The 55,259-nt window shown below is 70.8% G+C and carries 58 protein-coding genes and 1 pseudogene (2 of these 59 cut by a window edge); 32 read left to right on the top strand and 27 right to left on the bottom strand.

Annotated elements, in window-relative coordinates:
- A protein-coding gene (locus GAS53_RS14650; protein ID WP_151477977.1) for an NADH:flavin oxidoreductase/NADH oxidase crosses the window boundary here: on the bottom strand, positions 1-90 show its start. It extends 990 nt beyond the left edge of the window; only the first 90 of its 1,080 coding nucleotides appear in the window; its start codon is at positions 88-90; its stop codon lies off the left edge, out of view.
- Positions 91-225: 135 nt separating this feature from the next.
- On the opposite strand from GAS53_RS14650, the gene GAS53_RS14645 reads away from it, so the two are divergent.
- Entirely contained in the window at positions 226-585 is a 360-nt protein-coding gene (locus tag GAS53_RS14645; RefSeq protein ID WP_151477976.1) for an ArsR/SmtB family transcription factor, read from the top strand.
- Here the strand turns inward: GAS53_RS14645 and GAS53_RS14640 are convergent.
- Positions 505-1,902, bottom strand: a complete 1,398-nt coding sequence (locus GAS53_RS14640) for a nucleobase:cation symporter-2 family protein (RefSeq protein ID WP_151477975.1) — start codon at positions 1,900-1,902, stop codon at positions 505-507. The genes GAS53_RS14645 and GAS53_RS14640 overlap by 81 nt on opposite strands.
- 222 nt (positions 1,903-2,124) lie before the next feature.
- Entirely contained in the window at positions 2,125-3,477 is a 1,353-nt protein-coding gene (locus GAS53_RS14635) for an FAD-dependent oxidoreductase (protein ID WP_151477974.1), read from the bottom strand.
- Positions 3,478-3,703: 226 nt separating this feature from the next.
- Between GAS53_RS14635 and GAS53_RS14630 the strand changes: the two genes are divergently transcribed.
- A complete protein-coding gene (locus tag GAS53_RS14630; protein WP_151477973.1) occupies positions 3,704-4,192 on the top strand; it encodes a DUF6214 family protein in 489 nt (162 codons plus the stop codon).
- Between the two features lie 15 nt (positions 4,193-4,207).
- Here the strand turns inward: GAS53_RS14630 and GAS53_RS14625 are convergent, their stop codons facing one another.
- Positions 4,208-4,858, bottom strand: coding sequence for a DUF305 domain-containing protein (locus GAS53_RS14625; RefSeq protein WP_225858922.1), 651 nt, complete (start codon positions 4,856-4,858; stop codon positions 4,208-4,210).
- A gap of 193 nt (positions 4,859-5,051) precedes the next feature.
- Between GAS53_RS14625 and GAS53_RS14620 the strand changes: the two genes are divergently transcribed.
- On the top strand, positions 5,052-6,554 hold the full coding sequence (locus GAS53_RS14620) for an LVIVD repeat-containing protein (protein WP_151477971.1): 1,503 nt from the start codon (positions 5,052-5,054) through the stop codon (positions 6,552-6,554).
- A gap of 5 nt (positions 6,555-6,559) precedes the next feature.
- On the opposite strand, the gene GAS53_RS14615 is transcribed toward GAS53_RS14620, so the two are convergent.
- Both GAS53_RS14615 and GAS53_RS14610 read right to left on the bottom strand, forming a co-directional pair.
- A complete protein-coding gene (locus GAS53_RS14615) occupies positions 6,560-7,276 on the bottom strand; it encodes a TetR/AcrR family transcriptional regulator (protein WP_151477970.1) in 717 nt (238 codons plus the stop codon).
- 247 nt (positions 7,277-7,523) lie between these two features.
- Entirely contained in the window at positions 7,524-8,270 is a 747-nt protein-coding gene (locus GAS53_RS14610) for an NAD(P)-dependent oxidoreductase (RefSeq protein WP_151477969.1), read from the bottom strand.
- Positions 8,271-8,290: 20 nt separating this feature from the next.
- On the opposite strand from GAS53_RS14610, the gene GAS53_RS14605 reads away from it, so the two are divergent.
- Both GAS53_RS14605 and GAS53_RS14600 read left to right on the top strand, forming a co-directional pair.
- The gene (locus GAS53_RS14605) at positions 8,291-8,893 is read left to right on the top strand and encodes a TetR/AcrR family transcriptional regulator (protein WP_151477968.1); all 603 of its coding nucleotides are present in this window, start codon (positions 8,291-8,293) and stop codon (positions 8,891-8,893) included.
- A 119-nt stretch (positions 8,894-9,012) separates the two neighbouring features.
- Positions 9,013-9,258, top strand: a complete 246-nt coding sequence (locus GAS53_RS14600; RefSeq protein WP_151477967.1) for a DUF2630 family protein — start codon at positions 9,013-9,015, stop codon at positions 9,256-9,258.
- A 55-nt stretch (positions 9,259-9,313) separates the two neighbouring features.
- Here the strand turns inward: GAS53_RS14600 and GAS53_RS14595 are convergent, their stop codons facing one another.
- The 4 genes from GAS53_RS14595 to GAS53_RS14580 all read right to left on the bottom strand — a co-directional run bounded on the left by GAS53_RS14595 (position 9,314) and on the right by GAS53_RS14580 (position 12,481).
- Positions 9,314-10,006: an HAD family hydrolase gene (locus GAS53_RS14595; protein ID WP_151477966.1), complete on the bottom strand. Its 693-nt coding sequence runs from the start codon at positions 10,004-10,006 to the stop codon at positions 9,314-9,316.
- A gap of 100 nt (positions 10,007-10,106) precedes the next feature.
- The gene (locus tag GAS53_RS14590) at positions 10,107-10,793 is read right to left on the bottom strand and encodes a phosphatase PAP2 family protein (RefSeq protein WP_151477965.1); all 687 of its coding nucleotides are present in this window, start codon (positions 10,791-10,793) and stop codon (positions 10,107-10,109) included.
- 68 nt (positions 10,794-10,861) lie between these two features.
- Positions 10,862-11,794, bottom strand: coding sequence for a M56 family metallopeptidase (locus GAS53_RS14585; protein WP_151477964.1), 933 nt, complete (start codon positions 11,792-11,794; stop codon positions 10,862-10,864).
- A 150-nt stretch (positions 11,795-11,944) separates the two neighbouring features.
- The gene (locus GAS53_RS14580; protein ID WP_151477963.1) at positions 11,945-12,481 is read right to left on the bottom strand and encodes a DUF5134 domain-containing protein; all 537 of its coding nucleotides are present in this window, start codon (positions 12,479-12,481) and stop codon (positions 11,945-11,947) included.
- Between the two features lie 167 nt (positions 12,482-12,648).
- Here GAS53_RS14580 and GAS53_RS14575 point away from each other — a divergent pair, with 167 nt between their 5' ends.
- The 8 genes from GAS53_RS14575 (at position 12,649) to GAS53_RS14540 (ending at position 22,427) form a co-directional block, all read left to right on the top strand.
- Positions 12,649-14,331 carry an FUSC family protein gene (locus tag GAS53_RS14575; protein ID WP_151477962.1) on the top strand — a complete coding sequence of 561 codons (1,683 nt, stop codon included), beginning with the start codon at positions 12,649-12,651 and terminating at the stop codon, positions 14,329-14,331.
- Positions 14,328-14,933, top strand: a complete 606-nt coding sequence (locus GAS53_RS14570; RefSeq protein ID WP_151477961.1) for a MarR family winged helix-turn-helix transcriptional regulator — start codon at positions 14,328-14,330, stop codon at positions 14,931-14,933. The genes GAS53_RS14575 and GAS53_RS14570 overlap by 4 nt, the downstream gene beginning before the upstream one ends.
- Positions 14,934-15,222: 289 nt before the next feature.
- Positions 15,223-16,233: a LacI family DNA-binding transcriptional regulator gene (locus GAS53_RS14565; protein WP_225858921.1), complete on the top strand. Its 1,011-nt coding sequence runs from the start codon at positions 15,223-15,225 to the stop codon at positions 16,231-16,233.
- Positions 16,234-16,258: 25 nt separating this feature from the next.
- Positions 16,259-17,503, top strand: coding sequence for a sugar ABC transporter substrate-binding protein (locus tag GAS53_RS14560; RefSeq protein ID WP_151477960.1), 1,245 nt, complete (start codon positions 16,259-16,261; stop codon positions 17,501-17,503).
- Between the two features lie 8 nt (positions 17,504-17,511).
- Complete coding sequence (locus GAS53_RS14555) at positions 17,512-18,474, top strand: carbohydrate ABC transporter permease (protein WP_151477959.1); 963 nt, start codon at positions 17,512-17,514, stop codon at positions 18,472-18,474.
- Entirely contained in the window at positions 18,471-19,298 is an 828-nt protein-coding gene (locus tag GAS53_RS14550; protein ID WP_151477958.1) for a carbohydrate ABC transporter permease, read from the top strand. The genes GAS53_RS14555 and GAS53_RS14550 overlap by 4 nt, the downstream gene beginning before the upstream one ends.
- A gap of 37 nt (positions 19,299-19,335) precedes the next feature.
- Positions 19,336-19,776: an alpha-amylase family protein gene (locus tag GAS53_RS14545; protein ID WP_151477957.1), complete on the top strand. Its 441-nt coding sequence runs from the start codon at positions 19,336-19,338 to the stop codon at positions 19,774-19,776.
- A complete protein-coding gene (locus GAS53_RS14540; RefSeq protein WP_404829222.1) occupies positions 19,776-22,427 on the top strand; it encodes a cellulosome protein in 2,652 nt (883 codons plus the stop codon). Before GAS53_RS14545 ends, GAS53_RS14540 begins: the two co-directional genes overlap by 1 nt.
- Positions 22,428-22,635: 208 nt before the next feature.
- Here GAS53_RS14540 and GAS53_RS14535 read toward each other — a convergent pair whose 3' ends face one another.
- Positions 22,636-23,241: a TetR/AcrR family transcriptional regulator gene (locus GAS53_RS14535; protein ID WP_225858916.1), complete on the bottom strand. Its 606-nt coding sequence runs from the start codon at positions 23,239-23,241 to the stop codon at positions 22,636-22,638.
- A gap of 116 nt (positions 23,242-23,357) precedes the next feature.
- On the opposite strand from GAS53_RS14535, the gene GAS53_RS14530 reads away from it, so the two are divergent.
- Positions 23,358-24,380 carry an aldo/keto reductase gene (locus tag GAS53_RS14530; protein WP_151477956.1) on the top strand — a complete coding sequence of 341 codons (1,023 nt, stop codon included), beginning with the start codon at positions 23,358-23,360 and terminating at the stop codon, positions 24,378-24,380.
- A gap of 58 nt (positions 24,381-24,438) precedes the next feature.
- On the opposite strand, the gene GAS53_RS14525 is transcribed toward GAS53_RS14530, so the two are convergent.
- Entirely contained in the window at positions 24,439-25,203 is a 765-nt protein-coding gene (locus GAS53_RS14525) for a VOC family protein (RefSeq protein ID WP_151477955.1), read from the bottom strand.
- A 208-nt stretch (positions 25,204-25,411) separates the two neighbouring features.
- Here GAS53_RS14525 and GAS53_RS14520 point away from each other — a divergent pair, with 208 nt between their 5' ends.
- On the top strand, positions 25,412-26,323 hold the full coding sequence (locus GAS53_RS14520; protein ID WP_151477954.1) for an N-acetyltransferase: 912 nt from the start codon (positions 25,412-25,414) through the stop codon (positions 26,321-26,323).
- A 94-nt stretch (positions 26,324-26,417) separates the two neighbouring features.
- Here the strand turns inward: GAS53_RS14520 and GAS53_RS56260 are convergent.
- Both GAS53_RS56260 and GAS53_RS14510 read right to left on the bottom strand, forming a co-directional pair.
- Positions 26,418-26,579 (bottom strand): annotated as a pseudogene (locus tag GAS53_RS56260) (LacI family transcriptional regulator); the annotation flags it as partial.
- Positions 26,580-26,634: 55 nt separating this feature from the next.
- Positions 26,635-27,717 carry a Ppx/GppA phosphatase family protein gene (locus tag GAS53_RS14510; RefSeq protein ID WP_151477953.1) on the bottom strand — a complete coding sequence of 361 codons (1,083 nt, stop codon included), beginning with the start codon at positions 27,715-27,717 and terminating at the stop codon, positions 26,635-26,637.
- Positions 27,718-28,176: 459 nt separating this feature from the next.
- Between GAS53_RS14510 and GAS53_RS14500 the strand changes: the two genes are divergently transcribed.
- On the top strand, positions 28,177-28,536 hold the full coding sequence (locus GAS53_RS14500) for a DUF6479 family protein (RefSeq protein ID WP_151477952.1): 360 nt from the start codon (positions 28,177-28,179) through the stop codon (positions 28,534-28,536).
- A 156-nt stretch (positions 28,537-28,692) separates the two neighbouring features.
- Here GAS53_RS14500 and GAS53_RS14495 read toward each other — a convergent pair whose 3' ends face one another.
- On the bottom strand, positions 28,693-29,235 hold the full coding sequence (locus GAS53_RS14495) for a cysteine hydrolase family protein (RefSeq protein ID WP_151477951.1): 543 nt from the start codon (positions 29,233-29,235) through the stop codon (positions 28,693-28,695).
- Between the two features lie 99 nt (positions 29,236-29,334).
- Here GAS53_RS14495 and GAS53_RS14490 point away from each other — a divergent pair, with 99 nt between their 5' ends.
- Positions 29,335-29,844, top strand: coding sequence for a flavin reductase family protein (locus GAS53_RS14490; RefSeq protein WP_404829221.1), 510 nt, complete (start codon positions 29,335-29,337; stop codon positions 29,842-29,844).
- 126 nt (positions 29,845-29,970) lie between these two features.
- Here GAS53_RS14490 and GAS53_RS14485 read toward each other — a convergent pair whose 3' ends face one another.
- The 3 genes from GAS53_RS14485 to GAS53_RS14475 all read right to left on the bottom strand — a co-directional run bounded on the left by GAS53_RS14485 (position 29,971) and on the right by GAS53_RS14475 (position 32,014).
- Complete coding sequence (locus GAS53_RS14485; protein WP_151477950.1) at positions 29,971-30,960, bottom strand: SMP-30/gluconolactonase/LRE family protein; 990 nt, start codon at positions 30,958-30,960, stop codon at positions 29,971-29,973.
- On the bottom strand, positions 30,957-31,592 hold the full coding sequence (locus GAS53_RS14480) for a diguanylate cyclase (protein WP_192583114.1): 636 nt from the start codon (positions 31,590-31,592) through the stop codon (positions 30,957-30,959). Before GAS53_RS14480 ends, GAS53_RS14485 begins: the two co-directional genes overlap by 4 nt.
- Positions 31,593-31,771: 179 nt before the next feature.
- On the bottom strand, positions 31,772-32,014 hold the full coding sequence (locus tag GAS53_RS14475; RefSeq protein WP_151477949.1) for a DUF7218 family protein: 243 nt from the start codon (positions 32,012-32,014) through the stop codon (positions 31,772-31,774).
- A gap of 115 nt (positions 32,015-32,129) precedes the next feature.
- On the opposite strand from GAS53_RS14475, the gene GAS53_RS14470 reads away from it, so the two are divergent.
- Together GAS53_RS14470 and GAS53_RS14465 are read left to right on the top strand one after the other, a co-directional pair.
- Entirely contained in the window at positions 32,130-33,095 is a 966-nt protein-coding gene (locus GAS53_RS14470) for an LLM class F420-dependent oxidoreductase (protein WP_151477948.1), read from the top strand.
- 63 nt (positions 33,096-33,158) lie between these two features.
- On the top strand, positions 33,159-33,533 hold the full coding sequence (locus tag GAS53_RS14465) for a VOC family protein (protein WP_151477947.1): 375 nt from the start codon (positions 33,159-33,161) through the stop codon (positions 33,531-33,533).
- A 77-nt stretch (positions 33,534-33,610) separates the two neighbouring features.
- On the opposite strand, the gene GAS53_RS14460 is transcribed toward GAS53_RS14465, so the two are convergent.
- The gene (locus GAS53_RS14460) at positions 33,611-34,102 is read right to left on the bottom strand and encodes a methyltransferase family protein (protein WP_151477946.1); all 492 of its coding nucleotides are present in this window, start codon (positions 34,100-34,102) and stop codon (positions 33,611-33,613) included.
- A gap of 191 nt (positions 34,103-34,293) precedes the next feature.
- Between GAS53_RS14460 and GAS53_RS14455 the strand changes: the two genes are divergently transcribed.
- Positions 34,294-34,515: a hypothetical protein gene (locus tag GAS53_RS14455; RefSeq protein ID WP_151477945.1), complete on the top strand. Its 222-nt coding sequence runs from the start codon at positions 34,294-34,296 to the stop codon at positions 34,513-34,515.
- 160 nt (positions 34,516-34,675) lie between these two features.
- On the opposite strand, the gene GAS53_RS14450 is transcribed toward GAS53_RS14455, so the two are convergent.
- The gene (locus GAS53_RS14450; RefSeq protein WP_151477944.1) at positions 34,676-35,062 is read right to left on the bottom strand and encodes a VOC family protein; all 387 of its coding nucleotides are present in this window, start codon (positions 35,060-35,062) and stop codon (positions 34,676-34,678) included.
- A 247-nt stretch (positions 35,063-35,309) separates the two neighbouring features.
- Here GAS53_RS14450 and GAS53_RS14440 point away from each other — a divergent pair, with 247 nt between their 5' ends.
- Positions 35,310-35,849, top strand: a complete 540-nt coding sequence (locus GAS53_RS14440; protein ID WP_151477943.1) for a GNAT family N-acetyltransferase — start codon at positions 35,310-35,312, stop codon at positions 35,847-35,849.
- Positions 35,850-35,876: 27 nt separating this feature from the next.
- Here GAS53_RS14440 and GAS53_RS14435 read toward each other — a convergent pair whose 3' ends face one another.
- Positions 35,877-36,560, bottom strand: coding sequence for a glycerophosphodiester phosphodiesterase (locus tag GAS53_RS14435; RefSeq protein WP_151477942.1), 684 nt, complete (start codon positions 36,558-36,560; stop codon positions 35,877-35,879).
- A gap of 376 nt (positions 36,561-36,936) precedes the next feature.
- On the opposite strand from GAS53_RS14435, the gene GAS53_RS14430 reads away from it, so the two are divergent.
- The 4 genes from GAS53_RS14430 to GAS53_RS14415 all read left to right on the top strand — a co-directional run bounded on the left by GAS53_RS14430 (position 36,937) and on the right by GAS53_RS14415 (position 40,897).
- Positions 36,937-38,334 (top strand): DUF6421 family protein, encoded by a 1,398-nt coding sequence (locus GAS53_RS14430; protein WP_151477941.1) that lies wholly within the window; start codon positions 36,937-36,939, stop codon positions 38,332-38,334.
- A 50-nt stretch (positions 38,335-38,384) separates the two neighbouring features.
- A complete protein-coding gene (locus GAS53_RS14425; RefSeq protein WP_151477940.1) occupies positions 38,385-39,146 on the top strand; it encodes an SDR family NAD(P)-dependent oxidoreductase in 762 nt (253 codons plus the stop codon).
- Positions 39,143-40,216 (top strand): threonine aldolase family protein, encoded by a 1,074-nt coding sequence (locus GAS53_RS14420; RefSeq protein WP_151478026.1) that lies wholly within the window; start codon positions 39,143-39,145, stop codon positions 40,214-40,216. The genes GAS53_RS14425 and GAS53_RS14420 overlap by 4 nt, the downstream gene beginning before the upstream one ends.
- Before the next feature lie 87 nt (positions 40,217-40,303).
- Positions 40,304-40,897 (top strand): transglutaminase domain-containing protein, encoded by a 594-nt coding sequence (locus GAS53_RS14415; RefSeq protein ID WP_192583113.1) that lies wholly within the window; start codon positions 40,304-40,306, stop codon positions 40,895-40,897.
- A 156-nt stretch (positions 40,898-41,053) separates the two neighbouring features.
- On the opposite strand, the gene GAS53_RS14410 is transcribed toward GAS53_RS14415, so the two are convergent.
- A complete protein-coding gene (locus tag GAS53_RS14410; protein ID WP_151477938.1) occupies positions 41,054-41,782 on the bottom strand; it encodes a lysophospholipid acyltransferase family protein in 729 nt (242 codons plus the stop codon).
- A 188-nt stretch (positions 41,783-41,970) separates the two neighbouring features.
- Complete coding sequence (locus GAS53_RS14405; RefSeq protein WP_151477937.1) at positions 41,971-42,387, bottom strand: DUF4395 domain-containing protein; 417 nt, start codon at positions 42,385-42,387, stop codon at positions 41,971-41,973.
- A gap of 75 nt (positions 42,388-42,462) precedes the next feature.
- On the opposite strand from GAS53_RS14405, the gene GAS53_RS14400 reads away from it, so the two are divergent.
- The 4 genes from GAS53_RS14400 (at position 42,463) to GAS53_RS14385 (ending at position 45,653) form a co-directional block, all read left to right on the top strand.
- On the top strand, positions 42,463-42,885 hold the full coding sequence (locus tag GAS53_RS14400; RefSeq protein WP_151478025.1) for a TlpA family protein disulfide reductase: 423 nt from the start codon (positions 42,463-42,465) through the stop codon (positions 42,883-42,885).
- Positions 42,886-43,097: 212 nt separating this feature from the next.
- Positions 43,098-43,607 carry a flavin reductase family protein gene (locus tag GAS53_RS14395; RefSeq protein WP_151477936.1) on the top strand — a complete coding sequence of 170 codons (510 nt, stop codon included), beginning with the start codon at positions 43,098-43,100 and terminating at the stop codon, positions 43,605-43,607.
- A 243-nt stretch (positions 43,608-43,850) separates the two neighbouring features.
- On the top strand, positions 43,851-44,636 hold the full coding sequence (locus tag GAS53_RS14390) for an electron transfer flavoprotein subunit beta/FixA family protein (protein WP_151477935.1): 786 nt from the start codon (positions 43,851-43,853) through the stop codon (positions 44,634-44,636).
- 54 nt (positions 44,637-44,690) lie between these two features.
- Positions 44,691-45,653, top strand: a complete 963-nt coding sequence (locus tag GAS53_RS14385; RefSeq protein ID WP_151477934.1) for an electron transfer flavoprotein subunit alpha/FixB family protein — start codon at positions 44,691-44,693, stop codon at positions 45,651-45,653.
- A gap of 91 nt (positions 45,654-45,744) precedes the next feature.
- On the opposite strand, the gene GAS53_RS14380 is transcribed toward GAS53_RS14385, so the two are convergent.
- Entirely contained in the window at positions 45,745-46,647 is a 903-nt protein-coding gene (locus tag GAS53_RS14380; protein ID WP_151477933.1) for an endonuclease/exonuclease/phosphatase family protein, read from the bottom strand.
- A 233-nt stretch (positions 46,648-46,880) separates the two neighbouring features.
- Here GAS53_RS14380 and GAS53_RS14375 point away from each other — a divergent pair, with 233 nt between their 5' ends.
- Positions 46,881-48,185 (top strand): DUF6986 family protein, encoded by a 1,305-nt coding sequence (locus GAS53_RS14375; protein WP_151477932.1) that lies wholly within the window; start codon positions 46,881-46,883, stop codon positions 48,183-48,185.
- 184 nt (positions 48,186-48,369) lie between these two features.
- Positions 48,370-50,442, top strand: coding sequence for a serine/threonine-protein kinase (locus GAS53_RS14370; protein WP_151477931.1), 2,073 nt, complete (start codon positions 48,370-48,372; stop codon positions 50,440-50,442).
- Here the strand turns inward: GAS53_RS14370 and GAS53_RS14365 are convergent.
- On the bottom strand, positions 50,388-51,200 hold the full coding sequence (locus GAS53_RS14365) for a hypothetical protein (RefSeq protein WP_151477930.1): 813 nt from the start codon (positions 51,198-51,200) through the stop codon (positions 50,388-50,390). The two genes, GAS53_RS14370 and GAS53_RS14365, sit on opposite strands and share 55 nt — an antisense overlap.
- Before the next feature lie 3 nt (positions 51,201-51,203).
- Complete coding sequence (locus GAS53_RS14360) at positions 51,204-52,268, bottom strand: LacI family DNA-binding transcriptional regulator (RefSeq protein ID WP_151477929.1); 1,065 nt, start codon at positions 52,266-52,268, stop codon at positions 51,204-51,206.
- 249 nt (positions 52,269-52,517) lie between these two features.
- On the opposite strand from GAS53_RS14360, the gene GAS53_RS14355 reads away from it, so the two are divergent.
- Positions 52,518-53,477, top strand: a complete 960-nt coding sequence (locus GAS53_RS14355; protein WP_151477928.1) for an ROK family protein — start codon at positions 52,518-52,520, stop codon at positions 53,475-53,477.
- Between the two features lie 164 nt (positions 53,478-53,641).
- Here GAS53_RS14355 and GAS53_RS14350 read toward each other — a convergent pair whose 3' ends face one another.
- Positions 53,642-55,259: the 3' portion of an NPCBM/NEW2 domain-containing protein gene (locus GAS53_RS14350; RefSeq protein ID WP_192583112.1), read on the bottom strand. It continues 425 nt past the right edge of the window; 1,618 of the gene's 2,043 nt are visible here — the last part of the coding sequence; the start codon falls outside the window, past its right edge — the gene reads right to left on this strand; its stop codon occupies positions 53,642-53,644.

Genomic DNA, 55,259 nt, shown 5'->3' with positions numbered 1-55,259 from the left:
CGCGGCCGAGTACTGGCACATCGGCGGCATCCAGACCCGGTTCGGGACGGTCAGATCGCGCAGGGTGTAGGGCTCGAAGAGCGCGCTCACGGCGGACTCCATTCCAGGAAGGGGCCGGGTTACGACTCGTACGATAGGCATCGTAGTACGGCGGATGTCAAACTACGAGAGGTCTCGTACAATGGAGTCTCCGGAGACCTCCGGAACCGACGGACTGGAGCCGCCGTGACGACTGCCGCCCCGACCAGTAGCAGCCGCGATCTCCCGCACCCCGAGCGCGCGGAGATCCGTCTGGAGGCCGTGCTGCACGCGCTGTCCGACCCGATGCGGCTCCAGGTCGTGCGAGAGCTCGCCGCCGACGGCGACGAGCTCTCCTGTTCGCACTTCGACCTGCCCGTCACCAAGTCCACGACCACGCACCACTTCCGGGTGCTGCGCGAGGCCGGCGTGATCCGGCAGATCTACCGGGGCACCGCCAAGATGAACGGGCTGCGGCGGGACGACCTAGACGATCTCTTCCCGGGACTTCTCGACAGCGTCCTGGCCGCCGCCGCTCGCCAGGCCGTCCGCCTCGGGGGCAGCTGAACCGCCCTTCGAGGGAAGGTGGTTGAAGAGCAGGTTGAGCACGATCGCCGTCAGGCAGCCCGCGCTGATGCCGCTGTTCATCACCGTCTGGAACCAGTCGGGGAACTTCTCGTACACCGTCGGCACGCCGACCGGCAGCATGCCCACGGCGACCGAAACGGCCACCACCGTCAGGTTGTTGTTGCCCTTGAAGTCCACTTGGGCGAGCGTGCGCAGACCGCTCGCGGCGACCGTGCCGAACATGACCAGACCGGCGCCGCCGAGCACCGGCGCGGGTATCGCCGCGACCACCGCGCCCAGCTTGGGCAGCAGACCGAGCAGGACGAGGATGCCGCCGGCGACGGCCACGACCCAGCGGCTGCGGACCCGCGTCATGCCGACGAGGCCGACGTTCTGCGCGTACGCCGTGTACGGGAAGGTGTTGAAGACACCGCCGAGAACGGTGGACAGGCCGTCGGCGCGCAGGCCGTCGGCGAGCGAACGGGGCTCGATCCTGCGGTCGGTCATCTCGCCGACCGCGATGAAGTCACCGGTCGTCTCGGTCATCGTCACCAGCGCCACGACCAGCATCGATGCGATCGCCGACGCCTCGAACGTGGGGGCGCCGAAGTGGAACGGCGTGCTGATGCCGAGCCAGTCCGCGTCGCCGACCCCGCCGAAGTCCGTGAAGTCGAACGGCACCGCGACCGCGAGACCCACCGCGATGCCGATCAGCACCGCGATCCGGCTCAGGAACACCGGCGCGAACCGCTGGACGCCGAGCACCACCGCGAGGACGAACGCCGCGAGCCCCAGGTTCTTCGGCTCGCCGAAGTCCGGCGAACCCACCCCGCCGGCCGCCCAGTTGCCCGCCACCGGCAGCAGCGACAGCCCGATGATCAGGATCACCGTGCCCGTGACGAGCGGCGGGAAGAATCGCAGCAGCTTCCCGAAGACCGGCGCCAGCAGGATGATCGCGAGCCCGGCGACGATCACCGACCCGTAGATCGCGGGCAGTCCGCCGCCGCCCGTACCGATCAGCACCATCGGCGACACGGCCGCGAAGGTGCACCCCTGCATGATCGGCAGCCGCACCCCGAAGCGCCAGAAGCCCACGCACTGGATGAGCGTCGCGATGCCGCACAGCAGCAGGTCGGCCGTGATCAGGTACGCCATGTCCGCGGGCGACAGTTTCATCGCGCTGCCCACGATCAGGGGGACCGCCACGGCGCCCGCGTACATCGCGAGCACGTGCTGCAGTCCGAAGGCGGCGAGTTGGCGGACGGGGGGTACCTCGTCCACGGGGTGCACTTGGCGTGCCGGGGTGGTGGTTGGCATGGGTACTCCAGGAGCGGCGGGGGAGCGGGGGACTGTACGTGACCGTAAGGGGCTTGAACAGTTTGTTGATTTCCGGTCTGTTGCCGCCAGGTGTCATGCCCCCTGAAGCATGCGCCACTCTGCTAAGCGCCCTGGGGGGAAGCACGGTACGTCGAGTGCGGATCGGCTGTGGCTGGTCGCGCCCACGTGGCGGAGCCGCAAATCGATACAGCCCCGCGCCCCTTAAAGGGCGCTACCCTGCCGCGCCGCTTCCCACAGTGACGGCCAGTCGGGGAGCTTGACCACGCTCCGCCCCAGTGAGGCCCCCAGCTCCGCCTCCGCCCGTTCGATGGCTTGCCAGCCCGACCACTCGACCGGGTGCAGGCCCTCCGCCCGTAGGACGGCCAGCGGATCGGCCGGCACCTCACGCCGTACGAGTGCGGGGGCGTCCTCCAGCAGCGAGGTCACCGTTTCCTTCGCGCACGGGCGGTTGGTGCCGATGACGCCTGTCGGGCCCCGCTTGATCCAGCCGGCCACGTACTCGCCGGGTGCCACCGCGCCGTCCCGCAGGACCCGGCCCGCGAGATGGGGCACGGTGCCGTGCTCCGCGTCGAACGGCAGCCCCTCCAGGGGCACTCCCCGGTAGCCGACCGAGCGCAGGACCAGCTGCGCCTCGATGTCCTCGTACTGCCCCGTGCCCGTCACGCCGCCGTGTCCGTCCGGCAGCGTCCGCTCGAAGCGCACGGCGCCCACGCGCTCGTCGTGGGGGAGCAGTTCGACCGGGCGCAGGAAGAAGCGGAGCCGGATCCGCCGGGAGCCGCCCTGCGGCGGCCGCTCGGCCCAGCCGCGCAGCACCTCGACGTTGCGGCGCTGCGCGGCGGGCAGCGCGGAGGGATCCAGGTACGCCGGATCGAGCGCCAACTCCTCGGGGTCCACGACCACGTCGGTGTCGGGCAGACCGCCGAGCTCCCGCAGTTCCTTGGTGGTGAAGCGGGCCTGCGACGGGCCGCGCCGCCCCACCATCTGAATGTCCCGCACCTGACTGTGGGCCAGCGCGGCGAGTGCTCCCTGCGGCATGTCGGTGGGGCTCAGCTCCGCGGCACCGCGGGCGAGCATCCGGGTCACGTCCACCGCCACGTTCCCCACGCCGATGACGACCGCCGCCCGCGCGCCGAGCACGAAGCCGTCGGCGGTGGCGTCCGGATGGGCGCTGTACCAGGACACGAACTCGGTCGCCGACCAGCTGCCCGGCAGCTCCTCGCCGGGCACCCCGAGATGCCGGTCGGTGGCGGCGCCCACGCAGTACACGACCGCGTGGTACAGCTCCCGCAGCCGGGCGGCCGGCAGTCCGTCCGGGCCGACCTGGACCCCGCCGAGGAACCGCACCTGCTCGTGCTCCAGGACCGTACGCAGATTGTTCTGCAGTGACTTGATCTTCTCGTGGTCGGGTGCCACGCCGTAGCGCACCAGGCCGTACGGGCACGGCAGCCGGTCCAGGACGTCGACCCGGACCCCGGACACCTGGTTCTGCTGGACGAGACCCTGTGCGGTGTACACCCCACTCGGCCCCGAGCCGATGACGGCGACCTGCAGCACGGCGGAACCCCTTCCCCGAGGAGAACGAGGAGATCGCTGGTGGTTCCAGCATCGCACCGCAACGCGTGCCGGGGGAGGGGAGGAGCGTGACGCTGCGCCGACGGGGTGCCCCTGCCGGGATCGTATGCGTGCCTATTCGCAGTGAATGTGATCATGCGGTTACGTTGCGTGTGTGCTGGAAGCATCCTTTCTTGATCTTTCTGATCGCTGTGGGCCGGATGGTGCGGTGTCCGTGTGGCCTGCCTGGGAAGTGCGGGAGAACGACGCCGCCCTGACGTGGTGCAATGTCCGGCTGAGCTTCGACGACGGCGCCCGGGTCGACCTGCTCGCCGTGGTGGGCGACGGCTGCGTCGCCATCGAGGACGTGCGCGCGCAGCCGGCACTCTCGCTCGACGATCTGGCGGTGCTCGCGGACTGGATCGAGGACCCGCTCCTGGAAGCGTGCGAAGGCGCGGCCGGACCGGCGGGCGCCGTGTCCCGCGACGGGCACCCGGAAGCCGGGCATCCGGAAAAGCGGCACGCGCGCCCCGCCCGGCTGCGCGGCATCGAGGGCCGGTACTTCGTCGCCGGGGAGTACCGGGCGGCCCAGCAGGCGGGACGGGATCCGGTGCTCGCCGTGATGTCCGCGACCGGCCACAGCCGCCGCCGCGCGCTCAGGCTGATCGCCGGGGCGCGGGACGCGGGTCTGCTGACGGCGCGCCACGCCCGGCGCTGAAGGGCTCCGGGCGCATCAGGACATGTCGCGCATCCGGCTGATCTCGGCGGTCTGCTGCGCGATCACGTCGTCCGCCATCTCCTCGATCTGAAGGTTGTTGCCCTGGGCCTTCACATCCGTGGCCATGGTGACCGCCCCGTCGTGATGGGTGATCATCAGCTTCAGGAAGAGCTCGTCGAACGCCTCGCCCTTCGCCGCGCGCAACTTCTGCAGCTGCGCCTCGGTCGCCATGCCCGGCATCGCCTCATGGTCGTGCCCGGTGTTCTTCTTCTCGCCGCCGTGGGACTCGAGCCAGGCGTTCATGGAGTCGATCTCGGGCCCCTGCGCGGCCGCGATCCGCTCGGCGAGCCGCTTCACCTGGGTCGACTCGGTGCGTTTCGGGGCGAGTTCGGTCATCTCCAGGGCCTGGGTGTGATGCTCGACCATCATGCGCGCATAGTCGACGTCCGCCGAGTTGGGGGTGTCGTCGTCGGTGCGCTGCTTGGCGGCCTCCTCGGCCGAGAGTGTCTCGGCGGCCTCGCCCGGCTTGCCCGGCGCGATCACCGAAGGGCCAGTGCCCGACGCGGACTTGGTCTCGTCGTCCGAGCCCGTGCAGCCGCCGAGCGCGAGTACGGCGACCGCCACGGAGGCCGTGGTCAAACGGCGGGACGTACGGCGGGAGAGCACAGCGACCTCCTGGGGCACTTGAATTGGCAGACACCTCGTGAGTGTTGATGACCGTCCTAGCACGCTTCCATACGCCATTGATCAAAAACATTCATTACGAATGCGTTGACGCCTGTTGATCTGTGCATGATGAAGACGATACTTCGGAGGTACCTGAACCGTTCAACTGCGAACGGATACAAGGGAGGACGCAGTGACCCTGTTGAACACCCACCGAACACGGCGCAGACGTCTCGGAGTTGCCGCCACCGCGGCGGGCCTCCTGGCCGCCCTGCTGACGGCCGGTCCGGCGGTCGCGACCCCAGACCCCGGGGACTCGCCGACCACTTCGCAGAAGGTCTCCAAGAGTGAGGCGGCCGAGGCGAGGGCGGCGATCGCGAGCGGCGAGATACCCGGCCAGGACGAGATCGTCCACTCGGACAACATCCAGCACCTCGCGAACATCCCCAAGGACGCGCTGCCCGGCACCAATTCGGATCTTGCCTTCCAGGGCAGGTACGCGTTCGCCGGCAACTACGACGGCTTCCGCATCCTCGACATCAGCAACCCGAAGGCCCCGAAGACGGTCTCCCAGGTGCTCTGCCCGGGCTCGCAGAACGACATCTCCGTCTCCGGTAACCTGCTCTTCCTCTCCACCGACTCCTCGCGCAGTGACGACTCCTGCAGCAGCACCTCGCAGCCCGCGACCGAGAAGTCCTCGTGGGAGGGCATGAAGGTCTTCGACATCAGCGACAAGAAGAACCCCAAGTACGTCGCCGCCGTCGAGACCGCATGCGGCTCGCACACCCACACGCTGGTGCCGGAGCGCAGGAACGTCTACATCTACGTCTCCTCGTACTCGCCGAGCACCACGTTCCCCGACTGCCAGCCGCCGCACGACGGCATCTCGGTCATCAAGGTGCCGCGAAAGGCCCCCGAGAAGGCGGCAGTTGTGAACTTCCCCGTCCTCTTCCCCGGTGCGGGACCGGACGGCGGCGGCAACCCGGGCGCGCCCACCAACCCCGGTGTCTCCAAGACCACCGGCTGCCACGACATCACCGTGCTGCCCTCCAAGGACCTCGCGGCGGGCGCCTGCATGGGCGACGGCATCCTGTTCTCCATCAAGGACCCGGAGAACCCGAAGGTCATCGACCAGGTCCAGGACAACGTCAACTTCGCGTTCTGGCACTCGGCGACCTTCAACCAGAAGGCCAACAAGGTCGTGTTCACCGATGAGTTGGGCGGTGGCGTGGGCGCCACCTGCAACGCGGCCATCGGCCCGAACCGCGGCGCCGACGGCATCTACGACATCGTCGGCAAGGGCGACAAGCGCAAGCTCGTCTTCAAGAGCTACTTCAAGATCTCGCGCCACCAGGCGGACACCGAGAACTGCGTCGCCCACAACGGCTCGCTGATCCCGGTCAAGGGCAAGGACATCATGGTCCAGGCCTGGTATCAGGGCGGCGTCTCCGTCTGGGACTTCACCGACTCCTCGAAGCCCAAGGAGATCGCCTACTTCGAGCGCGGCCCGCTGACCACCGACAAGCTCACGGTCGGCGGCTCCTGGTCGGCGTACTACTACAACGGCTACATCTACTCGAACGACATGGCCAAGGGCTTCGACGTCCTGAAGATCAGCGACCGTCGTACGGACCCGGCGAGGTGGACCCGTCTGAGCGAGCTGAACGTCCAGACGCAGCCGGACTACTTCGACTGAGCGGACTACTTCGACTGAGCGGTCCGACCGGCCGCGTCCGCCTCACGGCTCTGCTCACCATTCTGCTCCGGGCCCTCGGGAGCGAAGAACCGTGAGAGGTCCTCGTGATACGTCCCGCCGGGTGCCTCGGTATCCGGCGGGACACCCCGCTCCCAGTCGAGCCCGTAGCGCCGGAACAGCTCGGCCCGCAGAGCCGGCACGGGCATCGGGACTCCGGGCACCAGCGCCGCGTACACCGAACCCATCAGCAGCGCGCGCAGCATCGGGTAGTCGGCAGCCGTGTCCGGTGAGCCGTAGCGGGCCATGGTGTCGCTGAGCAGTTCCGCCAGGCGCTGCTGCTCCGCGCACTGCATGAACCCCTCGCCCTGCAGGATGCCCGCCATGTGCTGGCGCATCAGCACGGGGTGGTCCCGGGCGAGGCCGAGGATGGCGTCGATGGCCCGCGCCATGCGCTCCTGGCCGTCCTCGGTGCGCGGCTCGCGCTCCAGCGCCTCCTCCAGCGTGCGGTGCATCAGCCGGTGCACGGCCGACTGCACGAGCTGGCGTTTGCCCGGGAAGTAGTACGAGACGAGGCCACGGGCCGAGCCCGCTCGGTCGGCGATGTCGCCCAGGGTTGTGGCCTCGTAACCGCGCTCGCTGACCAGCTCGAGCGCCGCCTGCAGAAGCCTCTCGCGGGAACGCCGCCGCAACTCTTCATTGACCGCGGCGCTGCGAGGGGACATCCTGTACTCCTGCGTTGACTGGCTGCCAGCCAACTATACTCAGACGTCCGGTGAGTCTCCCGTGAGGGATCATCTCCGGGCTGCTGCCCGCTCGGGGCGACGCGGGGGATCGTCCCGGGCGGGTGGTTTCAGCCCAGTGACCAGGGGCTGTGCCGGTTGAACCGTTGCGCGGGCCCACATCGGGTTCATGATCCCGAAGGCGCTCACGTTCTCGAAGCGGGCCCTGTCGGTGGCCATCGCCGACCGCCTACCGCTTCCGTGTCGCCTCGCGCCAGATCAGCCGTGGAACGCTCGGTCGCACGTCCGTCGTGACGACCCCCATCGCCCGGTGCACGTACGCGCCCTCGGTCAGTTCGCGCAGCATGCTCGCGGCGAGGTCGGCCCGGGCGGTGAACACACCGTCGGCGCTGTTCTCGGCGAGTTCGTAGCGGGTGGCCGCCGGGTGGTCGAACAGGCCCGACGGGCGGGCGAATGTCCAGTCCAGCGTGGTCTCCCGGATCAGCGCCTCCATGCGGCGCATGTCCTCGTGCGCGCTGCGGGCGATCACCCGGTTCACGTACGGATCCAGCACGTTGTTGAAGAAGAAGGCGCCGCTGGGGCGCCACCCGGGATCGAGGACGCTGGAGCTGACCACGATCAGCCGCTTCACGCCGTGCGCCGCCATGCCCGCGACGATGTTCCCTGCGGCGGCCGAATAGAGCGACACAGGCCCGCGACCGGGCGCGACACCCAGCGCCGACAGGACCGCCTCGTGGCCGGCGACCACCTCCTCGACGGCGTCCGCGTCGGTGGCGTCGACGCCGGTGACGGTCAGCCCGGCCTGGGGTGCGAAGCCCGGCGGGCGGCGGGTCACCGCAGTGACCTCATGCCCGGCCGCCAGGGCCTGCTGGACGAGCTGTCGGCCGGTGGGACCGCCCGCTCCGAAGACGGCGATACGCGTGACATCACTCTCCGTGGACTCGGTTGCCGCGTCGCCTTGACACTGCCGTCGCACCCACCGGATATTCAACGCTGATGAATAAAACCCGTGGCCGCCCGCGCGGCAACCCACCCACCAAGGCGCGCATCGCCACGGCCGCCCGTGAGCTGTTCCTGGACCAGGGTTACCAGGGCACCACCCTGCGGGCCGTGGCCGCGGCGGCCGACGTCGACGCCGCGCTCATCAGCTATCACTTCGGCTCGAAGCAGGGCCTGTTCGGCGAGGCGATGAATTTGCGGTGCGGGCAGTCGCTGCTGATCGCCAAGGCCCTGGAGGGCGACCCGGAGGGCGTCGCCGACCGGCTCCTCGACGCCGTCACCTCCCTGTGGGAGGACGGCGGGGCCATGGCGCGGCTCGACGCGGCGTCGATGCGGGACGAGGACGTCATGCGGGTGTTCCGGGAGTTCCTGGAGCGCGAGGTCGTCGGCCGTATCGCCGAGTTCCTGGGCGGCTCTGACGCCACCGAGCGGGCCGTCGCCGCCGTCACCGTGATCGGGGGGCTCATCTTCACGCGGTACCTGAACCCGCTGGGGCCGGCCACGGCGCTCGGCGCGGCGGACGTACGCAGGATCCTGGGACCACCGCTCCGGGCCGCGCTGTACAGCCGCCCGCGCCGGCTCGCGGCCGTCCGGAGCTGACCAAGCGGTCTCGGGGAAGTGAGGCACGCCCCCACGCCGCCCCGAGACCGCTTAGGCGCTGTCGCCGAGCCGTCGCCGCCTCCTTACAGTGGGCTCGAGTGCCTAGGAGGCGTACAGACATGGACCAAGAGCAGATTCTGGCCAGGATCACGACGATGGTCGACGACGAGCGCAGGCTCCGCGACGCCCTCGCGTCCGGACAGATCGACAGCGCGACCGAGCAGGAACAGCTCCGGGAGTTGGAACGCGCGCTCGACCAGTGCTGGGACCTGCTGCGCCAGCGGCGCGCGAAGTCCGAGTTCGGCGAGAACCCGGACGAGGCACGCGTACGCCCGCCGTCGCAGGTCGAGGGCTACCAGGGCTGAGGTCGAGGGCTACCAGGGCTGAGGGGGCGCACTTCCGGGCCGGCGGGCCCGGTCCTCAGCCGACCAGGCCCAGTACGGGCCGCAGCCCGTCCGGCCGCTCGGCAACCGGCAGATGGTCGACGAAGTGCACCCCGCAGCCCAGGGCGGCCGCGCCGCCGTCCGCGCGCCGGTCGTCGCCGACCATCAGCGTGTCCCGCGGGTCGGCCCCGAGCGCCTCGCAGGCGGTCGCGAACAGCCGGGTGTCCGGCTTCTGGACGCCATGCTCGTACGACAGGACGTACGCGCCGATGTACGGGTCGAGGCCGTGCTCCCGGAACACGGGCCGCAGGTCCCAGCCGATGTTGCTGACCACGCCGACGGCGACACCGCGCTCGCGCAGCGCGCCCAGCACCTCGGCCGCGTCGGGGTACGGGCGCCAGGCGGCCGGGGTCGTGTGGCGGTCGTACAGCTTGTCGTGCAGCCCCGGATCGGGAAGCGCCACCTGGCGGGAGACGCCGGTGTACGCGGCCCGGTGCAGCTCGGCGCTCTGGTCGCGGACGCCCCACAGCGGGGCCACGTCGTCGGGCACAGGACCCGACGGGAAGGCACCGCCCGGCAGCGCGCCCACCGTCTCGAGCTCCTTCGCTGCCCGGACCAACTCCTTCTCGGAGAGGGAGACTTCGGCGTCGGCCAGCACCGCGCGCAGCCAGGACTCGGTGGATTCGATACGGAAGAGAGTTCCGGAGAAGTCGAACAACACGGCAGCCATGCGCTGGACTTTACCGGCGGCTCTGTCCAACGCGCGGCTGCCGCAGAGGCTTCAGGTGGCCTGTCGGTAAATGGAAGTGGTACCCGGGCCGGCGGTGCCGTCAGCGCAGCTCGGTGGACCCGTGGAACCTCTGGTACGAAGCCACCGCCAGCGCCACCGCCAGCGCCCCCAGGAGCCAGCCGCCGAGCACGTCCGACGTCCAGTGCACGCCCAGCCAGACGCGGGTCAGGCCGACACCGACGACGGACACGACCGCGAGGGCGACCGCGATACGCCACAGAACGCGTCCGGCGCCGTACAGGTGCAGGAGCCAGAGCAGCAGGCCGCACACGACCACGGCCGTCATGGCGTGGCCGGAGGGGAAGGCCGAGTAGTGGGCGGAGTCGACGGGGTCGGGCCAGACGGGACGGTCCCGGTCGATCGCGGCTTTGAGCCCCTGCTGGAACAGTGTGCCGAGCGCACATGTGGCCGTCAGCCACAGGGCGAGCCACCATGCCGAGTGGCGCAGCACCAGCCAGAGCACGGCGGCGGCGCACAGGGCGCGCATCGTCCACGGGTCCCACACCCAGTCCGTGAGGATGCGGGACGCCTGTGTGGTGTCGGGGTCGTCGACCGCCCAGCGGTGGGTGGTGCGGGCGATGTCGCCGTCGAGGTCCATGAGCGGGTTCCAGGACACCGCGACCAGGACGAGCAGCAGCACCGAGGGAAGGGCGAGAGCCCCCGCCACGCGTGCGGCGATCCCGGGGCCTGATGTGCGGGGCGGCGAGTCGACGGACGAGGAGTGCATGTATTGATCCTCGCCGACCGAAGGGGCCGGAGGCGAACCGGGGGGCGTCCGGTCCGCTGTGAAGTCGGCTACCCGAGCGCTCGCAGACCCGGCACGAAGGTCACCAGGACCGGGATCACCGGCACCAGCGCGGCGGCCGCCGTGAGCCGCAGCCGGCGGGAGGGCGTGAGGCGGTCCGGGGGCGTGAGCAGCCGGTGGACGCGCTGCGGGACATGGGCCTGCGGGGTGGGGCAGGGGCCGAACACGCCCCGGTCCTCGTTGAGTTCGACCAGCGCGAGGGCGATGGTCAGCCGGCCGAAGCGGCGCGACGCCATGTCGTCGGCGGCGAGTTCGACCAGCCGGTGCATCTCGTCGCGGAACGCTGCGAACACCGGGACCTGCGGGAAACCGTTGGCCAGCGCGGCCGAGGAGTGCAGCAGCCAGTCGTGCCGGGCCCGCGCGTGCCCCTGCTCATGGGCGAGCACGGCGTCCAGCTGCCTGCCCTTGAGGCGGCGCAACGCGGCCGTGGTGATGACGAGTTGGGGCGTGGTTCCGGGCAGCCACCAGGCGTCCGCACGCTCGGCCTCCAGGACGACCAGACGATCGCCGCTGGGCTCCTCGCCGGGCAACAGCGGGGCGCGTACGAGGAGTTCGGCCCGTCGCCGGCGGCGCCGGGTCCGGGCCCGGACGATCTCGCGGACCAGCATGGCCGCGCTCCACACGCCGCCGAGCGCGAGTGTCACGGCGGTCGTGGCGGCCCAGGGCCCTTCGGTGAGCGCGTAGGCCTCCACGACGGCGTGCGGGGCGGGGGCGAAGACATGGCCGCGGACCGCCTGCCAGGCGGCGGCCGCGCTGAGTGTCATCGACAGCGCGCAGCACAGCAGAACGGCCATCACCACGCACTGCCACACCCAGAGGGCGACCACCGGTTCGCGGTCCTGCCAGTCCGTTCGGGCGAGCAGCCGCGGAGCGAGCACGGCGGCCAGGGCGCCGAGCAGCAGCAGTGCCGCGGGGACCATCATGGGTGCAGCTTATGAGCGGGGCGCCGCCGGAGGATACGGGCTGTCGCGGCAAGTGACGCAGACCACGGTTTCGTAAACCCGGCTCCGAGCTGAGCAGCCGCGGCTCGGGGGCGGTGAGAGGTCGCGGTTCAGAACGTGAGAAACATCCGTTCAGAGTGTGAGAAGCATGGCCAGCATCCCGATACCCATCGAAAGCCGGCAGGCGCGTGCCAGCTCCAGCCGGTCGCCCCAGCCGGTGGCCGTGCGCACGCCCCCTCCGGGCCCGGCGACGGTGACCGGCACCAGCCGTGAGCCGGTCCACAGCACGTAGGCCGTGAAGTACGCGAGCAGCACCCCTGTCAGCGCGGGAACCCCGGCGTGCGCCCCGCTCGCCATCACAGCCGCCATGTAGACCATCGCGGACGCGCCCACCAGATGGTGCAGATGATGCGGGCTGCTCCGCGCCGACCACAGGGCGCGCAGCGCGGCCGCGCCGAACACGGCCGCGTAGCCGGCCCAGGCCCAGCGGGGCGGCGCCAGCGCCGCCGCGGGCACGGCCATCACGGCCATGCCGAACCCCATGAGCGCCTCACCGCCCGCCGTACGGCGCTGCTCCTCGACGGTGCTGCGCATCCGCAGCAGACAGTAGGCCCCGGTCGCCGCGCACAGCGCGACGAGCAGCCAGCCGGGCGACGCCGGTCCGTGCACCGCGCACCTCCCCGCTCGACGGTTCGGACAGTCCGGTCGAAAGATGCCCGGGACGGGCGGAGCGCAAGCGAGCGCAAGGGTGTACGCGGGGAGCGTGCGGGGTGCGCAGCAGATGGGAGGCTTGGCCCTATATTTTTTACTAGTAAAACACCTGCTAATCTTCTGCCATGAGCAGTACCGCGCCCAGCCCCACCCCGGTACGCCGACTGCCCCTCGCCGGGGTCCTTCGGGTCGGCCGTCCCTCCGACATCTGGTTCAAGCCCGCGCTGAGCGTGGTCGTCGCGACGGGCGTGCCGAACCTGACGCTGCTGGCGCTCGGCAGGCTGGACCTCGCGATGTACACGATGGCCGGGTCGCTCTGCGCGCTCTACGCCCACAACCTGCCTTACGCCGCCCGCGCCCGGGCCCTCGCCTGGGTCGTGCTGGGCATGCTCGCCTCCGTCGCGATCGCGCTGGTCACGGCGTCACTCACGTCCTCCGCCGTGATCCTGGTCGGGGTCGGCGCACTGCTCGCCGCCGCGCAGAAGGCGCTCTGCGACGCGACGCGCATCGGTCCGCCCGGTCCGGTGATCTTCGCCTTCATCAGCTCGGCCTCCCTCTTCGCCCCGCAGACGTTCGGCCAGGTCCCGGGCCATCTCGCCCTGACCGCCGCGGCGGGCGTCTGGGCCTGGCTCGTCGGCATGGCGCCCGGCCTCGTACGGCCGCACGGTCCCGAGCGCCGCGCCACGGCCCGCGCGTTGAAGGCGGCCGCCGCGTACGCCGAGACGTGCGTCACCGCCACCGGTGCCGGTGCCGGTGTTACTGGCACCGGCACCGGCCACGAGGGCGCCCGGGCCGCCGCGGCCGCCGCCGTGCATGCCGCCTGGCAGTCACTGCTCGCCACCGGTCCCCGCTCCGAGCCGCGCCGCGCCCTCGAACGGCTCGTCGTCCGGGCCGAGGTCGCGCTCGCCGCCCCGACCGACACGGACGCCGTACGACTGCGCTCCTGGGCGCGCGAACTGCGCGGGACCGGCCCTGTGCCGCGCGTCACCCTGGCCTCGGCGGCCGACGAACTTCTCGGCGTGGAGGTCGAACTGGCCGCGGGGGAACGCCCGTTGACCCGCAGGCTCGGCCCGCTGCTCCCCCTCGCCCTGCGCACCGCGCTCGGCTGTGCCCTGGCCGGATACGTGTCGCTGGCGCTCGGTGTCGGCCATCCGTTCTGGGCCCTGGTCACCGCCGCCTCGCTCTACCAGGCGAACATCACGCTGACCTGGAGCCGCGGGGTGCAGCGCGTCGTCGGCAACCTCATCGGTGTCCTGCTCTTCGCGGCCGTCGCTCCGCTCGCGCACCTCGGCCCCGCCGCCCTTGTGCTGTGCTGCCTCGCCTTCAATTTCGGTGCTGAGGCCCTGATGAGCCGCAACTACTGGCTCGGCAGCGTCTGTGTGACTCCGATGGCGTTGTTGATCACCGAGTTCACGGGCTTCCGGCAGCCCGGCGCGCTGATGGCGGACCGGCTCGTGGACACGTTCGTCGGCGCGCTGGTCGGCTTCGTCGCGGCGATCGCGGTCACCAACAGGCGTGCCGGCGGCCGCGTCGAGGAGGCCCTCGACACCATGGAACGCGCCCGTGAGCGCGCCGCGCGGCTGATCGCCGCCGACCGCCCCGACCCGGGCGCCCTCGAGTCCGCCCGCCGGCACCTGGCGGCCGCGCTCGTCGAACTGCGTGCCACGGCCGACGCGGCAGCCGGCGAGTGGTGGCAGCGCGCCCTGCCGGAGGAGCGGGTGCTGCTCGCCGAGCAGAGCGGACACCGTACGCTCGCGGCGACGGTACGACGGCAGGGACTGCACGTTCTGGAGGGCGCACGGGCATGACGGCAGCGAACGGGCGGACGGCGGCCGGCGGGGACACGGTCAGTGTCGGGCCGGTCCGTGGCGAGACGGCCGGAGGCGTCACAGCCGGACGGCCGAGCGCGGGGGACACCCTGGCCGCGGTGGTGCGGCAGTGGCAGGCGGTCCACCCCGATCTGGACACCGGGCCCATGGAGATCATCGGCCGTATCAACCGCTGTGCCGCGCTCCTCCAGCAGGCCGAGGACGCGCCATTGCGCCACGCCGGTCTCACCCGCCCCGAGTTCGACCTCCTCGGCGCCCTGCGCCGCACCGGCCTCGAGCTGACCCCCGGCGAGCTGGCCCGCGAGACGTTCTCCTCCGGTGCCGCCGTCACCAAGCGGCTCAAGCAGCTGACCGAGCGCGGCCTGGTCGAGCGGCGCGGCGACACCCGCGACCGCCGCGTCGCCCATGTGCGCCTCACGGACGCCGGACGCGACCTGGTCGACGGCATCCTGCCCGAGCAGCTCTCGTACGAGACGGCGGTCCTGTCCGGACTGGACGGCGGCGGGCAGCGGGAACTGGCGGCGCTGCTCGGCGAGTTGCTGGTCCAGCTGGAAGGCCGGCTGCGCGCCCCGCGCGGTTGAGACCTCGCCCGAGGGTCACCGGTCTCTTCCGCCGCGTCAGAAACTTTGCGGTTACCGACCGTTGACATGAGACGTACGCCACTCCTACGTTCGGCACGCCGGTTCGGTAAACCGGCGCATGTGCGAAATCTCGAACGGACCTTGATGTCGAGGAGGCGTGGCCGCAGTGTCGAACCGGTTCGATGATCCCGCCGACAGCCACTCCGTGCCGGTCAGTGCAGGCGCGCCGGGCAGCGCAGGCACGCCGGTCAACGCGCACACTCCGGTCAGCACGGGCGCATCGGTCAACATCGGTGAGATCGCCCGCCTCGCGGGCGTCTCCCGCAGCACCGTCTCGTATGCGCTCAGCGGCAAGCGGCCCATCTCCGAGCGGACGCGGCTGCGCATCCAGGAGGTCATCGACGAGCACGGCTTCCTGCCGAACGCCAGCGCCCGCGCCCTGGCGCACGGCCGCACCCGCACGCTCGGCCTGGTCTTCCCGACGGCCGGCCGCCGCTACACCGACATGCAGCTGGACTTCATCAACGGCGTGGTCGACGCGGCCGCCGCCCACGACCACGACGTGCTGCTGTCGCGCAGCGGCGACGACGAGGACGCGTCGTTCCGGCGGCTGGTGGGGGAGCGGCGGGTGGACGGCGCGATCCTGATGGAGATCCGGCTGGAGGACTCGCGGGTCGAGCGGCTCCGCGGGACCGGCTTCCCCTTCGTCACCATGGGCAGACCCGGGCGCGCCGAGGGCCTGCCCTGGGTCGACATGGACTTCGAGGAGCTCACCGCCCGCTGCGTACGGCATCTCGCGGGGCTCGGACACCGGCACCTGGCCCTGGTGAGCCGGCCGCGGGAACTGTTCACCACGGGATACGAAGTCGCGCACCGTGCCCTCGCCGGATTCCGGACCGCCGTCGAGGCGGCGGGACTCGTCGGGGAGATCCATCACTGCGGCGACGACGCGGCCTCCGGTGAAGCCGTCGTGCGCGAGATCCTCGACCACGACCCGCGCACGACCGCGCTCGTCGCCCTCAACGAGGCCGCGCTGGTGGGCCTCTACCGGGGACTTGCGGCGGCGGGCCGCTCGGTGCCCGGCGACTTCTCGGTCACCGGGATCGCGGCCGCCCGCTGGGCCGAGTCGGTCACGCCCATGATGACCGGCGCCGACGTCCCCTCCGACGTGATGGGGCGGCTCGCCGTCGACCTGCTCCTCGACCGGCTCGCCGATCCCGCGACGACGCCCCGGCAGCACCTCCTCGCCCCCGACCTCACCGCACGGGCCAGTACGGGCCCGGCGCCGACCCGCAGTTGACCCACGCATACCCTGGGAGAAGCACATGTCGAACCGGTTCGATCGACGCTCGTTCCTGCGGATATCGGGCTCCGGTCTCCTCGCCGCAGGTCTGGCGGGGCCGCTGACCGCCTGTGGCGGCTCGGACAGCGGCTCGTCCGGCGGGAAGGACCTCGTCTGGTGGGACTACCTCGTGGAGGAGGCCCGCCAGCCCGGTATGAAGGCGCTCATCGCCGACGTCGAGAAGCAGGTGGGCGTCAAGATCACCCGACGTGCGTTCCCGTTCGCGGAGCTGGAACCCGCGATCATCAAGGGCGCCGCCTCCGGTGACCTCCCGGACATCGCGATCGTCGACAACACCTCGATGAACTCCTTCGTCCCGCAGGGGCTCCTCACCGACCTCACCGACCGGGTGAAGGAGTGGGGCCAGTCGGACGCGTACTACGAGGGTCCGTGGAACAGCGGCGTCATTGACGGCAAGACGTACTCCGTACCCAACAACTCCAACTGCCTGTGCCTGTACTACAACACCGAGATGCTCGAGGCGGCGGGCGTCGAGCCTCCGAAGACCTGGGACGAGCTTGCGGAGGCGGCGAAGAAGCTCACCAAGGGCGACACCTTCGGCTTCGCCATGAGTGCGGTCAAGACCGAGGAGGGCGTCTTCCAGTTCGAGCCCTTCCTGTGGTCCACCGGCGGCGACCTGGACACCTTCGCCACCGACGGCGCCACCGCGCTCGCCTTCCTCAAGGAACTGGTCGACGCGGGCTCGCTGTCGAAGCAGTGCGTCGGCTGGACACAGCAGGACGCCAACAACCAGTTCGTGTCCGGACGCGCGGCCATGCAGATCAACGGCCCCTGGCAGCTGCCCGCCCTGCAGGGGCAGACGAAGGTCAAGTGGGGCGTCGTCCCGATCCCGGTGGACAAGGAGCCGGCGAGCTGCCTCGGCGGTGAGAACTGGGTGATCCTCAAGACCAGCGGCAAGGCCGACCAGTGCTGGGAGGTCATCAAGCGCAGCCAGGAGAAGACGGTCCTCGCCAAGTACCTCGACGGGCTCGGACTGCTGCCCGCCCGCTCCGACATGGCCGACGCGGGCAAGTGGGCCAGCGACCCCACGCTGAAGGTGTTCGTGAAGGAGTTCGGCACGGCGCGCCCGCGCTCCTACGGCCCCAACTACCCGCAGATGTCACAGGCGATGGCCGAGGCCCTCCAGGCGGCCCTCACCGGCAGCTCCAGCCCGCAGTCCGCCGCACGGAAGGCGGCCTCCGCCATCACTCCCAAGCTGCAGAAGTAGGACCCGGGATGAGCCTTCAGGTGAAAGCCCGCGAGCCGGTCAAGGGGGTGGCGAAGACCGGCGCGGAGCAGCACGGACGTTCCCTCGCGGCACGCCGCACCCGGGCCGGCTACGCGATGTCGACGCCGGCCCTGCTGTTCCTCGGCGCGACCATGCTCTTCCCGCTCGCCTACAACTTCTGGACGTCCGTCCACGATGTCGCGATCGGTGATCTCATCACCGGGGACTGGCAGTTCAGCGGCGTCGACAACTACGACTCGGTGGTCTCGGAGTCCGCCTTCTGGCACGCGACCCGCGTCTCGCTGCTCTTCACGGCCGGCTCGCTGGTCTTCCAGTTCACCATCGGCTTCGCCCTGGCGCTGCTGTTCGTGAAGCGGTTCCCGCTCGCGGGGCTCTTCCGCTCGCTGATGCTGGTGGCCTGGCTGCTGCCGCCGATCGTCAGCGGCACCCTGTTCCGCTGGATGCTCGACGCCGACGCGGGCGCGTACAACGAACTCCTGCGCGCCATCGGCCTCGACTCGCTCGCCCACAACTGGCTCACCGACCCGAGCACCGCCCTGCCCGGTGTCATCGCCGCCAACATCTGGGTGGGCGTGCCCTTCAACATGCTGCTGCTCCTGGTCGGCCTGCAGTCCATCGACGCGACCCTGTACGAGGCCGCCGCCATCGACGGCGCCGGGCCCTGGCAGCGGCTGCGGCACATCACGGTCCCGCTGATGCGCCCGGTCTCCGCCGCGGTCCTGCTGCTCGGCCTGATCTACACCTTCAAGGTCTTCGACCTGGTCTTCGTGCTGACCGGCGGCGGACCGGTGGACTCCACGACCGTCCTTCCGCTGTACGTGTACCAGGTCGCCTTCAAGCTGTTCCAACTCGGCCGGGGCGCGGCGGCGGGCACGCTGCTGCTGATCGTCCCGCTGCTCGTCGCGATCGTCTACGTACGCCGTCTGCGCAGGGAAGGAGCCGCCGCATGACCGACACCAAGCGGCCCTGGCTGCTCACGCTCGTCGCGGGCGCCATCACGGCGTTCTTCCTGCTGCCGCTGTACTGGATGATCGCCACCTCGCTGAAGAAGCCCGACCAGGTGCTGACCTCGCCGCCGCAGTGGATCCCGTCGCCGCCGACCGGAGACAGCTACGCACGGGCGCTCGACAAGCCGATGATCGGCCAGGCGCTACTCAACAGCGTCGTCATCTCGCTGGGCGTGGTGGCCCTGACCCTGGTCCTCGCGGTGCCCCTGACGTACGCGGTCGCCCGGATCCGGATGCGCGGCTCCGGCGCGATGGTCCTGTCGCTGCTGGTGGCACAGCTGCTGCCGAGCATCGTGCTGGCCGCGCCACTGTTCATCGTGCTGCGGCAGGCGGAGCTGAACAACACCCTGATCGGCCTGGTGATCGCGGACACCACCCTCACCCTGCCCTTCGCGGTGATCGTGCTGCGGCCACTCGTGCGCGCCATGCCCGCCGAGGTCGAGGAGGCGGCACTGGTGGACGGCTGCGGGCTGCCGGGCGTGCTGTGGCGGATCGTGCTGCCCGTGATGCGGCCGGGTCTGATCGCGGTCGGCGGTTTCTCCTTCCTGCTCGGCTGGGGCGAGTTCGTCTTCGGCATCACCCTCAACAGCGATCCGAAGGTGCAGCCGGTGACCGTGCTGCTCAACACCTTCGTCGGCCAGACCGGCACCGACTGGGGGCCGCTCATGGCCGCCGCCACCCTGGTCAGCGTGCCCGTCGTGTGCGTCTTCGCGATGCTCCAGCGGTACATCGTCGGCGGGCTGACCGCCGGCAGCGTCAAGTCCTGACCCCTGCTCTCAACTCACCCTGTGCCCAAGGAGATCCATGCCTGTCTTCCGTGTGCTCGACGACGCCCTGGAGGTGCGGCACCGGCACGAGGTGCTGCGCGCCGAGGCGTGGGGTACGGACGGTATGCCGACGCCACCGGCCACGCCCCCGAGCCCCTACATCCACGAGCACCTGCGGATCGCGTCGGCCGAGGGCACGCCCCTCATGCGTCCGCTCTTCGTCGACTTCCCGCAGGACGAGGCGAGTTGGGGCATCGAGGACCAGTTCCTGTTCGGCCCCGACATCCTCGTCGCGCCCGTCACGGAACCGGGCGCACGCGGTCGCGAGGTGTATGTGCCCGCGGGCCGCACCTGGACCGATGCCTGGACCGGCCGCGACCACGAGGGCGGCCGGACCCTCACCGTCGAGGCGCCGATCGAGCGCATCCCGGTCTTCACCACGCACGGAACCGACCTCCCCCTCAAGGAGACCGAGTGATGCGAAGAAGAACGTTCACCATCGGTGCCACGGCCACCGCACTCGCCGTGACTGTGCCGTCCATGAAGGGAACCGATGCCGTGGCAGCCGAACCCGACGCCGAGGTGGAGAAGCTCACCATCGACCTGGGCACCGACACCGGCGCCTTCCACGGCGGCGCGAGCGGCACGCTCTACGGCCTGTACGGGGACGGCGTCCCGAGCCGCAACATCGTCGAGGGCATGCACGTGCGCACGGTCTCGACCAAGGCCCAGGACGGCACCCAGCACCCCGGCGCCGACGCCCTCGAAGTCCTGCCGTCCTTCGTGGACTCGGGCGGCAAGGACGTCTACATCTACATGACCGACATCTACCGAGGCTTCCCCTACCAGTGGCCCGGCGCCACCGGCGAGGAGCGGCTCGCCGACTTCAAGACGAAGATCGAGAAGCAGGTCAAGCAGGTCCTGACCATGGGCGCGTACAAGTCCCATGTCGTGTACGTCCCCTTCAACGAGCCCGAGGGGAACATGTTCGGCACGGGGGAGTGGAGCTACAACAAGGTCTCCTGGCGCACGGACCCCACCCACTACTTCGCGGCCTGGCAGGACGTCTACCACCTGATCAAGGGCCTCGACCCGGACGCCCGCATCGCCGGCCCCAACACCAGCATCCTGTACGCCGAGGTGAAGGGCTTCCTCGAGTTCGCCAAGGCCAACGGTGTGCTGCCCGACGTGATGACGTGGCACGAGCTGTCCTCGCCCGCGGAGATCCGTACGAACGTCGCCAAGTACCGCCAGATGGAGAAGGACGTGGGGATCGACCCGCTTCCCATCAACATCAACGAGTACGCGCACAACTACCACCTCTCCGTGCCGGGCCAGGTCGTCCAGTGGATGTCCGCCATCGAGGAGTCGAAGATCGACGCCGACATGGCGTACTGGAACATCGACGGGAACCTCAACGACTCGGCGGTGGAGGCGAACAAGGGCAACGGCCAGTGGTGGCTGTTCAACGCCTACGGGCAGATGACCGGGCACACGGTCCAGGTCACGGCCCCGCACCCCAATGTGCAGTACACGCTGCAGGGCATCGCGACACTCGACACGGACAAGCGCCAATGCCGGGCGCTCTTCGGCGGCCAGGGCGGCGCGGCGGACGTCGTCTTCGAGCACGCGGACGTCCTCGGCACCGCCGTCCACGCGACCCTCCAGGAGATCCCCTGGACCGGCCAGGTCGGCGCGTCCGCCCAGCCGTTGCGACTCCGGAGCCTCGAACTGCCCGTCCGGGACGGCAAGGTGACCCTGTCGCTGACCGACCTGAACGAGATGTCGGCCTACCAGGTCATCCTCTCGCCGGGTGGCAAGGGCGCGGCCGCGGCGCCGCCCTCGGTGGGCTGGCGGAAGTCGTACGAGGCCGAGAACGCGACGTACACGGGCGGCGGTTACTCCAAGAACGGGCCCGAAGGATCACCGTCCGACGTGGGCAAGTTCGCGACCTCCGGCGGCTACAACGTCGGCGGTCTGCGCACCGGTTCGGACGGCGTCCTCGCCTTCGCCGTCGAGGTCCCGCAGGACGGCACGTACGACCTGAGCGTCTTCGCCAACTCCTACAACCAGTACGACCTGGTGAAGGAACAGGGGCCGACGAACGTCTTCCTGCGTGTGGACGGCAAGGATCCGCAGGAGTTGCGGCTGCCGCTCGGCTACAAGTGGGTGGTGTGGGGACACACCGACACACAGGTGCGCCTCACGGCGGGCAAGCACACCATCACCCTCGCCGCGAAGGACCCCGACCTCGGCGTCACCAAGGGCGACGCCATCATCGACAAGATCGACCTGGCACTGCGCGACGAACACGTGACCGCGCCCGCGCTCTACGAGGCCGAGTACGCGACCCTCGGCGGCGGGGCCCGCGTCGGCTACGCGCACCGCGGGGCCTCCGGTCCGGGAGCCGTGGTGCTGCCCCGCGGGGGCACGGCAACCTTCTGGGTGCACGCGGCCGCCGACGGCGAGGCCTCGGTGACGGTCGATCAACTCGGCGCGGGAGAAGGTTCGTTGACCGTCAACGGCGAGAAGGTGGGCCGGATCGAGCGCGGCAGTGTCCCGCTCTTCCTGGCCGGCGGCATCAACAAGATCACCGTAACCGGGACGTCGGCCCGTCTGGTCCTGGACCGGCTGCGGGTCGGCCCGTCGCGCGGACACCTGAAGAGCACGGTGTACGCGGCCGAGGAGGGCACCCTGACGGGCGCGGCCAAGGTCGCCGCATACCCCTTCGCCACCGGCGGCAAGGCGGTCGACGCCGTCGGGAAGGGCACACAGAACGCCCTCGCCCTGACCGTCACGGCCGCACGCGGCGGTCGCCACGCCCTGACCATCCGCTACTCCAACGGAGAACAGCCCCCGGCCACGCACTACAACCCGGACCCGGTCTGCCGCCACGCGGACATCTCCGTCAACGGGACGAAACCGCGGCGCGTGCTCTTCCCCACCACCCTCCACTTCAACAACTTCTGGGACCTCACCGTGCCCGTGACACTGAAGAAAGGGACCAACACGCTGACCTTCACCGCCGACGAACTGCCCGACTTCGACGGCGACACCTCGAACCAGTACCAGCAGCGCTCCCCGTACGCCCCGGTCATCGACCAGGTGACGGTGACCCCGCTCGCCTGACGGGGCGTTCACAAGCGGCTGCGGAAGTGGGCCGTCGACGGCACGGGTCGTGACGGTGGAGTCCACCATCGTCCGCGCCCACCAGCACGCAGGCCGGGGCCCGTCAACAGGGGCTCCGGCCGGCGGGCCGCACAACCATGCCCTCGGAGGTAGACCGCACGCCTCGACCGCGACGCCTACGAGCAACGCAACACCGTCGAGTGCTGCCTCAGTCGCCGGACGAAACGCCCTGGTGCGGCGTGCGCAGCCCATCGATGAGCAGAGCGACCATGCGCTGGTTGTACTCGGGTCCTTCGCCGGGTACGGGCATGCACAGGTTGGCGATGGCGTACAGCAGGTCATGGGCGCTGACGTCGTCGCGAACCGCTCCGTCGGCTGCCGCGGTGTCGAGCAGTGCCGTGAGAGCGGGGCCGACCTTCTCCAGGAAGTAGCCGGGCAGAGCCTCGTAGGCCGGATCGCCCGAATGGAGGGCCGGGGCCAGTCCTCGTTTGGTCCCCAGGAACTCGGTGTACTGGCGCAGCCACTCGGCGAGCGCCTCTCCCGGCTCGTGGACGGCGCTGAGCTGCGGTCCTGCCGCTGCGCAGGCGTCGATCCCGCTCTCCACCACCGCCTTGACCAGGTCTGAGCGCAGCGGGAAGTGCCGGTAAAGCGTCCCGACGCCGACGCCGGCCAGGTCGGCGATCTCCTTGGCGGGTGCGTCGACGCCGGATGTGTCGAAGACGGCTCTTGCAGCCTTGATCAGGGCGTCCACGTTGCGCTGTGCGTCCGCGCGCATGCGGCGGGGCGCCCCGGGCGGCCCTGTCTTCTCGGTCATGATCCCTCCAGTTTGCATAACCGGAAAGCCTTTCCGTATAGTTCCGGAAAGGCTTTCCGCTTAGCTGCAGGGTAGGGCATCCCGCGGGTGCTCTTCCACAACCCAGGAGGGACCCCATGCAGTACCGCACTCTGGGCCGCACCGGCATCAAGGTCAGCCCGTACGCCCTCGGCACGCTGATGTTCGCCTCGGCCATCGGCAACGCCGACCACGACGACTCGATCCGCGTCATCCACAAGGCGCTGGACGCCGGCATCAACTTCGTCGACACCGCCGACGCCTACGGCGACTCCGAGGAAGTCGTCGGCAAAGCGCTCAAAGGGCGCCGCGACAACGTCGTCCTGACCACCAAGGTGAGCCGCCCGATGGGCGAGGACCCCAACCAGCAGGGCACCTCCCGGCGCTGGATCATGACCGCGGTCGAGAACTCGCTACGCCGCCTGCAGACCGACCACATCGACCTCTACCAGATCCACCGCATCGACCCCGCGACCGACGTCGAGGAAACCCTCTCCGCACTCACGGACCTGATCCGCGGCGGAAAGGTCCGCGCCATCGGCTCCTCCACGACCCCGGCCTCCGACATCGTCGAGGCGCAGTGGGTCGCAGAGCGCCGGAATCTGGAGCGCTTCCGCACCGAGCAGCCGCACTACTCCATCCTCAACCGTGGCGTCGAGCGCGAGGTCCTGCCCGTCGCCCAGCGGTACGGCATGGGCACCTTGGTGTGGGGGCCGCTCGCTCAGGGGCTGCTCACCGGCCGCGTCCGCAAGAACCAGGAGAGCGGCCTGCGCCGCGCGGGCTTCCTCAAGCACCTCAACGACGAGCGCCGCATCGACGTCGTCGAACAGCTCATTCCCCTCGCCGAGGAAGCGGGCATGCCGATGACCCACCTCGCCACGGCGTTCACCATCGCTCACCCAGGCGTCACCAGCGCCATCATCGGGCCGCGCACGATGGACCACCTCGACGACCTCCTCGCCGGCCTCGACGTCGTCCTCGGCGACGACATCCTGGGCCGGATCGACGAGATCGTCCCGCCCGGCACCGATGTCGGCGCGCTCGACCAGGAGTACATGCCTCCCGCCCTGGAAACCGCGAGCCTGCGCCGCCGCCCTTTCAGCGAACGCGCGGCTGCCTGACAGTCCGCACTGCTGCCAGTGCCCCGAATCACGGGCAGGACATTGCGAAGGGAACGCCCTAGCCCTCCTCGCCCGCCCGGTGGATGCCGAACACCGCCCCCTGAGGGTCCCGGAGCACCGCGATACGCGGGCCCTCCGGGACCGAGGTGGGTTCCATGAGCTCGCCGCCGCCCGCCCGCGTACTCGCGTCGGCGGTGGCGTCCACGTCCTCGACGGCGAAGTACGGCAGCCAGTGCGGCGGCACCTCGTGCGGGAACTTGTCGCCCATCTCCACCATGCCGCCGAAGTCGGCGCCGGCGATGCCCCACTGCGTATAGAACTCGGAGGCGTTGACACTCCAGCCGAACACCGTCGTGTAGAAGGCGGTCACCGCCTCGGGGTCGCGCGTCATCAGCTCGACCCAGCCGAGCGAGCCGGGGGCGTTGAACAGGCCCGCGCCGGGGAAGGCGCGCGCCTGCCAGAGCTGGAAGACCGCGCCGCCCGGGTCGGCCACCACCGCGAAGCGGCCCAGGTCGAACACGTCCATCGGCTCGAGGACGACCACGCCGCCCGCGTCCCGTACCGCCCGCACGGTGGCGTCCGTGTCGGGCACGGCGAACGACACGTTCCAGGCGACGGGCTGCGACTCCTGGAACAGGGGGGTCAGGGCGGCGACGGGCGCGTCGCCCAGGTGCGCGAGGGTGTAGCCGCCCGCCTCCGGGCGCGGGTCGGTCTCCGGGCGCCAGCCGAAGACCTCGGCGTAATACCGCTTGGCCGCCTCCAGATCGCTGGTCCCCAGTTCGGTCCAGCAGGGCCCGCCGGGTACCGGCTTGTCCAGCTTCATGGCCAACCTTCTTTCCGACGCCCACTCTCCGACGGCAGCGCGCTGGGAGGGCGGCGGGAGCGCCCCCTCCTCGCACGCTAAACCCGGGTCGCGACCCCGGCCAGCCGACGGAAAACCCCGTGGCGGGACCGCCCGGCGAGGCGTACTCTCGCCCGCGTACCGCACCTCATGGCGGCCTCCTCACGCTCACCGACCCGGAGGTCCCCGCATGTCCGCGCTCAAGGTGCGCCCCTTCCACCGCGACGACCGCGACCAGCTCACCGAACTTGTGAACGCCCATGTCGCCGCCGTCGTCCCCGGTGTCTCCGTCTCCGTGAACACCGTGCTCAGCGGCATGACACGGCAGCCGGACGAGTTCATCACCGACCCGTGGGTGGCCGAGCGGGTCACGCTCGTCGCCGAGCAGCGCCGGTACGTGGTCGCCGGCGCGCATCTGCTGCGCTACCGCGCCGACACCGAGGTCGGCGAGAGCTTCCGGGACGCCGGCGAGATCGACTGGTTCGTCTGCCATCCGCCCGCCTCCTTCTGGCCGGACTCCGACGAGGCCGCCGATCTCCTCATGGCGGCCTGCCTGGCCCAGCTCGCCCGCTGGAACGTCCGCGTCCGCTATGCCGACGGCGCCCTGCCCGCGCCCGTCGTCTACGGCCTGCCCCGGCCCTGGCCGCACATCCGCTCCGCGTACGAACGGGCCGGCTTCCGGCACACCGGCGACACGGAGGTCATCCTGATCGCCGACGTGGCCGATCTGCCGTCGCCCCGGACCCTGCCGGGCGTCTGCGCCGACCGCACCCTGGGCGAGTGCGGCACGCGTTTCACGGCCCGCGCCGACGGGCGCGCCCTCGGCTTCATCGAGGTCGACACCGCCCTGGACCGCCCCGAACGTCATGCCCGCAGCGGCGGCATCGCCGACATCGGCAACTTCCACGTCGAGCACCCGGTGGACGGCCTGGAGGACTGGCTCCTCGCCCAGGCCGCCCACTGGCTCCGGTTCTCGGGAGTGCGGCGGCTGTTCGCGTACGAGTCCTCCGACGCCACGGCAGCGATCGAGCGGCTGACCGGCGCCGGATTCCACGAGCTGACCCGCACGGACCGGGGGTGGGAGCACCGACCGGAGGGCTGAATAGTGGGAGGCCCGGGTCTACAGGTCGCCGCGCCCGGCCCGTACCGGTGCCGTGCTGGACCGGACGACCAGTTCGGTGGCCAACTCAGCCGGTGAAGCCGGACTCCTGATAGAAGTCGCCGGGCTCGATCAGCGACTCGTCTATACGGCGATCCCGGCACGGTCCAGAGCCGCGCGGTAGCCGTCGAGGCGGGCCTGAGAGGCAGAGCAGCCGGGGCGGGCCCGCGACGAAACCGATCCTGCGGCGACCGAGCGCAGCGCACCGGATGCCGGCAGGGCCCGCCCCCGCCGGCATCCCGTACCTCGGTGAACTACCCCAATTCGCCGGGGAACTGAGCGGCGGACGTGGTGGCGGACGCCGTCGCCGAGACCGTCGTGGTCGCCGTCTCCTCCCCGCCGACGGGACGGAGCACCCGCGGCGGTGCCGCCACCTGATCGCGGAGGGAGGGCGCCGTACCGTCCCACCAGTCGGCGTTGCCGTCCTCGATACAGCGCAGCAGAACCCCCTCGCGCAGCGCCCAGGGGCAGATGGTCACCGCGTCGATGCCCATCAACTTCATCGTGGTGTGAGCGACGATCGCCCCGGCCAGGGACTGACCGGAGCGCGCGACGGAGATGCCCGGCAGGAGGGCACGTTCGGCGGCCGGTAACCCCGCCAGCCGCTCGACGGCCGCCCGGAGGTCGGCACGGGCCATGGCGCGCGGGGTGAAGGGCCCCGACCGGCCGGGAGCCGCGCCGCACAACCGGCCCAGCTGCTGGAACGTACGCGAGGTGGCCACCGTCGTACGGGGCGCCTCCCAGCGGATACGGGCCGCGACATCGCGCAACTGGTGGCGTACGTGCCGGCGCAGAACCTTGGTCCTGCGGGGCGACGGCGGATCCTGGCCGCGGAAGAACTCGCGGGTCAGCCGGTTGGCCCCCAGCGGCAGTGAGATCGCGAAGTCGGGCAGCTTGCTCCGGCCGAAGGCCACCTCCAGCGAGCCGCCCCCGATGTCCAGCATGGCCAGCGGCCCCGCGCGCCAGCCCATCCACCGCCGCGCGGCCAGGAACGTCAGCTCCGCCTCCACCTCACCGGGCAGCACGTGCAGTTGCACCCCGGTCTCCGCCCCGACCTGCCCGAGGATCTCGGGGCGGTTCGGGGCGTCCCGCACGATCGCCGTGGCGAAGGCGAAGGGCCTGGTCACCCCCCAGCGCCTGCCCTCGTCCCGGGCGGCCGTGACGGCCTCCACCAGCCGGTCCACCTGCTCCGCAGGCAGGTGACCGCCCCGCTCGACGTGGTCGGAGAGTCTCAGCCGACGCTTGGCGGTGTGCACAGGGAGTGGAACCGCTCCGTCCGTCTCCGCGATGACCAGTCGTACCGTGTTCGAGCCGACATCAAGTACACCCATTCGCATCCCCTCCCAGTACCCGGGCCGGCCCCCGGCATGCGGCGGCCCGCGCGGGCCCGCACGCGTGGCCTCCGGTGTCCTCCCGCGCGCCCCCGCCGCGCTGCCGTGGTGAAGATTGTGCGGGCCCGCTCCCGGGTACTGCGGGCGGCGGCATCCGGGGCGGTCCTCAACACGCTGAAAGGCGTGGTCACCGACCGTGACATCGCGTTGCGTGTGATGGCGGACGGCGACGACGCGCGCGTCATCGACGTGGGCTCGGTCTGTACGCCGGACCCGGTGTGTGTCGGCCCCGGCGAGGAGGCCTCGGCGACCTCGCGGAGAACCGGGACCCGGACTCGGCGCTCGCCGACATCAGCCGGGCGGCGCCCAGCCCTGGTCAGGGCACGATCACGCCGTAACGGAGCCGCTCGTACCGGGGCCCGCGCGAGCACTGCTTAAGCCGTCCCCCGCGGGTACTCTGAGGTTATGGACACCTTCGGCTGGGATGTTGCCGTCTCCAACGAAGTCGTGGCCGGTACGGCACCCTTCGTGGTGGGAGTGGTAATCGCGGCGATGCTGGTCGCCGCAGTGTGGTGGGGCATGCGAGTGCGTGCCCAGGAGCCCGGGCCGCCGCGCCCGGAGGAACAGCCCCACCTGCCCGACGGCGGCGCCGTCCACGAGATCCGCGAGGCGCGCGAACCCGAGGAGATGCCGCACGACGGCCAGGTACTCACCCCGTACGAGCTGCATGCCGTGCCCACCCGCCGGGCGAAGAAGCAGAGCCGGCCGGTCTGGAACACGAACAGCAGCGGAGGATTCGGCAGCGGCGGGCTCGGCCATCACTGACGCGGTGACCGGGCGCATCTGAGAACCCGGGGCGGGCGACCGGGTTCTGAGGTGTGTCCGGGCGTCCGGGCGCTGTGGGGAGGTGTCTCCGGGCGTCCGGGCACTGCGGGGAGGTGTGTCCGGGCACTGCGGGAACCAGGCCCGACGACAGGTCGTTCAGAAGCGCGCCGTCTCGGCCGTCCGGATGTCCGCCCCCATATTCCGCTCCATCATCCGCAGTGCCGCCTCGGCCAGGTCGGGATGGATATGGGCGACGGCGTCCTCCGGGACGGTCACGCTCAGATGCCGGATATGGGCGTCCAGCGCGGAGTAGAGCACACACTGCTCGGTGACCTGGCCGCAGATCACGACATGGCCGATGTCCAGTTGCCTCAGCAGATAGCTCAGCGGGGTCTCGAAGAAGATCGAGTGCCGGGCCTTCACGACGAAGAGCGACTTGTCGTCGGGGCGGATCGGCTCGACCAGGTCGGCGTACGGTCCCGCCAGCGCCGTCTCCATGATCTCCCCGTGGTGGGAGCGCCACTCTCCGAAGTTGTCGTTGACGTAGATCACCGGGACGTCCTGCTCCCGGGCGCGCTCGAGGAGGCGTACGACCGCGGGCAGCGCGTCGCGGACCGACGGGAGCAGCAGTTCGGCGTCCGCGTGGTCGTAGGTGTTGATCATGTCGATGACGATGAGTGCGGTCCGGGTCTCGCTCATGCTCTTCGTGGTTCCACTCCACGGCAGGTTGGAACTCGACTCATCGAGTGACACCGTCCTGGTGTCCGTCGAAGTCCGTCGAGGTGAGGGGGCGCGGCCGTGACCGCCATGAAGTCGTTCGTCGACCGGCTCGACCACCCCGTGTCCGTGGTGACCGCGGCGGCCGACGGGGAGCGTGCCGGGTGTCTGGTGGGGTTCGCGTCGCAGTGCTCGATTCGGCCGGCCCGGTTCGTCGTGTGGCTGTCGAAGGCCAACAGGACCTTCCGGGTGGCGTGCTGTGCCGAACGGCTCGCGGTGCATCTGCTGGGGCGCGACCAGCACGCGCTCGCCGAGCTGTTCGGCGGCGAGACCGGCGACAGCGTCGACGAGACCGGGCACCACGTCGACAAGTTCGACCGCGCGGCCTGGACGGCGGGCCCCGGCGGCGTGCCCGTGCTGGACGGGGTGCCCGCCTGGTTCGTGGGCCAGGTGGAGGGCCGCACGGACGCGGGCGACCACGTGGGCTTCCTGCTCAGCCCCGTCGCGGGCGAGGCGGGCGACCGCGCGGGGGAGAACCTGCTGCGCCTGAGCGACGTGCGCGACATCGTCGCCGGCCATCCGGTCGACTGACGGGCCACGCGTGACCGCTGGACGCGCGGTCGGCCGACCTGACGCGTCCGGCGACAGGGTCCACCGCCGGTCGATGTCGCGCCGGCGAAGGCCGACGGAGGCTGCAGGAAAGCCGTGGCACCCCTGTCACACCGGTCCCGGCAACTCGCACACGGCGATCCCCTTCTCCAGCAGGCTGCCGAGGACCAGGGTGCCCTCGTGCTCGTACACGCTGGTCACCATCCGGTAGCCCGCCCTGCGGCGCCGGAGGTCGTGGCGTACGCGGCCGTTGGGACCGATGCCCAGTACGCGGGCGACCGGGAGCGGGCGGATCGGCAGCGGGCGGGTCGCTCGCCACACCGCACGTCGTACGCCGACGGGCACGCGGTGGAGCCAGTCCAGCGGCGCCTGGCGCGGGCCCGCCAGGGCGACCCACACCGTGCCGTCCGCGCCGCGGGAGAGGTTGTCCGGGAAACCGGGCAGATTCTCGACCAGGGTGTCGTGGTGGCCGGCCCGCGGCCCGGACAGCCACAGCCGGGTGAGCCGGTACGCGCCGGACTCCGCCACGGCGACCCAGGACTCGTCCTCGGCCAGCACGACTCCGTTCGCGAAGTCCAGGCCGTCCAGCAGGACTTCGGGCTCGCCACCGCCGGGCGGCAGCCGCAGCAGCCGGCCCGTGGCCGTCTGCTCCATCAGATCGCCGAGCCAGTCCTGAAGCCCGTAACGCCTGCTGGAGACGGTGAAGTACACACTGCCGTCCGCCGCCGCGGCCGCGTTGCTGCAGAACCGCAGCGGCGCGCCCGCCACACGGTCGACGAGGACCTCGACCTTGCCCTCGGAGTCGGCCCCGGGCGTGACGCGCAGCAGCCCGCGCTCCGCGTCGCACACCAACAGCCGCCCGTCCGGCAGGACTTCGAGCCCCAGCGGCCGCCCGCCGGTCCGGGCGATCTGCTCCACACGGGCGGGACCACGTGGGTCGACGCGCAGAACACGGCCGTCGTCCACCCCCGTGACCACGCGGCCCTCATGGTCGACGACGACGTCCTCGGGGCCCGTACCGCCGAGGGGGATCAGCCGAAGGGCGGGCAGGTTCACGGGGGCCGAGCTGCGCGCTGTCACGGAGAGTCGCGGTGTCATGAAGAGCGTTCTGCCCGGATGCAGCGCCTCAACTCCTCGGCATAGGGCAGGACCACTCCGGCGCCGATCACCGCACCCAGGCCCGCCAGGTACGCGGCGGACAGCGGCCTGTTCTTGGGCAGCAGCTTCCAGTCGTCGGGGCCGCGCCCGCCGCGCAGGGTGGCGCGCACCTCGTCCGCGTGCAGACAGCCCGTGAAGGCGATCCCCGCCAGCGGCAGGACCTCCAGGAAGCTGTGGATGTGCTGCTCGATCGGGCGGACCTCACGCTTGTGGGTCGCCAGCGTCACGTCGTACAGGGCCGTCGCGCTGTGGGCCGCCGCGGCTCCGCCCATGACGGACAGCACCAGGGGGTTGATCCGGGCCAGCAGGCCCATGGCGACGGGGATTCCGGCCTCGGTCATCATGAGCGCGTGCACGGCGGATTCCTTGGTGCCGGTGGTGTGCTCGATGCGGGTGCGCCGGTGCATCCACCAGTCGGCGACCGCGGGGACGACCCAGAGCGGCAGCACCCCGTACAGCAGGAACCGCCGGTTCGTGTCCTCGACGTCCGTGGACGCCAAGGGGACCGACAGATCGCTTCCCCGCCGCCAGTGCCGCCAGGACCTGGTCAGGGACTTGCCGGGCAGAGCCATGAAAACCTCCGTCGGGACACGACGCGCGAGTCGCGTGGGGCGCCCGGCGCCGGTACCCGGCACCGGACCGCCGACACCCCTTCGCCGACGGCTGTCCGGAGCCGGAGCCGGAGCCGGAGTCGGCGACCGGGCCGCAGCCGATGCCGACGGCCGATGCCGACGGCCGAACGACCCCGCAGTCACCGATTCCGCAGCGCCTTGATCAGCTCGTCCTTCGACATCGACGAGCGGCCCTCGATACCGACCTGCTTGGCCTGCTCGTACAGATCCTGCTTCGACCGGTCCTCGTACGTGCCGCGCTTGCCGCCCTTGCGCGAGGCGGACGACGGGCTGTTGGCGATCCGTGCCGCCTTCTCCTTGCCCGTGCCCTCGCGGCGCAGCGAGCGGTAGGTCTTCTCGTCCTTGATCTGCGGCCTGGGCATGAGGTCCCTTCTTCCACTCGGCCCATGGAACTGGGCCCTTCGCGGGGCGGGTACTCGGGGCGCCGCCCCGCGAAGGGCACGTTTCGGGTACCCCTGACCGGCTACTGGGAACACTATGGTGCAAATCGGATACACGATGATGACCGAGCAGGCCGGCCCCCGTGACCTCGTACAGCATGTCGTGGCCGCGGAGCAGGCCGGATTCGACTTCTCCGTCACGTCCGACCATTACTTCCCCTGGCTGGAGGAGCAGGGGCACGCCCCGTACGCGTGGAGCGTCCTGGGCGCTGCGGCGCAGGCCACCTCCACGATCCCCCTCATGACCTACGTGACCTGCCCGACGACCCGCTACCATCCGGCGGTCGTCGCCCAGAAGGCCGCCACGACGCAACTGCTCGCCGAGGGCCGCTTCCGGCTCGGGCTCGGTTCCGGCGAGAACCTCAACGAGCATGTGGTGGGCGGCGGTTGGCCCGCCGCGCACATCCGGCTCGACATGCTGGAAGAGGCCGTCGAGATCATCCGCGCGCTGTTCGGCGGTGAGAACGTCAACCACCACGGCCCTCACTTCGACGTGGAGAACGCCCGGCTCTTCGACCTCCCGGACGAGCCGCCCCGGATCGGCGTCGCCGTCTCGGGCGAGCGCTCCTGCGCCCTCGCGGGCCGGTGGGCCGACCTGGTGATCGCCACCGAACCGAAGGCCGAACTGGTGGATTCCTTCGACCGGCACGGCGGCAGCGGCAAGCCCAAGGTGGGCCAACTGCCCGTCTGCTACGACCCGGACAAGGACGCGGCGGTCGGCCGGGCGCACGAGCAGTTCCGCTGGTCGCTCGGCGGCTGGCCCGTCAACGCCGAACTGCCGGGACCGGCGAACTTCGACACGGCCACCCGGCACACCCGCCCGGAGGACGTCGCGGAGATGATCCCGTGCGGCGACGACGTCGACACCTTCGTCGAGGCCGTACGCCCCTTCGCCACCGCGGGCTTCACCGAGATCGCCCTGGTCCAGGTCGGCGGCGATCACCAACTCCCCTTCCTGGACTGGGCCGAGAAGAAGCTGCTGCCCGCGCTGAAGGACCTGTGAGACCTGCGGGACCTGCGGGACCTGCTGGACCTGTGGGCGGAAAGAACGAAAGGACGGACCACCATGGCCATCGCCACCTACCGCCTCGTAGCCCTGGACTGCCAGGATCCGCCGGCCCTCGCGGAGTTCTACGCGGGCGTGCTCGGCGGAGAGATCAAGCAGTACGACGACGACTGGTACGACCTCTACGCGCCGGGCGGACACCGCATCGCCTTCCAGCGAGCCCCCGGCCACCGTCCGCCGGACTGGCCGCGCGCCGACGACAACTCCCAGCAGCTGCATCTGGACTTCACCGTGCCGGACATCGACGCGGCCGAGGCCCAGGTGCTGGCCCTCGGGGCCACCCCGCTCGATCTGGACGACACGGGCGGCAGCCGCGGCTTCCGCGTGTACGCGGATCCGGCCGGCCACCCGTTCTGCCTGTGCCGGCCTGAATGAGCGGATGACCGCCTGAGGCAGCGCGCCGGGCGGACGCGCACGGCTCGGGCCGGCACCTCAGAACTGCCGGGTCAGCCTCAGAACCGCTTGGTCATATGCGGCAGCCAGGCACGCACCGCTCTCCGGTACGCCTCGTACTGAGCGCCGTACCTGCGCGCCAGCGCGGGCTCCTCGTACCAGTGGACGAATGCGACGACGGCGACGGCCACCCCGGCCCCGTAGGCCCAGAGGACCGGGCGGCCGAGGAGCAGCGCCTGGCCGGCGATGGCGGCCAGCACGGCCAGGTACATGGGGTTGCGGACGTACCGGTAGAGCCCGCCGACGACCAGGCGCTCGGTGGGTGCGAGCGGTGCCGGGGTACCGAGGCCCTCCACGACGAAGCGGGCGAACGCGTGAAGAAGCACCGCGCCGCCGGCGGCGAGCAGGAGCACCCCCGCCCACCGCAGCGGCAGCGGGTACGGATCGTCCGTGTACCGGCCGGTGAGCCACCAGGGCACGAGACCGGCGACCGTGCCGGGCGTGAGCACGAAGAACACGGCGCTGCCGGCCGCGGCGGTCGTTCGGCGCATGGCGATCACCTCACCGGTGTGCGCGGGCCGCCGAGCGGGGCAGCCCGTCCGCCGTTCCAGAGAACCTCCTCCCGGCACGCATGCCCAGGACCTGTCCGGTCGTTCACGGTCTCGACTGCCTCGGGACCCGAGTCGCCTGTCCCCAGCGGTCGGCCTGCTGACCAGCTGACGGCAGGTCTTACGATCTGCCCATGATTGACACCCCGAAGCATTGGACCGTGCGCCATTTCTCGCAGGCCAATCCCGCCGGCCCAGGCTGCGACAGTGTTCCGGACCTCTTGCGACGGCTGGCCGATGCCATTGAGGCGTTGGGCCCTGTTGAGATCCAGGACGTGGTGATCGAGTCGGAGACGACCGAGCACGGCCCCTGGCGGTCGGGGACCGTGTACTTCCATCTGCCGGAGGACGGATAAGGGCTGATCCTGACCCTCACGAGGGGAGCCGGATCACCGGTGCCGCGGCAGTGGCGGTGCCGAGGTGGACGTAGTGGCGCTTGTCGTATCGGGTGGCCTGGGCCCGGTGCTGTTTGAGCCGGTTGATCGCTCACGGCCGGTACCGCAGGGGGTGGGCCGCTCACGGCCGGTACCGCAGCGGGTGGTCCGCAGGTACCTCCACGACCACGATCTCCGTGCCGTCCGGATCCGTGAGCCACATCTCGATCAGCCCCCATGGTTCCTTCACCGGGGGCCGGAGCACCTCGACGCCCGCGGCCGCGAGCTCCTCGTATGCCGCGGTCACGTCCGCGACCTGCAGCCACAGTTTGACGGCGCGGGAGGGGGGCTGCTCGGAGCGGCCGGAGACCTCGAGGAAGCCGCCGCCGAGGAAGTAGACGGTGCCGCGCTCGGGGCCCGTGCCGAACTCGCGGTAGACGGGAAGGCCCAGCTTCTCGCCGTAGAAGGCGCGGGAGCGCTCGGGATCGGTGGGGCGGAGCAAGGTCCGGCTGCTCAGTACATGCACCATGCACCCCGAGCCTAGGGCCTGTCTGACAATTCCCGTCGTCGCCCGGAGGGCGGCCGCGCGGCGTCAGGTGCGTGCTCTCGGCGTGCCGGGCGTAGAGCCTCGTACTGGACGTACTTGGGTCTGCGCCTGGTGCGGCGAGAGTGCGTGCATGGCGTCGCGAGGCAGACGGGAATTGTCAGACAGGCCCTAGTGCCGGGGTTACGCTCATCCGTGCCCGAGCCGCGCCCGAGATTCGGAGAACCGTTCCATGGACACCGCCGCCACCGGACTGGCCTTCCGCGACGCCACCGACGCCGATGTGGACGCCCTCGTCGCGCTGATCGAGTCGGCCTACCGGGGGGACTCCAGCCGCACAGGCTGGACCACCGAGGCGGACATCATCGAGGGCCAGCGGACCGACCCGGAGGGTGTGCGCGCGGTCATCAAGTCCCCCGACAGCCGGCTGCTGACCGTCGAGCGCGATGGCACGGTGGTCGCCTGCTGCCAACTCGAACACCGCGGCGACCACGCCTACTTCGGCATGTTCGCGGTCAGCCCCACGCTCCAGGGCGCCGGCCTCGGCAAGGTGATCATCGCCGAGGCGGAGCGCCACGCCCGCGAGACCTGGGGCGCGCAGGAGATGCACATGACCGTGATCTCCGTACGGAACGACCTCATCGCCTGGTACGAGCGGCGCGGCTACCGCCGTACGGGAAGGATGACCCCCTTCCCGTACGGCGACGAGCGGTTCGGCATCCCGCAGCGCGACGACCTGCAGTTCGAGCTGCTGGTGAAGCCGCTCGCATGACCGTGGCGCCGCGGACTCGCACAGCCGTCAGGCCGTGAAGCGGCCGGTGCGCTTGATCTCCGGATAGTCGGTGGTCGCGCCGTCCAGTTCCAGGGCGCGTACGAGACGCAGGTGGTCCTGGGTGTTCACGACCCAGCCGATGATCCGCAGGTCCGCCTTGCGCGCGTGCTCGACGATCTCCAGGGTGAGCCGCCGGATGTTGAGTACGAGACTCGTCGCGCCGACGGCGGTGGCCCGCTCGACGACATCGATGCCATAGCGGCTGGCGACCAGCGCCGTGCGCACGCCGGGCACGAGCCGCGCGATCTCGGCGATCGCCTCGTCGTGGAACGACAGGACCTCGACCCGGCCGGCCAGGTCGCGCCGGTTCATGACCTCGGCGAGCGCGCGGGCCGCGGCCACATCCTTGATCTCGGCCTGCAGCGGGGCCGTGACGGCGTCCAGGACCTCCTCGAAGACCGGGATGCGCTCACCGCGGCCCGCGTCCAGCACGCGCAGCTCGGCGAGGGTCTTCTCGACGATCGGTCCCGAACCGTCGGTCGTACGGTCCACGTCGGCGTCGTGCATGACGACGAGCGCGCCGTCCTTGCTCAGGTGCAGATCGAGTTCGATCAGGTCGAGGCCCGCCTGCTGGGCGGCGATGAAGGAACGGAGGGTGTTCTCGGGTTCGACACCCATGATTCCGCGGTGACCGATGGTGAGGAAGTTCAAGACTGACTCCGCTTCCGTCGACGGCGGCTCGGCTGCCGCGCTGCGGTCCCGTGCCCACGCGGCAAGCCCGCAGCCTAATCGCCCGGCCCGGCGTTGGACCCGCTCCGACAGTGGGGAATGAGGCCTTCCAGCCGTGCGAACGGCCGTGCCGCGGCTCTTGCGCCTCACCCCTGGGTGGGCGAGTCCCGAACGCGTTGACCTGATCTCTGCCGCTACCCAGCAGACGGCGGAAGTAATCGCCGTCACGGCATCCGACAGGAAAAAAGGCGGTGAGGGTAGGGGTGAGGCAGGACAATCTCCCGGACCTCTACTTGTGGCGGAGAACCCTGCACGCATACGGTGTCCATACGCGAGGTTCTCCCGTGGAGGATGGGTCATGACGGAAATTCTTGTGCAGGTAGGTGCGGAGGGGCAGGTTCCTCCCCGGGTCAAGGTGGTGGAGCACCCGGCCTGGCCTGTGCTGAAGAACGCCGTGGAACAGATCCGGCCATGGCAGTCCAAGGACGGGTCGATCGACTTCGACGCCGAGAACGCCCCGGATCCGGCCGACGCCGAACGCGCCGTACGCCGTGTCGTGGACGCCGTCGAGGAGCTCTCCCCGCTCCTTTCGCACGACGCCGCCTACCACCAGGCGCTCGTCAAGGACCTGCGCGGCTGGGCCGACGGCGGCTTCAAGGTGCCCGACTTCCTCGACTCGCTGCTGGCCTTCCAGCCCGCGGCACACCGCGAGGACGGGCTCCAGCACCTGGTCGTCTTCCCGATGTACACGCAGAACGGCAACCCGGACCGGAACTTCGAAGCCGTCGTGCTGCGCATGGTCTGGCCCGACTGGCTGGCCGAGCTGGAGCGCACCCGCTACGACAACCCGCTGTTCTGCGGCATCAAATTCGAGGACTTCACGGCCGGCTACGACACCAACTCGGCCGTCCTCTTCCCGGAGACCATCGCCGTGCGCGAAGCCCCCGAGCGGTTCAGCTGGGGCGGCATCTTCTGCGACCGCGAGGCCGCCCGCTTCCGCAAGGTCACCGAGGCCGCCGTCGGCACGCTCGGGCTCGAACTGCCCGACGACATCCGCGAGATGGTCGGCGACCAGGCGCGCTGCGAGCAGGCCTTCGTCCTGTGGGACATGGTCCACGACCGCACCCACAGCCACGGCGACCTGCCCTTCGACCCGTTCATGATCAAGCAGCGCCAGCCGTTCTGGATGTACGGCCTGGAGGAGCTGCGCTGCGACCTCACCGCCTTCAAGGAGGCCGTGAAGCTGGAGGCCGACGGCTTCCCGCAGGGCCGCGACGTGCAGTACGCGGTGCTGTTCGACCGGATGTTCCGCTTCCCCGTCACCGGCGACCGCGTCCGCAACTACGACGGGCTCGGCGGCCAGCTGCTCTTCGCCTATCTGCACAAGCACGACGTCGTCCGCTGGACCGACAACAAGCTGTCCATCGACTGGCAGCGCGCCCCGCAGGTCACCAACCAGCTGTGCGCCGAGATCGAGCAGCTGTACCGCGACGGCATCGACCGTCCGAAGCTGGTCCACTGGTTCGCCGCGTACGAGCTGGTGTCCCAGTACCTCGCCCCGCACCCGGGCTCCCGCTGGGCCAAGGGCCCGGACGCCCTCGATCTGACTCTGCCGCCGCGAAAGCTCGTAGACGACGTGCTTCCTGACGAGTTTCCCCTGAGCATGTTCTATGAGGCGCTCTCCAAGAAGCTGAAGAACGTGATCGCCTCCACCAAGGGCATCACCGCTGCGAGCGCCGAGCGGGTGGCTGCGTGAGCCCCCGCACCATCGATACAGCGAACGCTGCTGCTCAGGAGGCGAAGACCATGGGGAACGGGAACGGGGCACTGAGCGGCGCGGTGATCGCGGTGGCCGGCGCGGGCGGCCCCGCGGGCCGGGCGGCGCTGCTGCGGCTCGCCGAGGCGGGGGCCGTCGTCGTCGGCTCCGACAACGATCCGGAGCGACTGGCCGAGGCCGTGGACGCGGCCCGCTACGCGCACGGCGGCGCCACCGTCGTCGGCGACACGGTCGACCTGCTCGACCTGCAGTCGACCCGGGACTGGGCCACCCGCATCGAGAAGGACTTCGGACGCGTCGACGGCCTGGTCCACCTCGTCGGCGGCTGGCGCGGCAGCGAGACCTTCACCAAGACGGTCCTGGACGACTGGGACCTCCTCGAGCTGCTGCTCATCCGCACCGTGCAGCACACCTCCCTCGCCTTCCACGAGGGGCTGCAGCGCAGCGACCGGGGCAGGTACGTGCTCATCAGTGCCGCGGGCGCCAGTAAGCCCACCGCGGGCAACGCCGCCTACGCCGCCGCCAAGGCCGCGGCCGAGGCATGGACGCTGGCCATGGCGGACTTCTTCCGCAAAGCCGGGATCGCCGCGGGAGGGGACGGGCCGACGTCAGCGGCCGCCATCCTGGTCGTGAAGGCGTTGGTGCACGAGGCGATGCGCGCCGAGCGGCCCAACGCGAAGTTCGCGGGCTTCACGGACGTCAAGGAGCTGGCCGAGGCCATCACCGGCGTCTGGGAGCGGCCCGCCTCCGAAGTGAACGGAAAGCGTCTGTGGCTGACCGAGAAGCCGTGAACCCGCCGAAGACCGACGCGCGGCAGCGCCACGACCCGGAGGTCCGCGGCTTCGCCAGCGACAACTACGCGGGGGCTCACCCCGAGGTGCTCGCCGCCCTGGCCCTGGCCAACGGCGGGCACCAGATCGCGTACGGCGAGGACGACTACACCGACCACCTCCAGCAGGTGATCCGCAGCCACTTCGGCGCGAGTGCGGAGGCGTTCCCCGTCTTCAACGGAACGGGCGCCAACGTCGTGGCCCTCCAGGCGCTCACGGACCGCTGGGGCGCGGTGATCTGCGCGGAGAGCGCGCACATCAACGTCGACGAGGGCGGCGCCCCCGAGCGCATGGGCGGCCTCAAGCTGCTCACGGTGTCCACGCCCGACGGGAAGCTCACCCCCGAGCTGATCGACCGGCAGGCGTGGGGCTGGGAGGACGAGCACCGTGCGATGCCGCAGGTCGTGTCGATCACCCAGAACACCGAACTGGGCACCGTCTACACACCCGACGAGGTCCGCGCGATCTGCGAGCACGCCCACGCGCACGGCATGAAGGTGCACCTCGACGGCGCCCGGATAGCCAACGCGGCCGCCTCCCTGAACGTCCCGATGCGGACGTTCACCAACGCGGTCGGCGTGGACGTCCTGTCCTTCGGCGGCACCAAGAACGGCGCGCTGTTCGGCGAGGCCGTCGTCGTCCTCAACCAGGACGCCGTCAGCCACATGAAGCATCTGCGCAAGATGTCGATGCAACTCGCCTCCAAGATGCGCTTCGTCTCCGTGCAGTTGGAGGCGTTGCTCGCCAAGGACCTGTGGCTGCGCAACGCCCGGCACTCCAATGAGATGGCCCAGCGCCTCGCCGAGGGCGTCCGTGCGGTGCACGGCGTCGAGATCCTCCACGCGGTGCAGGCCAACGCGGTCTTCGCCCGGCTGCCCCACGACGTGAGCGAACGCCTGCAGAAGCGCTACCGCTTCTACTTCTGGGACGAGGCCGCGGGCGACGTCCGCTGGATGTGCTCCTTCGACACCACCGAGGACGACGTCGACGGGTTCGTGGCGGCGCTGAAGGAGGAGATGGCCCGCCAGTAACCCATAGCGCTCCGCATAGCGCATAGATATACGGTCACCTGAAAAGTCATTGACTCTCGGGTGATCGTATTCCTATGCTCTGCGGGCATGGAGCTGATCCAGAACACCCCCGACCTGTCCGCCTACTTGGCCGCCGACGAGGTCGTCGACCACCATCATCCGCTCGTGCGGGAGACGGTCGCGCGCCTCGCTCGGGGCGCGGACGACTCGTATGCCTATGCGCGCGCCGCGTTCGATTTCGTGCGTGACACCATCCCGCACTCGCAGGACTCCGGCGACCCGCGCGTCACCTGGCGTGCCTCCGACGTCCTGGAGCAGGGCACCGGCATCTGCTACGCCAAGGCCCACGCCCTGGCCGCCCTGCTGCGGGCCGAGGACATCCCCACCGCGTTCTGCTACCAGTCGCTCCTGCAGGACGACGGAAGCGGGCATGTCGTACACGGTCTGGTCGCCGTGCGATTCAACGGCGCCTGGCACCGGCAGGATCCCCGCGGCAACAAGCCCGGCGTGAACGCCCAGTTCTCCCTGGACGGTGAGCAGCTGGCCTTCACGCCCGACCCCGAGTCCAATGAGCTGGACTACCCGGCGCTGTACGCCGAACCACACCCGGCCGTCCTGACCGCCCTCAGGGCCGCCCCCGACCGACCGCACCTGTGGAAGACCCTCCCCGCCGCACTCTGAGGCAAGGCAGGGAAGGCGGACTCGTCAATGGGCCCGGCATGGACGGCACTTCGCCCCCTAGGGGCGCGGGGCTGTGACATCATGCGGCTCCGCCGCGTGGGCGCGACCAGCCACGACGAACCCGCAGACGACCACCCCGCGCGTCCCGCGGAGCGCCTAGCGCGCCTCGGCTGCCTTGACCTCTTCGGGGGTCGGAGCGGTGCCGCCGAGGTGCGCCGGCATCCACCAGGTGTCGTTCGGCCCCTTCGGGCGTACGGGATAGGCGCGCTGCGCGGCTTCCAGCAGCTCCTGGACGCGCTCGCGCAGCTGCCGTGTGATCGCGCCCGCGTACTTGTCGCGCGAGGCCTCGATCGCCTCGCCGACGCGGATGGTGATCGGGGTGTGGCTGCGCTTGAAGTTGCGCGGGTGGCCCTTCGTCCACAGCCGCTGCGTGCCCCACACGGCCATCGGGATCAGCGGGACGCCGGCCTCCTGGGCCATGCGCGCGGCACCCGACTTGAAGCTCTTCAGCGTGAACGACTGCGAGATGGTGGCCTCGGGGAAGACCCCGACGATCTCACCGGAACGCAGCGACTCCAGCGCGTGCGCGTACGCCGTCTCGCCCTGCGTGCGGTCCACCGGGATGTGCTTCATGTTGCGCATCAGCGGCCCGGAGACCTTGTGCCGGAACACCGACTCCTTCGCCATGAAGCGGACCAGACGCTTCTGCGGCAGGGCGGCGAGACCGTCGAAGATGAAGTCGAGATAGCTGATGTGATTGCTCACCAGCACCGCACCGCCCGAGCGCGGGATGTTCTCCGATCCCTTGCAGTCGATCTTCAGGTCCCAGGCCTTGAACAAGGTGCGGGCGAGACCGATGGCGGGACGGTAGGCAAGCTCAGCCATGGACGGGTTGGACCCTTCTCTCTGCTCTGCCTGGGAAGGGGCTCCCGGCGGGAAGTTACGCAGCCGTAGGTTTACGGCATTGCGCAGATCGTGCCCCAAGAACGGACGAGTGACCAGTCCTGGTGCCCGGCAAGGGCGAGATCCTCGTCACGTCACCCCTTGATCCACCTCGGAGTTTTAAGCCGTCTTTACTTCGCGCGTACCGCCATCCGCCGAACCAGCAGGTACATCTCGCACCCGAGGCAGTACCCGAACGCCGAGTTGAGAAACGCCGCCGCGAGCGCCGCCCCGGTCGCCGCGAGCCCCAGCCACTCCGGGCCCACCGCGTAACCGACCAGGCCCAACAGCGCGAACGCCAGCCCGACCGCCTGCGCGAACCGCGGCGGCTCGGGCGCCTCGAACTCCGTCGGCGGCCCGATCCGGGGACGCACGGCCTTGCGGAACAGCCAGCCGTACGGCGAGCGCCCCACGCCCCCCGCCGCCCCCAGCGCGAACGCCAGCGTCTGCCAGGCCAGCAGCCATGCGCTGCCGGTGATCAGCACGACCGCCAGTACGACGGTCGTCACGGCCGCTCCGAAACGCGGCCCTCTCGCATCGATGTCCATGAAGCAAGCATTCCGCATGCGGAACGTTCCATGGTCACGGGAATCTTTGCAGTCGCGTGAATGCTGAAGCCGAAGATGACCGGACTTGTGGTGTGCGTGGTGGTGCTCGTGGCGGCGAGCGCCTATGGACTGCTGCAGCGGCGGCGGAGCGGGAGAGTCAGAGTGCGCGGGCGGGACGGCGGAAAGCGGCTGGGCGCGGCCGAGTTGGGCGAGGACCTCGGCGAACGGGCCACGCTCGTGCAGTTCTCCAGCGCCTTCTGCGCACCCTGCAGGGCGACCCGTAGGATCCTGAGCGAGGTCGCCGAGCTGGTCCCGGGCGTGACCCATGTCGAGATCGACGCCGAGGATCACCTGGGTCTCGTACGCGAACTCGACATCCTCAAGACGCCGACCGTGCTCGTCCTCGACGCCGACGGACGCGTCGTGCGGCGCGCCACCGGGCAGCCGCGCAAGGCCGACGTGATCGCCGCGCTCGGCGAGGCGGTCGCAACCCCCTGACTGCGAGGCCGGAGGCCGCCGATGACGCATCTCCCATATGCCGGTACGCGCTTGACTGCGCGCACCACCTATCGTCAGCCTGGCGGTGTGCCCCCGGAACTCCTTCTCTTCGAGCGCGTCCATGTAGATCTGGCCCGCTGCGCGAGCGCGCGCTGTCCCGGCTGTTGAGCAGCCCAGGACCCGCACGCCGCCTCTCGCCGAAGGACAACTCCGTGACGGCCACGCCCGATCTCAGCACCCCTCGACTCGCCTCCCCCGACCTGCTCCGCTCGGTCTTCCGCCGGCACGCGGCCGGAGTCGCCGTGATCACCGCCCAGGATGTCGAAGGCCCGGTGGGCTTCACCGCCACCTCGCTCACCTCGGTCTCCGCCGAGCCCCCGCTGGTCTCCTTCGGCATCGGCACCGGCGCCTCAAGCTGGCCGGCGATCGCCGAGACCGACCACGTCGGCGTCCACATACTCGGGGAGCACCAGCAGGAGCTGGCCGCCACCTTCGCCCGCAGCGGTGCCGACCGCTTCGGCGCGCCCACGCGTTGGCGGGAGGGCCCCGAAGGCGTCCCCGTGCTCGAGGACGTCCTCGCCTGGCTCGTCTGCCGGGTCGTCGCCCGCGTGCCCGCCGGGGACCACCGGGTCGTGCTGGCCGAGGTGGTCCTCGGAGACCCCGCCGGTGCCGGCCGTCCACTCCTGTACCACCAGGGGCGCTTCAACCGGCTGCGGGAATGATCCTTCGGTCCGTACGGCCCACCTCGCCTGCGGGAGCGTCGAGTTCCGATTACGCTGCGTTGCAAAGGTCACAGTTCAAAGCGCTTGCTTAGAGGGAACGACCTGCGGGAGCGTAGATGTGCGTACTGGCGAGTAATATCTCGCTCGGAGCGCGGGTCGCCCCCACCGGGAACGGCCGCTTCAGGCGCCTATGCTGCCCGTAAGCAGGCAGCCCAGAAAAGACGATGCAGTAGGAGAGCCGGCGTGAGCTTGAGGATCGTTGTCACTGTGAAGTACGTGCCCGACGCCACTGGCGACCGGCACTTCGCCGATGACCTGACCGTCGACCGTGACGACGTGGACGGCCTGCTGTCGGAGCTCGACGAGTACGCGGTCGAGCAGGCCCTGCAGATCGCCGACGAGGCGGACGACGCGGAGATCACCGTGCTGACCGTCGGCCCCGAGGATGCCAAGGACGCGCTGCGCAAGGCCCTGTCCATGGGCGCCGACAAGGCCATCCACGTCGAGGACGACGACCTGCACGGTACCGACGCCATCGGTACGTCGCTGGTGCTGGCCAAAGCCATCGAGAAGGCCGGCTACGACCTGGTGATCTCCGGCATGGCGTCCACCGACGGCACCATGGGTGTGGTCCCCGCCCTGCTCGCGGAGCGCTTGGGCGTCCCGCAGGTCACGCTGCTGTCCGAGGTCTCCGTCGAGGACGGCGTCGTCAAGGGCCGCCGCGACGGCGACTCCGCCTCCGAGCAGCTGGAGGCCTCGCTGCCGGCGGTCGTGTCGGTCACCGACCAGTCGGGCGAGGCCCGTTACCCGTCCTTCAAGGGCATCATGGCCGCCAAGAAGAAGCCGGTTCAGTCCTGGGACCTGGAGGACCTGGAGATCGAGGCGGACGAGGTCGGTCTCGAGGGTGCCTGGACCAAGGTCGACTCCGCGACCGAGCGCCCGGCGCGCACCGCCGGCACGATCGTCAAGGACGAGGGCGAGGGCGGCAAGCAGCTCGCTGAGTTCCTCGCGGGCCAGAAGTTCATCTAGGCCCACCCCCCTTTACCGCCCCTCAGACTTCGCAATCCGCAGGAGAGCAATCCCATGGCTGAAGTTCTCGTCTACGTCGATCACGTGGACGGTGCCGTCCGCAAGCCCACCCTGGAGCTGCTGACGCTGGCCCGCCGCATCGGCGAGCCCGTCGCCGTCGCCCTCGGCTCCGGCGCCGAGAACACCGCCGCCGCGCTCGCCGAGCACGGCGCGGCCCGGGTCCTCACGCACGAGGCCGCCGAGTACGCCGACTACCTGGTCGTGCCGAAGGTCGACGCGCTGCAGGCCGCGTACGAGGCCGTCTCCCCGGCCGCCGTCCTTGTCCCCTCCTCCGCGGAGGGCAAGGAGATCGCCGCCCGCCTCGCGGTCCGGATCGGCTCGGGCATCATCACCGACGCCGTCGACCTGGAGGCCGGCGACGAGGGTCCGGTGGCCACGCAGTCCGCGTTCGCCGCCTCCTTCACCACCAAGTCCCGTATCTCCAAGGGCACCCCGGTCATCACGGTCAAGCCCAACAGCGCGGCCGTGGAGGCCGCCCCGGCCGCCGGTACGGTCGAGGCGCTGTCCGTCACGTTCTCGGACAAGGCGACCGGCACCAAGGTCACCGGCCGCACCCCGCGCGAGTCGACCGGCCGCCCGGAGCTGACCGAGGCCGCGATCGTGGTCTCCGGCGGCCGCGGCGTCAACGGCGCCGAGAACTTCTCGATCATCGAGGCGCTCGCCGACTCCCTCGGCGCGGCCGTCGGCGCCTCGCGTGCCGCGGTGGACGCCGGCTGGTACCCGCACACCAACCAGGTCGGCCAGACCGGCAAGTCCGTCTCCCCGCAGCTGTACATCGCCTCCGGCATCTCCGGCGCGATCCAGCACCGGGCCGGCATGCAGACCTCGAAGACGATCGTCGCGATCAACAAGGACGCCGAGGCCCCGATCTTCGACCTCGTCGACTACGGCGTGGTCGGCGACCTCTTCGAGGTCGTCCCGCAGCTCACCGAGGAGATCAAGACCCGCAAGGGCTGAGCGACTTCGCAGGCACCTCGTTCGCAGGTACCTCGTGGGTATCTCGCAGGCACGAGGCCCCGGTGACCGTGACGGTCACCGGGGCCTCGCCTCATGCCAGGGTCAGCGACGCCTGGACGGGCAGATGGTCGCTCGGGAACTGTCCGTCAAGGGAGAAGGTGTTGATCGACGCCCGGTGCGCGGTCACGCCGGGCGTGGCGAGGATCCAGTCGATGCGGTCGCCGTCCGGGGTCAGGGGCCGGTAGCCGTGGAACGTCGCGTACAGCTTGCTCCGCTCGGCCGCCGTGTCCCAGGTGTCGACGAGTCCGGCGCCCAGCATCGTGTCGTAGACCGGGTTCTTGTGGGCGGCGACGTTGAAGTCGCCGGTCGCCACGAGCGGCAGGGAACGGTCGAGGCCGGCGATCCGTTGGGCGATCAGGGTCGCGGCACGCGCGCGTGCGTTCTGGCTCGCGTTGTCCAGGTGGGTGTTGAGGAAGTAGAACTGCCGCTCCGCGTCGCCCAGATCACGGAAGCGCACCCAGGTCACCATGCGTATGGAGCCGCCGCCCCAGGTGTTCGAGCCGATCACGTTCGGGGTGTCGGAGAGCCAGAAGTGGTCGTACTCGACCGGGGCGAGTCTGCGGGTGTCGTAGAAGACCGTCATGAACTCTTCGCGGCTGCCGCCCGCACGGCCCGTGCCGATCCAGTCGTAGTGCCGTCCGAGGTCGGTCTTGATGTCGCGGACCTGCTGGTAGAGGCCTTCCTGGGTGCCGATGACGTGGAGCCGCTCCTGGCGCAGCAGTTCGCGCATCACGGGACGGCGGGCGGCCCAGCTGTTGGGTTCGGCGGTGCTCGCGAAGCGCAGATTGAAGGACATGACCTCCAGATGGCCGCGGCGGTCCGCCGCCGAGGCGGGCGACCTGGAGAGTGCTGTACTGGACACGGGAAGGGCGACCGCGGCGGCGAGTGCGGTCTTCAGTCCCAGACGGCGCGTGACTCGACTGCGATGGGGCACGGGATGCTCCTTCTGAGGCGGATGCCGGACGAGTCGTGCGCATCGCAGTGTCGAATCTGGGCGTGAACATGTCGAGATCTCCGGGTGGATCCCGGAGGAAGTCGTGGGGGTGACGGGGAACGTATCCCGAGGTGGTGCGCGGAGGGAAGGGGTGTTGACCGGCGGGAAGATCCGCGGATAACTTCGCTATACGGATTGTTGATTCCGTGAAGCGGAAAACAGGAGGGCATGGAATGGGTCAGGGCCAGCAGGAGAAGGTGGCGACAAGCCTCGCGGGCGCCGTCAGCGAGGAGATCAGCGCCTCCCTCGCCCCGGTCGACGCCGAACTCGAGCGCCGCTACCCCGGAGACCCCGGCACCCGCCAGCCCGTCCACACCGTGTACGTCCCCGGTGACGTCTTCGCCGCCGACACCCTCCGCTCCTGGGGCGACCAGGCCCTCGCCGCCCTCGACGAGCACGCGCCCGACGCCGCCTCCTTCGCCGCCGTGCTCGGCCTCCCGGACGACCTCGCCGAGCCCGTGTACGACCGCGTACGCGCCAAGCTGGAGCGCGAGCCCATCGAGGACCTGCGCGTCGACTTCGAGGACGGCTACGGGCCGCGCTCCGACGCCGAGGAGGACGCGGCGGCCGCCCGCGCGGCACGGCTGATCTCGGAGGCGTACAAGAGCGGCACGGCGGCCCCGTACATGGGCATCCGGATGAAGTGCATGGAGGCGCCGGTCCGCGACCGGGGCATCCGCACGCTCGACATTTTCCTCAGCGGGCTGATGGAGGCCGGCGGGCTGCCCGACGGGCTGGTGCTGACGCTGCCGAAGGTGACGTATCCGGAGCAGGTCACCGCGATGGTGCGGCTGCTCGAGGAGTTCGAGAAGGCACGCGGTCTCGAGCAGGGCCGGATCGGGTTCGAGATCCAGATCGAGACCAGCCAGTCCATCCTCGCCACGGACGGCACCGCGACCGTCGCCCGCATGATCCAGGCCGCCGAGGGCCGCGCCACCGGCCTGCACTACGGGACCTTCGACTACAGCGCCTGCCTGGGCGTCTCCGCCGCCTACCAGGCCAGCGACCACCCGGCCGCCGACCACGCCAAGGCGATCATGCAGGTCGCGGCCGCGGGCACGGGAGTACGCGTCTCGGACGGCTCCACCAACGTCCTGCCGGTCGGCCCGACACCGAAGGTCCACGACGCCTGGCGGCTGCACTACGGCCTCACCCGCCGCGCCCTCGCCCGTGCCTACTACCAGGGCTGGGACATGCACCCGGGCCACATCCCGACGCGGTACGCGGCCGTGTTCGCGTTCTACCGCGAGGGCTTCACGCAGGCCGCGGCCCGCCTGGCCGCCTACGCCAACCGCGCGGGCGGCGACGTGATGGACGAACCCGCCACCGCCAAGGCCCTCAGCGGCTACCTGCTGCGCGGCCTGGACTGCGGCGCCCTCGACATCGCGGAGGTCTCACGGGCGTCGGGCCTGACGCGCGCGGACCTGGAGGACTTCGCGACACCGAGGCGGGCCGACCTGACGAACTCGGCCAGGTAGAGCGCGCCCCTTAAGGGGCGCGGGGAACTGCGCGATCAGCCACGACCGGCCCGCAGCTTTGCGACGACCCGTGGCGCCCCTCGCGTAGCGGCCGTGTCACAGCGACCGCTCCTGGGCACCGGCTGTCACTCCTGCCCCGTAGTGTGGACGCCACTCAGTGGTGTGACACAGGAACGGGGCAGCGGTGTCTTCGGGGGAGAACGAACGGCCGGGGGAGAAGGAACAGCCAGACGGAATCGGGCGGCTCCTAGCGGGCCGCTACCGAGTCGTGGCCCAACTCGGCCGCGGCGGCATGGGCGTCGTCTGGAGAGCCCTCGACGAAGTCCTGGGCCGTGAGGTCGCGGTCAAGGAGCTGCGGACGTTCACGGACGCGGCCGCGCCCGAACTGGCCGACCTGGGGCTGCGCATGCAGCGCGAGGCGCGCGCCGCGGCGCGGGTGCGCCACCCCGGAGTCGTCGCCGTGCACGACGTGGCCGAGGTCGACGGCCGCCCGCTGATCGTGATGGAGCTGGTGGACGGGCCGTCCCTGGACGACGTCCTGCGTGAGCGCGGGACCCTCGACGCGCGCGAGGCGGCCGGGATCGGGGCGAAGGTCATGGACGCGCTGTCCGCGGCCCATCGCGCCGGAGTGCTGCACCGTGACGTGAAGCCCGGCAACATCCTGCTGGACCGCTCCGGCCGGGTCGTCCTCACCGACTTCGGCATCGCCACGATGGACGACCCCGGCGACGGCTCCACCACCCGTCTCACGCGCAGCGGCGAACTGGTCGGCTCCCTGGACTATTTGGCGCCCGAGCGAGCCCAGGGCCACGACCCGGGTCCGGCCTCCGACGTCTGGGCGCTGGGCGCCACGCTGTACGCGGCCGTGGAGGGGGCCTCGCCGTTCCGCCGTACGTCGACGTGGTCCACGCTCACCGCGATCGTCGTCGAACCCCTTCCGGAACCGCAGCGCGCCGGACAGCTCGGCCCTGTCCTGCAGCAACTGATGCACAAACAGCCGGAGTCCCGCCCGGACGCCGACGAGGCACGCGAGCTGCTGGAGACGGTGGCGTCCGGGTCCGACGCGGACTCGGCGACGACGGGGCTGCGGGCGCCCGCGCCCCGCCCGCGCGAGGCGACCGAACGGAGTGTGGCGTCGGTGCCGCCCGGTTTCGGGCCGCCGGGATCGGGTGCGGCGGGCTTCGAGCCGTCGGGAGCGAACGGGACGGAGGCCGGGCCTTCGGGCGGATCCGGCGCCGGGGCGCCGACGGCGGGCACACCCGTCTTCGGCGCCCCGGACCCGGGCGCCCCGGCGACGGGTCTCTCCGCGTCACCGTCGACGCCCGGGCCCGGCTTCGGGCCGCCGGAGACGGGCGGGGCACGAGCTGGGTCCCCGGCTGCGGCCGGGACGGGAACCGCCGCTTCGGGCGCGGGCGGATCCGGGCCCGGAAATCCGGAGGCAGGTCCGTCGGCGTTCCGGGCCGCGGAAGCTGCGGAAGCGGGCGGGCACGGCACTCCGGCGGGCGGTTTCTCAGCGCCGCCACCAGGGGCGGGGCCCGGCTTCGGGCCGCCTGGACCGATGGCTCGGACCGCCGACGCGCCCGCTCCCGGGCGTCGTAGGGGCCGCGCCCTCCTCGCCGCCGCGGCTGTCACCGTCGTGCTGGCCGCGACCGGCGTCACCGTCGCCCTGCTGAACGGCTCCGACGAGCCCGACACCTCCGCTCGGCCCTCGGCCACCAGGGGCGCCGGCGAGTCCCCGTCCGAGGGTGCCAGCCGCGGATCGGTCGACTTGTCGGACGACGTCAAGCCCACGGAGAAGGACGACAAGGAGTCCGCCGCCCCCAGCGAGAAGGGCGAGCAGCCGGAACGCACCGAGGACGCCAAGCCGACGGACGAGGCGCCCGCCCCCTCGCCCAAGCCCACCAACGGCGGCACCACGGGCGGCAGTTCAGGTGGCGGCGGCACGTCCGGCGGAGGCGGGGACCCCAGCCCCGCCCCGGTCTGCCACTCCATCGGCGGCGGCAAGTACAACTGCGAGGTCTGGAAGACCGCCACGTCCTACACCGCGGCCGGCGCCGAGGCCGGCACCCTCAACGCGGGCACCAACTACTTCTACTGCCAGCAGAACCTGGGCCGCCGCGAGACCTACGGCCAGTGGACGAACGTCTGGTGGGCGAAGACCGACGACGACAGCGGCAACACGAACGTCTTCGTCAGCGACGTCTACATCAAGGGCGGCGACAACGACGCCCCGGTGCCGGGACTGCCGGTCTGCTGACCGCGTACGTACTTCTCAAGCCCGGAAGCCGTCGTCCACCCCTCCTCGGCGAACAGCCGCGTCCCCGCCGCGCAGAGCCGCAGATCGCCGCGCGCCCGGGAGCAGAACTCCTCGGGCGTGGAGCCGAACAGCTTCCTCAACCGCGGTGACCCGGCGAGCAGTTCGGTGAGCAGCGGCCGCTCACCGGGGTGCCTGAGCGGGGTTCCCCCACCGTCGTGGAGGACCCCGCGCCGGCTGACGTAGAGGTGGGCGCCGTCAAGAACCGCTCCCGACTCCAGCTCGATCCGGAAGTCGGCCGCGGGCAGCAGGACGCGGTCGTACGCACCGGCCGGCGCCGTGACTCCCTCGCTCGCGTCGACCGCCGCGAGCTGCGCCGGATCCAGCCAGGTCAGGAACAACTCCCGGGTGTGCCCCGCGGCGCGAAAGGGCGACGCGGACACGTACCCCATCCCGCTGACATGCGCGGAGACACCGACCTCCAGCCCTGTGACCTTCGCCTTCACCAGAGGAATCGGCGACGACAGTTCGTACTCCCGCATCTTGTGCCGGAGTTGCGCGGGGCAGGCGTTGGAGCCGACCGCGAGGACGGGGACGCGGTCCGGGAACGTGAGGCAGGTGAGGGGCAGCAGCCGGTCCCCGTCCAGGAGTCCCGACTCCTCGGGCCAGACGCCCGGATAGCTCAGCGGGTGGTCGCGCGGCGCTTCGGCGAGGCCGAGGGCTTCCAGCGTGTGGTCGGCATGGTGGTCCGGGATCGCCATGTGTCAGTCCGCGGGCGGCAGTTCGCCCGAGCCGCGGGTGATCAGACGCGTCGGGAGTTCGATGCGCTCCGGAAGGACGAGCGTGCCGTCGAGCTGGCGGAAGAGGCGCTCGGCGGCGGTACGGCCGAGCTGCGCGGCGTCCTGGGCGACGACGGTGACCCCGGGCTGGAGGAGGTCGGCGAGCTCGATGTCGTCGAAGCCGACGAGGGCGACGGAACGGGAGTGCTCGGCGAGGACGCGGACGACCGTGACCGTCACGCGGTTGTTGCCCGCGAAGATCGCGGTGACGGGGGAGGGGCCGGCGAGCATGTCCTCGGCTGCCTTGCGGACCCGCTGCGGGTCGGTGACGCCCAGGGACATCCAGGTGTCCTCGACCGGAATGCCGGCGTCCGCCATGGCGGCGCGATAGCCGCGCAGACGCTCGGCGGCGGTGTGGATGCGGGGCATGTCGCCGATGAACCCGATCCGCCGGTGACCGTGCGCGATGAGATGGGCGACGCCGTCGCGCGCACCGCCGAAGCTGTCGGAGAGCACGACGTCCGCGTCGATCTGTCCGGCCGGGCGGTCCACGAAGACCGTGGCGACGCCCGCCTTTATCTCGGGCTCCAGATAGCGGTGGTCGTCACCGGCCGGGATGACGACGAGCCCGTCCACGCGGCGCGCGCACAGCGCGAGGACCAGCTCCTGTTCCCGGTCCGGATCCTCCGCGCTGGAGCCGTTGATCAACAGGGCGCCATGGGCGCGGGCCACCTCCTCGACCGCCCGGCTGAGCGGGCCGTAGAAGGGGTCCGCGAGATCCTCCAGGACCAGGCCGATGCTCGCCGTGCGCCCCTTGCGGAGCACCCGCGCGCTGTCGTTGCGCCGAAAGCCCAGCGCGTCGATCGCCTCCTGCACCCGGCGCTCGGTGTCCGGCGTGACGCCCGGCTCGCCGTTGACTACACGCGATACCGTCTTCAGGCCGACCCCGGCACGCGCCGCGACGTCCTTCATCGTCGGACGGTTGCCGTAGCGGTTCTCGGTTCGGCGGGCGGTCTCGGCCACGATGCGCTTTCCTGTCCTGTAGTCCATGGGGGCTGTGTCAGTCCTGAGGGTGTTCGGTAGGTAGCCAGATCGGGATGTGGCGTCGAGCATAGAGCCTGGACAACGTTGTCAGCTGCGGGAGAGACTGTCCATCGCATTCTCCGGCCTGCCGTCCTTCGTCTCTGGGGCCTGTCCGGCGGATGGGCGTGCCGGACCCCGCGTCTGCGGCATGATCCGCCGGACAGGCCCCAGACCGGCCTGCCCTTTCTCATGGTCCAAACGGGAGAACTGACACTGATGCACACCGACCTCGTGGCCGCGCTCGACATCGGCGGCACCAAGATCGCCGGGGCGCTGGTGGACGGCCACGGCCGGATCCTGCTGCGCGCCCAGCGACCCACGCCCGCGCAGGAGGACGGCGACACCATCATGCGTGCCGTCGAGGGCGTGCTCGGCGAGCTGACCGTCTCGCCGCTGTGGAGCCGCGCCACGGCCATGGGCATCGGCAGCGCGGGTCCGGTGGACGCCTCGGCGGGCACCGTGAGCCCCGTGAACGTTCCCGGCTGGCGCGACTACCCGCTGGTCGAGCGGGTCCGTGCCGCGACCGGCGGGCTGCCCGTCGAGCTGATCGGCGACGGGGTGGCGATCGCCGCGGCCGAGCACTGGCAGGGCGCGGCCCGCGGCCACGACAACGCGCTGTGCATGGTCGTCTCGACGGGCGTCGGCGGCGGCCTGATCCTGGGCGGACAGCTGCATCCCGGGCCCACGGGCAACGCCGGGCACATCGGTCACATCAGTGTGGACATCGACGGCGACCCCTGCCCGTGCGGGTCCCGCGGCTGCGTCGAGCGCATCGCGAGCGGCCCGAACATCGCCCGTCGCGCCATCGAGGGCGGCTGGCAGCCCGGCTCCGACGGCGACACGTCCGCCGCGGCGGTGGCCGCCGCCGCCCGCGCCGGCGACTCCGTCGCGCTGGCCTCCTTCGAGCGCGCCGCCCAGGCCCTGGCGGCCGGTATCGCGGCGACCGCGACCCTCGTGGAGATCGACATCGCGGTGATCGGCGGGGGAGTGGGCAAGGCGGGCGACATCCTGTTCACACCCCTGCGCGCCGCCCTGCGCGACTACGCGACCCTGTCGTTCGTCCAGCGCCTCAGCGTGACGCCCGCGCAGATGGGCACGGACGCGGGGTTGGTGGGTGCGGCGGCGGCCGCGCTCAGCCGGAAGCCGAGTGCCACCACGGCGGGCGTAAGCGGCTGAGCCGCTTACGCCCGCCGGGTCTCCAGACGGGTCGGTCCCGCGCGTTGTGATGTGCGGGTCGGTGGGGGCTGGTCGCGCCCGCGCGGCGGAGCCGCATATGTCACGGCCCCGCGCCCCTAAAAGCTCCGGCAACTGTTCGTCCGGCCCCTACGGGTCCGCAGTCGTCAGCAGGTCAGCCGCGCGTCCCCCCAGTCCCCGTGGTCCGACGTGATGCCGTCGCCGCCGTCCGTGGTGACGAGGCGTACCACCTGTGCGCCGGTCACGTCGGCTGAAAGGGCTTGTGCGGCCTGGGCGTTGGTGAGGACGCCGGTCGAGGCGGCCTTCGTGCCGTCGGCCCAGATCTCGAAGGCGACGGAGCCTTCGCTGCCTTCCTCGTCGTCGACGCCGACCTGCGCGGTGACGGTCTCGCAGGCCTTGCCCGTGTAGTACTCGATGCTGCTCTCCGCGTGTACGCCGAGCCCCTTGGCGTAGACGACATCGTTGATCGTCAAGGGGTTGCCGTCACCCGCCGCGCTCTCGCCATTGCTGGTGTTGCGCTCAACGGGCCCCCAGCCGTTGGTCGTTGACAGCCAGGGCAGGTCACCGAGATACGAGGTGCCCGAGGGCGGCGCCACCACTACGGAAGCCGTCAGCGGCAGCACGCTCTCGGCCCGCGTCCCGCTCGGCGAGCGATAACTCGCCTTCAGCGTCAGCTCGTAGGACCCCGGGGGCGTGCCGGCGGGCGCGGTCACCGTCCACTTCGTGCGCAGCGCCCTGCCCGTCGGCAGGACACCCGCCGTGGTCGGCGAGTTCGCCTTCACGGTCCAGTCCGCGGGTCCGCCCAGGGAGGCGGAGACGCGCTTGGCGGGCGTACGGCCCAGGTCGGTGACCGATGTCGTCAGCGCGGCCGCTTTGCCCGCCTCGATCAACGTGCTGCCCTCCAGGCCGAGTTCGACGGCGGGCGGGTTCTTGGCCCACTTGTCGTCGGCCGAGACGCGGAGGAGGACCGTGCCGCGGGCGGGGACGGTCGCGGAGATCGTGCCCGCCGTGTTGTAGCTCTTGTGCTGCCACAGGTCGCGCAGCGTGTACGCGTCCGCCTCCGGCAGTCCGACGGCGCCGGCGGTCGTGGCGATGCGCTGGGCGCTGCCGGTCTCGTTGAACAGGGCCACCGCGCGGCTGCCGTCCTTCATCTCCTTGGCGACGACCCAGCGTCCGCCCTCGGAGGAGACCACGGCGCCCTGCTTGCCCAGCGGGTCCTGGTCGACGGCGATGACCTCCCTGTTGCCGAGGATGTCGAAGGTCTCCTCGGACACCGACCGCAGATCGGAGCCGATGAGCAGTGGCGCGGCCATGATCGACCACATCGAGAAGTGCGTGCGGTACTCGTTGTCCGTCATGCCGCCGTTGCCGACCTCCAGCATGTCGGGGTCGTTCCACTGCCCAGGGCCGGCGTACTGCGCGAGCGGCAGGTTCTGCTTCATGATCGACAGCATCGAGCCCCAGTTGTCGCTGATGTCGCCGGTCGTGCGCCACAGATGGCCGACGTCCGCCGCCCACTCCCAGGGCTTGTTCTCGCCCCACTCGCAGATGCTGTAGACGATGGGCCGGCCCGTCGCCTTGAGCGCGTCACGCATCGTCGTGTAACGCAGCTTGGCGTCCATGCCCTGGTTGTTGCAGTTGTCGTACTTCAGGTAGTCGACGCCCCAGTCCGCGAACTGCTGGGCGTCGCTGTACTCGTGACCCAGCGCGCCCGGGAAACCGGCGCTGTTGCACGTCTTCGTGCCCGCGCTGGTGTAGATGCCG

It is taken from the genome of Streptomyces albicerus (assembly GCF_008905045.1).
GTDB classification, from domain to species: Bacteria; Actinomycetota; Actinomycetes; order Streptomycetales; family Streptomycetaceae; genus Streptomyces; species Streptomyces albicerus.
The sequence above is the reverse complement of the archived record's forward strand: the minus strand, read 5'-3'. Positions and strand labels throughout refer to the sequence as shown.

Coding starts and splice junctions, on each gene's coding strand:
- GAS53_RS14470 (WP_151477948.1), top strand. CDS start 32,130: ATGGTGCAAATCGGATACACGATGATGACCGAGCAGGCCGGCCCCCGT.
- GAS53_RS14595 (WP_151477966.1), bottom strand. CDS start 10,006: ATGGCTGCCGTGTTGTTCGACTTCTCCGGAACTCTCTTCCGTATCGAA.
- GAS53_RS14400 (WP_151478025.1), top strand. CDS start 42,463: ATGACCGGACTTGTGGTGTGCGTGGTGGTGCTCGTGGCGGCGAGCGCC.
- GAS53_RS14450 (WP_151477944.1), bottom strand. CDS start 35,062: ATGGTGCATGTACTGAGCAGCCGGACCTTGCTCCGCCCCACCGATCCC.
- GAS53_RS14510 (WP_151477953.1), bottom strand. CDS start 27,717: ATGCGAATGGGTGTACTTGATGTCGGCTCGAACACGGTACGACTGGTC.
- GAS53_RS14535 (WP_225858916.1), bottom strand. CDS start 23,241: ATGACCGAGAAGACAGGGCCGCCCGGGGCGCCCCGCCGCATGCGCGCG.
- GAS53_RS14590 (WP_151477965.1), bottom strand. CDS start 10,793: ATGCACTCCTCGTCCGTCGACTCGCCGCCCCGCACATCAGGCCCCGGG.
- GAS53_RS14495 (WP_151477951.1), bottom strand. CDS start 29,235: ATGAGCGAGACCCGGACCGCACTCATCGTCATCGACATGATCAACACC.
- GAS53_RS14410 (WP_151477938.1), bottom strand. CDS start 41,782: ATGGCTGAGCTTGCCTACCGTCCCGCCATCGGTCTCGCCCGCACCTTG.
- GAS53_RS14455 (WP_151477945.1), top strand. CDS start 34,294: ATGATTGACACCCCGAAGCATTGGACCGTGCGCCATTTCTCGCAGGCC.
- GAS53_RS14475 (WP_151477949.1), bottom strand. CDS start 32,014: ATGCCCAGGCCGCAGATCAAGGACGAGAAGACCTACCGCTCGCTGCGC.
- GAS53_RS14615 (WP_151477970.1), bottom strand. CDS start 7,276: ATGTCCCCTCGCAGCGCCGCGGTCAATGAAGAGTTGCGGCGGCGTTCC.
- GAS53_RS14545 (WP_151477957.1), top strand. CDS start 19,336: ATGCCTGTCTTCCGTGTGCTCGACGACGCCCTGGAGGTGCGGCACCGG.
- GAS53_RS14355 (WP_151477928.1), top strand. CDS start 52,518: ATGCACACCGACCTCGTGGCCGCGCTCGACATCGGCGGCACCAAGATC.
- GAS53_RS14360 (WP_151477929.1), bottom strand. CDS start 52,268: ATGGACTACAGGACAGGAAAGCGCATCGTGGCCGAGACCGCCCGCCGA.
- GAS53_RS14570 (WP_151477961.1), top strand. CDS start 14,328: ATGACGGCAGCGAACGGGCGGACGGCGGCCGGCGGGGACACGGTCAGT.
- GAS53_RS14550 (WP_151477958.1), top strand. CDS start 18,471: ATGACCGACACCAAGCGGCCCTGGCTGCTCACGCTCGTCGCGGGCGCC.
- GAS53_RS14640 (WP_151477975.1), bottom strand. CDS start 1,902: ATGCCAACCACCACCCCGGCACGCCAAGTGCACCCCGTGGACGAGGTA.
- GAS53_RS14540 (WP_404829222.1), top strand. CDS start 19,776: ATGCGAAGAAGAACGTTCACCATCGGTGCCACGGCCACCGCACTCGCC.
- GAS53_RS14555 (WP_151477959.1), top strand. CDS start 17,512: ATGAGCCTTCAGGTGAAAGCCCGCGAGCCGGTCAAGGGGGTGGCGAAG.
- GAS53_RS14560 (WP_151477960.1), top strand. CDS start 16,259: ATGTCGAACCGGTTCGATCGACGCTCGTTCCTGCGGATATCGGGCTCC.
- GAS53_RS14385 (WP_151477934.1), top strand. CDS start 44,691: ATGGCTGAAGTTCTCGTCTACGTCGATCACGTGGACGGTGCCGTCCGC.
- GAS53_RS14425 (WP_151477940.1), top strand. CDS start 38,385: ATGGGGAACGGGAACGGGGCACTGAGCGGCGCGGTGATCGCGGTGGCC.
- GAS53_RS14465 (WP_151477947.1), top strand. CDS start 33,159: ATGGCCATCGCCACCTACCGCCTCGTAGCCCTGGACTGCCAGGATCCG.
- GAS53_RS14605 (WP_151477968.1), top strand. CDS start 8,291: ATGAATAAAACCCGTGGCCGCCCGCGCGGCAACCCACCCACCAAGGCG.
- GAS53_RS14405 (WP_151477937.1), bottom strand. CDS start 42,387: ATGGACATCGATGCGAGAGGGCCGCGTTTCGGAGCGGCCGTGACGACC.
- GAS53_RS14500 (WP_151477952.1), top strand. CDS start 28,177: ATGGACACCTTCGGCTGGGATGTTGCCGTCTCCAACGAAGTCGTGGCC.
- GAS53_RS14600 (WP_151477967.1), top strand. CDS start 9,013: ATGGACCAAGAGCAGATTCTGGCCAGGATCACGACGATGGTCGACGAC.
- GAS53_RS14525 (WP_151477955.1), bottom strand. CDS start 25,203: ATGAAGCTGGACAAGCCGGTACCCGGCGGGCCCTGCTGGACCGAACTG.
- GAS53_RS14480 (WP_192583114.1), bottom strand. CDS start 31,592: ATGGCTCTGCCCGGCAAGTCCCTGACCAGGTCCTGGCGGCACTGGCGG.
- GAS53_RS14430 (WP_151477941.1), top strand. CDS start 36,937: ATGACGGAAATTCTTGTGCAGGTAGGTGCGGAGGGGCAGGTTCCTCCC.
- GAS53_RS14460 (WP_151477946.1), bottom strand. CDS start 34,102: ATGCGCCGAACGACCGCCGCGGCCGGCAGCGCCGTGTTCTTCGTGCTC.
- GAS53_RS14415 (WP_192583113.1), top strand. CDS start 40,304: ATGGAGCTGATCCAGAACACCCCCGACCTGTCCGCCTACTTGGCCGCC.
- GAS53_RS14520 (WP_151477954.1), top strand. CDS start 25,412: ATGTCCGCGCTCAAGGTGCGCCCCTTCCACCGCGACGACCGCGACCAG.
- GAS53_RS14530 (WP_151477956.1), top strand. CDS start 23,358: ATGCAGTACCGCACTCTGGGCCGCACCGGCATCAAGGTCAGCCCGTAC.
- GAS53_RS14585 (WP_151477964.1), bottom strand. CDS start 11,794: ATGATGGTCCCCGCGGCACTGCTGCTGCTCGGCGCCCTGGCCGCCGTG.
- GAS53_RS14485 (WP_151477950.1), bottom strand. CDS start 30,960: ATGACACCGCGACTCTCCGTGACAGCGCGCAGCTCGGCCCCCGTGAAC.
- GAS53_RS14375 (WP_151477932.1), top strand. CDS start 46,881: ATGGGTCAGGGCCAGCAGGAGAAGGTGGCGACAAGCCTCGCGGGCGCC.
- GAS53_RS14575 (WP_151477962.1), top strand. CDS start 12,649: ATGAGCAGTACCGCGCCCAGCCCCACCCCGGTACGCCGACTGCCCCTC.
- GAS53_RS14440 (WP_151477943.1), top strand. CDS start 35,310: ATGGACACCGCCGCCACCGGACTGGCCTTCCGCGACGCCACCGACGCC.
- GAS53_RS14365 (WP_151477930.1), bottom strand. CDS start 51,200: ATGGCGATCCCGGACCACCATGCCGACCACACGCTGGAAGCCCTCGGC.